Source organism: Nocardia sp. NPDC058640, from assembly GCF_042716995.1.
Lineage (GTDB): Bacteria > Actinomycetota > Actinomycetes > Mycobacteriales > Mycobacteriaceae > Nocardia.
Genome location: NZ_JBHXRG010000001.1, coordinates 393012 through 450682, shown reverse-complemented (window position 1 = coordinate 450682; position 57671 = coordinate 393012). Strand labels below are relative to the sequence as shown.

Genomic DNA, 57671 nt, shown 5'->3' with positions numbered 1-57671 from the left:
GTCGGGCAGGTTGTTGGTGCCGTATTCGCGCGCCATCAGCTGGTAGAGGAACGTGGCCTCGTTGGCCAGTCGACCCGAGGTGTAGAACGCGGCCTCGTTGGGATCGGGCAGCTCGCGCATCGCCTTGCCGACCATTTCGAACGCGTCGGGCCAGCTGATCGGCACGTAGTGGTCGGTCTCGGGGTCATACACCATCGGCTCGGTGAGCCTGCCCTGGTCCTCGAGATCGTAGGAACTCCAGGTGGCGAGCTCGGTGACGGTGTGCTGGGCGAAGAACTCCGGGGTGCACCGCTTGTGCGTCATCTCCCAGGTCACGTGCTTGATGCCGTTCTCGCACACGTCCAGCACCAGGCCGTCGGTGGCGTCGGGCCACGCGCAACCGGGGCAGTCGAAGCCGTGCACCTGATGGTTCATCTTCAGGATGGCCTTGGTGCCGATGAACGGCTCGTGTTCCTTCAAGACCATGAACTTGCCGACCGCGATCGCCGCGCCCCAGCCGGCGGCCGGGTGACGGTAGGGGGGATCAGCTTTCGGCACCGCCGCCAGGTTGGCCGCTTCGCTCGGACCCTTGTCGGGATCCCATGTGGTGTACGGACCGTCAGCCATCAGAAAATCTTCCCTTCGCGTGAATGCGGATCGAGAAAGATAGAGCTCTGTGCAGTGTCTGTCTTGGATTGTCTACCGTCGAGATCACGGATGGGCGTAGGCCCACTGTCGGCCGTGTCGTGCGTGGGGTCCAAGACCGGTTTCCGACCGCCCGATAGGGCGCGCCTATCACCGCCGGACAGCGACCCGGCCGCCGAAGCGAGGCGGATCACCGCAGGTTGACGGTGTGCGCGCCGGTGCGGCACCCTTGATCATCGGCCCTACGGGCAGGCCCCGCGACCGACTTCGGAGGAACCCTTGCGCACCACGCAGACCTGGGCGCACCAGCTTCATCGACGGTTCATCACCGAGATCGATCATCTGCCCGCCGCGCGCGTGTTCATCGGCCTCGCGATCCCCGGCCTCGCGCTGATCGCGGTGGGCCGCACCGACCTGCTCATCTACGCGGTGTTCGGATCGTTCGTCGGCATGTACGGCTTCGCGGAATCGCCGCGGCAACGGTTGATCCATCAGAGCGAAGCGGCGGTGATGCTGGTCGGCGGTGTCGGTGCGGGCATTTTGCTCGCGAAACTGGAGGCCCATCCCGCGGTGTTGGTGTCGGCGGTGGCGGTGTTCGCCGCGGTCGCGTCACCGATCACCGATCGGCTCGGCTTGCGCCCCGAAGGGCCGTTCTTCGGGATCTTCGCGTTCGGCGCGATCGCCATGGTGGCCGGTATGCAGCCCGATCCGATCCTGGCGCTGCTGTTGTGCGCGGGCACCGCGGTGTTGTGCGTGGTGGTCGGCTATCTCGAGTCCTCGCGTCGGGTTCGCCGAGGTGGCGCGTGCGCGGACGGGGTGCGCATCGCCCCGCACCGGACCGGGCGGGTGTCGATGGCGCAGGCCGGTCGGTACGCGATGGCGATCTCGATCGCGGGCGGGATCGGGGTGCTGTTGGGTGTGGGCCATGCCAATTGGGCGATGGCGGGTGCCGCGGTGCCGTTGGCCGCGGCCAGTTCGCGCGACCGGATCACCCGCGGGATGCACCGGGTGGTCGGCACGTTCATCGGTCTCGTGGTCACCGCGCCGCTGCTGATTCCCGGTCCCAGCGCCGCCATGTTGGGTCTGGCGATCATCGCGCTGCTGTATCCCACCGAGCTGTTCATGGCCCGGCACTACGCGGTCGCGATGGGCTTCTTCACACCGCTGATCATGTCGATGACCGAACTGGCCGACCCGACCGATCCGTGGACCATGCTCACCGAACGCGGGGTCGACACGGTGATCGGTGTCACGGTGGGAATCGCTGTCGCGCTGCTCATTCGCGAACCCGCTACCCCCGCGTTACCCGCACCCGAGACGCCGGTATGCGAAACGTTGCATACTGTCGATATGGCTGATGACAACGATTGGTACTACTGCCTCAAGCACCGCACCGTCGAGCAGGGCAAGGGCTGCTGGTACGCCGACCGGATGGGTCCCTACCCGGACAAGGCCACCGCGGAGAAGGCACTGGACATCGCGAAGGCGCGCAACAAGGCCGCCGACGACCAGGACGACTGACCAGCCCCTAGATGCTGTTCCGCCAACTCGAATACTTCGTCGCCCTCGCCCGGGAACGCCATTTCGCCCGGGCGGCGAAGGCCTGTTACGTCTCGCAGCCCGCGCTGTCGGAGGCGATCCGCAAACTCGAACACGAACTCGGCGTGCCGCTGGTGCGCCGAGCACGCACGTTCGAGGGACTCACGCCCGAAGGCGAGCGCCTTGTCCTGTGGGCCCGGCGGATCATCGCCGACCGGGAGGCACTGGAACACGAGGTCCGCGCGCTGCAGACCGGTCTCACCGGCGAACTGCGGATCGGGGTGGTGCCCGCGGCGTCGAGCACGGTCGCGCTGCTCACCGACCCGTTCTGCACCGAACATCCGCTGATGCGGGTGCGGATCGAGACCAGTCTGCGGTCCCCCGACATCGTCGACCGGATCCGCCGGTTCGAACTCGACGCGGGCCTGGTCTACGTGCAGGGCGTCGACACGACCGGGCTCACGCTGACCCCGCTGTACCGGGAACGCCACGTCCTCGTCGCGGGCACCGCACTGGTCTCGGGTCGCACGTCGATCTCCTGGGCCGACGCGCTGGAACTGCCGATGTGTCTGCTGCCGCATGGGATGCGCGGTCGTCAACTCATCGACGACGCGCTGGCCACCCTGGGCCTGACCGCGACCCCGCAGCTGGAAAGCGACTCCGTGGCCACCCTGCTCGAACACGCGCGCACCGGTCGGTGGGCGTGCATCGTGCCGCAGCCGTGGGTGTCGGCGCTGGGACCCACCGCCGATGTCCGGGTGTTCGAACTCGCCGAACCGATCGTCACCGCGCAGATCGTGTTGGTCACCGCGGCGGGGGAGCCGGGGTCGGTGCTCACCACCGCGCTGATCGAGACCGCGCGAGCCACCGACTTCGACCTGGCACCGCGCCCGATCACAGGGTGATCTAATTCAGCTATAACCGGGCAACCTTGGGTTACTGTGCGAAACCATGAGCAAACGGTTGCTGCTGTCAGCTGTTTTCCGACTCGTCGGATCGGTGATCGTCGGCGTGATCGTCGGGTTGGTGGTCGGGCTCGGACACGAGGCGCCGCTGGGCATTCTGGCCGGAATCGCTTCGGCGGCAACAGTTTTCGTTATCGCCGGGTGGATCGTGCTGTGGCCGATGAATCCGGAGGAGACCAAGAAGCTGGCCCGGCGCGAAGACTTCCAGCCCTTCATCGAGGAACTGTCGGTGGTCGCCGCGGCGCTGAGCGGGCTGGTCGGCATCGTGGTGGTGCTGGTCCTGCGGCACTCCAACGCGACCAATATCGCCGCGGCCGTCGCGCTGGGCGGGGTGTTCATGGCCTGGGGTTCGGTGCACCTGATGTACGCCGCGCGCTACGCCTACATCTACTACGAGGCGCCCACCGGCGGTATCGACTTCAACATCTCCGAAGATCCGGACTACCGCGACTTCTTCTATTTCAGCTACAACCTCGGCATGACGTACCAGGTCTCCGACACCAACGTGTCCAACGAGACCATCCGCGCGGTGGTCCTTCGACACTGCCTGCTGTCCTACATTTTCGGCACGGTCATCCTCGCCACCACGATCAATCTCGTGGCGGGTCTGGCCACCAACTGACGTGTGATCGAGCGCGCCGATCAACCGATCGGCAACCCGTGTTGATCGCAGCCCTCACAGTGAGCAGAGTCATGGGATGAGCAGAGTCACCGCACGGCGCAAGACGACCCGACTGTCGCCGACCGGGCGGATCCAGCGACCTGACACGCTCGCGGTCGAAGAGCCGCTCGAGATCCGGGTCGACGGGCAGTCGCTGTCGGTCACCATGCGCACTCCGGGCGACGACATCGACCTGGTGCACGGGTTCCTGTTCGGCGAGGACATCATCGGCAACGTCGACGACATCGTCAGCGCCCGGTACTGCGCGGGCACCGACGACCAGGGACGCAACACCTACAACGTCCTCGACATCGCGCGGCGAACCCCGGCCCCGATCCACACCCGCAACTTCCTCACCACCGGCGCGTGCGGACTGTGTGGCAAAACCGCCCTGGACGAAGTGCGCACCCACACCCGGTACCCCATCCCGCACGAGTCGGTGTCGATCAGCACCGACACCCTCGCCGACCTGCCCAAACAGTTGCGCGCCGGGCAGAAACTGTTCGACGTCACCGGCGGGCTGCACGCGGCAGGCCTGTTCACCGCCGACGGCACCCTGCTCGCGCTGCGCGAGGACATCGGCCGCCACAACGCCGTGGACAAGGTGATCGGCTGGGCGGTGCGCGAAAACCGGGTTCCCGCACACGATCTGGTGCTGGTGGTGAGCAGCCGCGCGTCGTTCGAACTGGTGCAGAAGGCGGTGATGGCCGGGATCCCGATCCTGGCCGCGGTGTCGGCCCCGAGCTCGCTGGCGGTGGACCTGGCGGCGGAGTCCGACCTCACCCTGGTGGGGTTCCTGCGCGGCGAAACGATGAATATCTATACCGGCGAACATCGTTTGACCTGAGGGTTCTGTGTTCGAAGTGGGCGTTGGAGCATATGTCGCAGTACGGTAACGGGACGGGCTGCCAGCGTCGAACGCCCGGGGGAGTTTACGAACAAAGATGCTTCACAAAACGAACATTGGTCGACGTCACCGTGGCCGGGTGGCACTGTCCGCGTTGCTGGGCGTGGTCGCGCTGGTCGGCGCGGGCTGCGGCACCGAGCCGAAGGCCGCGCCGCCCCCGGTGACAACCACGACCTCGGTCGCCGTCGACCCCGGTCCCGTGAGCGGGAACTACTCCATCGCGGTACCCGGCAGCCTGGCCGCGGATTTCACTGCGCTACAACCCAGTCTGCGCGGCAATGCGGGACTGGCGATCATGCCGGTCGGCGGCTCGAAGATGGTCACCTTCGGCAACTGGACCACCGGCCCGGCCTGGTCAACGATCAAGGTGCCCATGGCCATCGCGGCCCTGCGCAACAGCTCCGCCTACTCGTCGTACGCCTCCGCCGCGATCACCGCGTCGGACAACGGTGCGGCCGACTCGCTGTGGGCGTCACTGGGCAGCGGCACCGACGCGGCCAAGGCGGTGGAGGGCGTGTTGCGCGAAGGCGGCGACACCCGCACCACCGTGCCGTCCACCCGCACCCGCACCGATGCGTCGGTGTACGGGCAGGCCGAATGGGCGCTGGCCGACCAGGTGCGGTTCGCCTCGCAACTGCCGTGCCTGCCGCAGAGCGAGCGGGTGGTCGGGCTGATGCAGCAGATCATCGTCAGTCACCACTGGGGCCTGGGCGCGTTCGGCAGCGCCGAGTTCAAGGGCGGTTGGGGTCCCGACACCTCGGGCAAGTACCTGGTCCGGCAGTTCGGCCTGATCGACTCGCCCACCGGCCGGATCGCGATCGCCTTCGCCGCACAACCGGATTCGGGCAGTTTCACCGACGGCATGGCCATGCTCGACAAGATGGCCACCCTGATCTCGGGCCATCTGGACGAGCTCGCCGGAGGTCACTGCCCCTGATCGGCACCGGTGCGGCAAGATGAACGCCATGCGCATCGGAGTCTTGACCGGAGGCGGGGATTGTCCAGGTCTGAACGCGGTGATCCGGGCTGTGGTCCGCACCGCGAACGGACGCTACGGCGATGCCATCGTCGGCTTCGAGGACGGGTGGCGCGGGCTGCTCGAGGATCGAAAGATCCGCATCCACAACGATGATCGCACCGACCGCCTGCTCACCAAGGGCGGCACGATGCTGGGCACCGCGCGCACCAATCCCGAAGTGCTGCGCGAAGGTCTGCCCCGCATCATGCGGACCCTGGACGACAACGGCATCGAGGCGCTGATCCCGATCGGCGGCGAAGGCACCCTCACCGCCGCGAGCTGGCTGGCAGACGAGGGCGTGCCGGTGGTCGGCGTGCCCAAGACCATCGACAACGACATCGACTGCACCGACGTCACTTTCGGCCACGACACCGCCCTGTCGATCGCCACCGAGGCCATCGACCGCCTGCACACCACCGCCGAATCGCACCAGCGCGTGATGCTGGTGGAGGTGATGGGCCGCCACGCCGGCTGGATCGCGCTGAACTCCGGCATCGCCGCGGGCGCGCACCTGACCCTGGTGCCCGAGGAACCGTTCGACGTGGCGCAGGTGTGCGCGATGATCAAGAGCCGCTTCCAGCGCGGCGACAAGAGCTTCATCTGCGTGGTCGCCGAGGGCGCGCATCCGGCCGAGGATTCGGGATTCGCCCTGCGCGAGGGCGGGATCGACGAATTCGGGCACGAGCGGTTCACCGGGGTGGCACAGCAGTTGGGGTCGGAGATCGAACGCCGCATCGGCAAGGAAGTCCGCACCACAGTGCTGGGTCATATCCAACGCGGCGGCAGCCCGACCCCGTACGACCGGATCTTGGCCACGCGGTTCGGGGTGCATGCCGCCGAGGCCGTGCACGCTGGGCATTTCGGTCAGATGGTGGCCCTGCACGGCACCAAGATCGGACTGGTTCCGTTGGCGGAGGCGACCAAGCAGCTCAAACGTGTTCCGCCGGAACGACTGCGTGAGGCGTCGGCCTTCTTCGGCTGAGATCTGCGCGGTTCGCGGTTTTTGTCGGTGGGCGTGCGTACCGTTGATTCATGCGCACCGGTGCAGTGGTCGTTTCGGTTCTGTTCGTCGTCGCCGCGTTGGTGACGGGATGTTCGTCCGCGCCTGAACCCGCCGCTCCCGTGGCGGTGGAAAGTGGTGCGCGGCCGCAAGATCCGAAACCGCCGTACCCGTATCGCAGCGAGGACGTCACCTACCGCAACGGTGACATCACCATCGCGGGCACCCTCACCGAACCCGAAGGCAGCGGGCCGTTTCCGGCGATGTTGCTGATCACCGGCAGTGGGCCGCAGGATCGCAACGAGGATCTCAGCGGGCACCGGCCGTTCTTACTGTTGGCCGACACGTTCACGCGGGCGGGGTACGCGGTGTTGCGTACCGATGATCGTGGGGTCGGCGGGACCAGTGGGGTGCTCGACGAGGCCACCTATCCCGATCTCGCCGCCGATGCCGCCGCGGGGGTCCAATTCCTGCGTGGCCGTGCGGAAATCGACCCGGAGCGGGTGGGGCTGTTCGGGCACAGTGAGGGTGGGTATCTCGCGCCGCTGGTCGCTGCCGGGCCCGAGAGCAATGTCGCGTTCGCCGTGCTGATGGCGGGGCCGTCGGTTCCCGGTGCTGACGTGTTGATCGAGCAGAACAAAGTGGTCATGGCCTCGGCGGGCGCACCGCAGGCCGATATCGACGCGCAGGTGCGCTTTCTCACCGAGTGGACGGCGCTGCTGAACGCGGGTGACACCGCGGGCGCCAAGGCGTTCTCGCAGCAGCACAACGATTCGCTGCCAGAGGGTCAGCGACTGCCGCAACCGTTGCTGGATTCGTTGAACGCCCCGTACATGACCGCCCTGCTCACCTACGACCCGAAACCGGCGCTGGAAGCCTTACGGATCCCGGTGCTCGCCTTCTTCGGCGGCACCGACATGCAGGTGATCGCCACCCAGAACGAACCACCGATGCGCGCCGCGTTAGCCGGTGATCCCGACGCGACCGTGCACACTTTCCCCGGTCTCAACCACCTGATGCAGCCGTCGCAAAGCGGTAAGCCCAGCGAGTACGCGACCATCGAGACCACCATCGACCCGGCCGTGCTGACCTATGTCACCGACTGGCTGAAGCAGCAGGTGCCCCCGCGCTGAGGACCACCGGCAGAACTCGTCGGTGGGCTTACATAGACTGTCTGACCATGAGCGCACCCACGGTCGAGTTGATGGATTACACCGACGTCCTCTCCCGGTACGAGCCCGTGCTCGGCATGGAGGTCCACGTCGAGTTGTCCACCGCGACCAAGATGTTCTGCGGTTGCCCCACCGAGTTCGGCGCCGAACCCAACACCCAGGTGTGCCCGGTGTGCCTTGGCCTGCCCGGCTCGCTGCCCGTGGTGAACGAGAAGGCCATCGAATCGGCCATCCGGATCGGTCTCGCGCTGAACTGTTCGATCACCCCGTGGGGCCGGTTCGCGCGCAAGAACTACTTCTACCCCGATCAGCCGAAGAACTACCAGATCAGCCAGTACGACGAGCCGATCGCCACCGAGGGCTACCTCGACGTGACTCTCGACGACGGGTCCATCTTCCGCGTGGAGATCGAGCGCGCGCACATGGAGGAAGACACCGGCAAGTCCCTGCACGTGGGCGGCGCGACCGGTCGCATCCACGGTGCCAGCCACTCGCTGCTGGACTTCAACCGCGCCGGTGTGCCGCTGATCGAGATCGTCACCAAGACCATCACCGGTGCCGGTGAGCGCGCCCCCGAGGTGGCGCGCGCGTATGTCACCGCGCTGCGTGAGGTGTTGCGGTCGCTGAACGTGTCCGACGTGAAGATGGAGCAGGGTTCGCTGCGCTGCGACGCCAACGTGTCGCTGATGCCGATCGGCGCGAAGGAGTTCGGCACCCGCACCGAGACCAAGAACGTGAACTCGCTGCGCAGCGTCGAGGTCGCGGTGCGCTACGAGATGCGTCGTCAGGCCGCGGTCCTGGCCGCCGGTGGCGAGATCATCCAGGAGACCCGCCACTTCCAGGAGGCCGACGGCTCCACCGCCGCCGGTCGCCGCAAGGAAACCGCCGAGGACTACCGGTACTTCCCCGAACCCGACCTCGAGCCGGTGGCCCCCGCCGCGGAGTGGGTCGAGGAACTGCGCGGCACCATCCCGGAGTACCCGTGGCTGGTGCGCGCCCGCATCCAGGCCGACTGGGGCCTGTCCGACGAGGTCATGCGCGACCTGGTCAACGCCGGTGCCCTTGACCTGATCATCGCCACCGTCGAGGCCGGTGCCCCCGCCAACGAGGCCCGCTCGTGGTGGGTGGCCTACCTGACCGAGAAGGCCAAGGAACGCGACATCGCCCTCGCCGACCTGCCGATCACCCCCGCTCAGGTCGCCGCGGTGATCGGTTTGGTGGAGGCCAAGACGGTCAACAACAAGGTCGCCAAGCAGGTTGTCGACTTCGTGCTCGCCGGTGAGGGAGAACCCGCCGCCATCGTCGAGGCCAAGGGTCTCGGCATGGTCAGCGATGACACCGCGCTGCAGGCCGAGGTCGAGAAGGCCCTCGAGGCGAACCCCGACATCGCCGAGAAGATCCGCTCGGGCAAGGTGCAGGCTGCGGGCAAGATCGTCGGCGACGTCATGAAGGCCACGCGCGGTCAGGCCGACGCGGCCCGCGTGCGCGACCTGGTCATCGCCGCCTGCAGCTAGGCACGAAAACCCGGCCGCCCGTTCTGCTTTCGCAGAGCGGGCGGCCGTTTCGTACCCCTAGTCCGGGCCGCCCGCGCCACCCTGCGGCGGTGGGATGCGCACGACGCGGTCGTCGAATTCGCCGGGCTCGCCGTCGGTTTTGTTGGTGGTGGTCACCCAGATGCTGCCGTCGGCGCTGGCGGTGGCGCCCAGCAGTTTGCCGTACTTGTCCTGGGCGATCAGGGTCGGTGCGGTGGTGACCGCGAAGGTGGTCGGGTCGGCGGCGACCGCGGCCAGCGCCTTTCCTTCGCTCAGCGCGATACCGACGCCCTCGCCGGTGGCCGTGCAGCCGCCGACGCCGGGTCGGTCGGGCCAGGTCCAGGACACGGTGAGGGTGCCGTCGGTGCCCAGGTGCTGCAGGCGGTCCTCGGCGGCGGTGCGGTCGGTGACCCACATGCCGTCCTTGCCGTCACGGCAGATGTCACCGGCCGTGCCGATCCCCGACGCCACCACCTGCGGGGTGTTCTCGCCCGACGAAGGTGATTCCAGCCGAAGCAGTTTGCCGCCCAGCGAGCCGGGATCGGTTGCGGCGCCGGGGTTTCCGGCATCGCCGGTGAGCACCATCAACTGGGTGGGCGAAGACCATTCCAACGCACCACGATTTCCATTGGCGCCCTTGGGAATTCCGGTGAGAATCGGCTTCGGCGCACCGTCCTTGGACAGGCGCACGACCCGGTTGTCGCTGCCGGTGGTGATGTAGGCGTACATCAGCCCGTCCTCGCCGAACGTCGGCGACAGCACGATATCGGACAGCCCACCGTCGCTCGACCCGTCCACGGGCACGCTGGTGATCTCCACCGGCGTCGGCTGCGGGGTGCTCGCGTCCACGGCGGTGACCTGCAGAATCCGCCCGGTCTTGCGTTCGGCCACCAGCGCGCCCTCGCCGACGCCGATCAGCCCGGCACCCGATTCCATGCAGGTGGCGATGACGTTGGGGTCGGGGTCGATGCACGGTCCGGTCGGCCGCGGCGCCTTCGACGGATCCTCCTGCGGCTTCTTCGGTTCCGCACCCGACCCACCCAGTTGCGGTTCGGTGGTGAACGGACTCGACGCCGACTCGTCGAAACGGGCGCACCCGGCGATCAAAACGGTGCCGATAGCCACCCCGACTGCCACGCGGCCCGCGATTCCCGAACTCATGTCCCAGACGTTACCGGCACCGGTGCGGGCCGGGCACGCCCGTCGCGTCCGAAGGCCGCCGATCGGTCGAGTGGGGCTGACACGCTGAGGAAGCGTTGGGGCACGCACCGCGACGACCCGTCATAGGGTGGTCCGGTGACCGACAAGTCGAAGGACATTCCGAACGCCGATGATTCGGCGCGGGCCGGACAGGGCGCAGCGGCGGCTGGTCGCCCGGTGACCAGCCCGTTCGATTCGCCGACGGGGCAGATGCGCAAGCCGAATCCGAAGGATATTCCGCGCACCGACGAGGACCTGGGCCTCGACCCCGGCGACGAGGTACCCGGCGCATCCACCGCCCATACCGGCCGTGACAGCGCCGGCGAAGATTACGGGTACGCGACGATTCCGCCCGCGACCGCCACCTCCGCGGAAGCCGTGCGCCTGCAGCGCCGCAACCGCGAAGCCCGCCGCGGCACCCTGGATCTTGGCCTGTTCGTGCTGCGACTGGTGGTCGGCTACACGTTCATCTACCACGGCCTGCAGAAGCTGACCGGCTGGTTCCACGGGCCCGGCTTGGACGGCACCAAGCTCATGATGGAAAGCGGCGGCTGGGATTATCCGTCGCTGGCGACCGCGCTGGTGATCGCCGGTGAACTCGGCGGCGGCATCCTGCTGGTCGTCGGCCTGGCCACTCCGCTGGCCGCGGGCGCGGTGCTCGCCACGATCCTGAACGCGTGGATGTGGAAGCAGGGCATGGTCCCCGGTTTCCAGTACAACGCGGGCACTCCCACGGGCGTCGAGCTCGACAGCGTTCTGGCCGGCGCGACCCTGGCGATCATCCTGACCGGCCCCGGGCGCTGGTCCTTCGACCGCACCCGAGGCTGGGCCACCCGGCCCGCCTACGGTTCGTTCGTGGTGGTCCTGCTGGCAGTGGCAGCCGCCATCGCAACCTTCTGGTTCCTGCACGGCGGCAACCCGTTGCAGGGCGTGGGCCCCTTCGACGCCAAGAGCTGACCTAGGGCCGCGGCGGTGCGGGTTCGGCCAGATGTGTGGTCATCGCGACATGCACATCGGCCAGGAAGGCCTCGAACCGCCGCAGTTCCTCGGGGGCGTACTTCCCCATTACCGTCTCTTCCACCCTTGTGCCGAGTGGGCCGAAGAAGTCGTTGGCGAGTTCGAGAATGTGCGGGGTGCTGCGCAGGGTGATCACCCTGCGGTCCTCGTGTTCGCGGCTGCGGACGACGTGACCGGCCTGCTCGAGGCGATTCAGTAGTGCGGTGGTCGCGCTGTTGGACAACGAGATCCGTTCACTGAGCCGTGCCGGCGACAGCGTGGTCCCGCGTTCCTCGGCGGTGAGAATCTCGATCAGCGCCTCGGCATCGGTGGAGTGCAACCCGAGCCAGGTGGCGAACCGGCGGGTGAATTCTCGATAGTTCGCGCCGTACGCGCGCAGACCCTCGTGGAGTCGTTCGTACTGGGCGCGAGCGTCCGACTGGCTCATGGGTTCCTTTCGCATCGTTTGACATCCTATTGCCCCCAATATACTTTTACCGTGGAATTATTCCACCATGGAAATAGGAGTGTGCGATGAGTCAAGAGTCGTCCCTTCGCCGATGGCTCGGCTTGATCGCCATAGCCCTCGGCGTCGCGCTGATCGTGGTCGACACCACGATCGTGAACGTGATCATCCCGTCGATCATCGGTGACCTGAACACGGGTTCCACCCAGGCGCAATGGATTCAGGAGTCCTACGCGATCGTGTTCGCGGCGCTGCTGCTGGTGGTCGGCCGGGTCGCCGACATGGTCGGAGCGCGTCGAGTGTTCGTGGCCGGTGTCGTGGTGTTCGGCGCGACCAGCATCCTGGCCGGGCTCGCCCCCAACGGCGAACTGCTGGTCATCGCCCGATTCCTGCAGGGTGCGGGCGCGGCGATGATCCTGCCGACGTCGCTGGCCCTGCTCAACGCCACCTTCACCGGCAAAGCCCGTGGTCAGGCGTTCGCGGTCTGGGGTTCCACCATCGGTGCCGCCGCCGCGCTCGGCCCGCTGCTGGGTGGTTGGCTGGCCGAACATGTGACATGGCGTTGGGCCTTCGGCATCAATGTGCCCCTGGCCGTGCTGATCGTGGTCGGCGTCATGGCGTGCATCGCGCCGTCGCCGAAGATCGCCGGACGCCTCGACGTGGTCGGCTCGATCCTGTCGGTGCTGGGTCTGGGACTGCTCGCCTTCGGACTCGTCGAAGGTCGCACCTACGGCTGGATCACCACCACCCATCCGATGGGGATCGCCGGATTCACTTGGGGCAGTGGACCTTCGCCGGTGCTGGTCGCGCTGCTGCTCAGCGTGCTGGCGCTGGGCGGGTTCGTCTTCCGGCAGGTGCTGCTTCGCCGCAACGGCAACGCCGACAAGGCGCTGATGGACCTGAGCCTGTTCTCGCTGGCCTCGTTCCGCAACGGCAATATCGCCACCCTGATCATCGGCCTCGGCGAGTTCGGCGTCGTCGCGGTGCTGCCGCTGTGGATGCAGTTCACCCTCGGCTACAGCGCCCTGCAGGCCGGCCTGGCCCTGGTCCCGATCGCCATCGGCAGCTTCATCGCCAGCGGCGCCAGCTTCGGCCTGGCAGGCAAGGCATCCCCGCTGAACATGGTGCGCCTGGGTCTGGGCCTCGAGGTCGTCGGCCTGGCCGCCCTCGGCTTCTTCGCCGCCACCGACAGTTCCTGGTGGTCGATCGCCCTGGTCCTGTGCGTATACGGCGTCGGCGTCGGTTTCGCCACCGCCCAGGTGACCAACGTCGTGCTGGCCGACATCCCCGAAGCCGACAACGGCCAAGCCTCCGGCATTCAAAGCGCCTTCCGCCAACTGGGCTCGGCCCTTGGCATCGCCCTACTCACCACGGTCTTCTTCACCACGTTGAGCTCCAACGTCGACAAGGACCTGACCGCAACAGGCATGCCCGCCGCCCAATCCCAGCAATACGCCCACGCCATCACCGGCAGCGCAGGCGCGGCAATCGAAACCTTTGCCGCCCAACCGGATACACAACAGGTAGCCACCGCAGGAAAATCCGCCATGACCACCGGCGTCAACCTCGGCGCCTACCTGGCCGCGGCCTTCGTCCTACTCGGCCTGATCGCCACCGCCCTGATCCCCTCCCGAACGGGCCGTGACGACGAGTCATCAACTACGACAGCACAACCCGCACTCGTTTGACATAAGAAGTCTGGTCCCGCCGGCGCAACTCCGGCGAGACCAGACTTGCGTCTATATCACGTGTAGCATATATCATAGGTGGCATGACACTGTTCGACTTGGAAGTCGAACCCGAGGTCCGGGCATGGTTGGAGTCACTGAGTGATGAACACTACGGTCGAGCGAGATATCGAGCGGAGATGCTGGCGGAACAGGCAGATACGTTAGGCGAGCCGTATGCGCGGCATCTCGGTGGCAAGGTGCGAGAGCTGCGGTTCAGTCTTGATGGCCGAGCGGTCCGAGTCACCTATTGGCTCGCTCCGCGGCGACGCGTTGTTCTGCTTACTGTCTTCTACAAGACTCGGCAGCGAGAATCAGGCGAGGTTGCCAGAGCGCTGCAGGCGCAAAAAGAGTGCGAGGCCGATCATGGTCACGCGCTGGATATTTTTGAGAGAGAGGTCTGACATGGGCGAGAACCAGCATGTCAGGTGGGATATCAGTCAGGGACCGCCACGGGACGAATCGATGGTCCGGGCAGGTTACGAGGCAGAGAAGCGGGCGGTCGAACTAGGTCGGGCCGTTCGTGAGCGGCGGGTCGAGCTCGGTATTTCGCAGACCGAACTCGCTCGTCGAGCGGGAACCAGCCAGGCCGCGATCTCACGTCTCGAGGCCGGCGAGCATGTGCCGACATTGACTCTGCTCGATCGGCTCGCGGCCGCGCTGGGCGCCACCGTCGACGTATCGTTCACCAGCGCCGCCTGAAGTAGCGGGCCGGTTCGACGAAAGAGCGCGCCGCCAGTCGCATCAACGACTGGTGGCGCGCTCGTGTCCGGCGGAGATTCGAGTAGCGGCGGCTACGGCACGTGCCGAACGGCACCCTTGTCGGCCGACGTTGCCAGGGCCGCGTAGGCGCGCAGGGCGGTGGTGACCGTGCGGTCGCGGTTCAGCGGCTTCCAGGGGCGTTCGGAGGCTTCCATCTTCGCGCGGCGTTCGGCCAGGACCTCGTCGGAGACAAGGACTTCCAGTGCGCGGGTGTGCACGTCGATGCGGATGCGGTCGCCGTTTTCGATCAGGCCGATCGCACCACCCGAGGCGGCCTCGGGGGAGATGTGGCCGATCGACAGGCCCGAGGTGCCGCCGGAGAAGCGGCCGTCGGTGATCAGCGCGCACACCTTGCCGAGGCCAAGGCCCTTGAGGAACGAGGTCGGGTGCAGCATTTCCTGCATGCCGGGGCCGCCCGCGGGGCCCTCGTAGCGGATGACGACCACGTCGCCGGGCTGGATCTTCTTGCTCAGGATCATCGTCACCGCGTCCTCCTGGGACTCGACCACCACGGCCGGGCCTTCGAAGGTGAACAGGTCTTCGTCGATGCCCGCGGTCTTGAGGATCGCGCCGTCGGGGGCGATGTTGCCGCGCAGCACGCACAGCCCGCCTTCGACGGTGTAGGCGTTGGCGATGTCGCGGATGCAACCACCGGCGGCGTCGGTGTCCAGCGACGACCAGCGGTTGCTGGTGGAGAACGGCTCGACCGTGCGCACGCCACCGGGGGCAGCGTGGAACAGTTCGAGTGCTTCGTCGGAAGCCTTGCCCGAGCGCACATCCCAGGTGTCGAGGTATTCCTCGAAGGACGCGGTGTGCACGGTGGTCACGTCGGTTTCGAGCAGGCCGCCGCGACGCAGTTCACCGAGGATGGCGGGAATGCCACCGGCGCGGTGCACGTCTTCCATGTGGTAATCGGAGTTGGGGGAGACCTTCGACAGGCACGGCACCTTGCGGCTGATGTCGTCGATGTCCTGCAGGTCGAAGTCGATCTCACCCTCCTGCGCGGCCGCGAGGGTGTGCAGCACGGTGTTGGTGGAACCGCCCATGGCCACGTCCAGGGCCATCGCGTTGCGGAAAGCCTTGGCGTTGGCCACGTTTCGCGGCAGCACCGAGGCGTCGTCGTCCTGGTACCAGCGCTTGGCGATGTCCACGATCACGGTGCCGGCGCGCTCGAACAGCGCACGACGGGCGGAATGGGTGGCCAGCGTCGAACCGTTGCCGGGCAGCGCGAGACCCAGCGCTTCGGTCAGGCAGTTCATCGAGTTGGCGGTGAACATGCCCGAACACGAACCGCAGGTGGGACACGCGGCCTGTTCGACTTCGCTCAGGCCTTCCTCGGACACGATCTGGCTGGCGCTGGCGGAGATCGCGGTGATCAAGTCGGTGGGCGCCTGCGCGACACCGTTGACGACCACGGCCTTACCGGCCTCCATCGGCCCGCCGGACACGAACACCGCGGGGATGTTCAACCGCATCGCGGCGTTGAGCATGCCGGGCGTGATCTTGTCGCAGTTGGAGATGCACACCAGCGCGTCGGCGGTGTGCGCGTTGGCCATGTACTCCACCGAGTCGGCGATGATCTCGCGCGAAGGCAGCGAGTACAGCATGCCGCCGTGACCCATCGCGATGCCGTCGTCGACCGCGATCGTGTGGAACTCGCGCGGCACACCACCCGCGGCGCGCACGCCTTCGGCGACGATGTCGCCCATGTCCTTGAGGTGCACGTGACCGGGAACGAACTGCGTGTACGAGTTCGCGATCGCGATGATCGGCTTACCGAAATCGGAGTCGGTCATGCCGGTCGCGCGCCACAGCGAGCGTGCGCCCGCTGCGTTGCGGCCGATGGTGGTTGTGCGTGAGCGAAGCGGTGGCATGCGAAGTCCTTGGGGGGCTGACCTGCGGGTTGACGGAGTCCGGCAACCTTCCACAGTACTGCGCGGCCTTGGTGGGCGTCGCGCCGGTGGTCGGAGTGCCGGTGATTGCAGCGGGGCGGAAGCGGAGGTATCGCTTCGAAGGGTGTCGCCGCGGTCGTGCCGTCGGCGCGGGGGTGCCCGTCGCCGTCAGCCTACCTGGATGAACAGTCGCGCGACCGCGCCGATTCCTGATGTGGTGGATATCGCCTAGTCGGTGGCGGCCGACTCGTCGATGACGTCGGCTTCGGCGCGTTCGGCCTCCTCGCGAGCCTTGCGCGCCGCTTCGATCTGGGCGGCTTCGGCGGAGGCGAACACGTCGGGCAGTCGACCGCCGGACGCGTCGATCAGCTCGCGCAACCGGTCATAACCGACACCGGGCAGCGTCACTTCGGCGTCATCGGTGAGCCGGGCGCGCACATACCCGCGCTTGGGAATGGTGATGCCCTTGATCTGCGACCAGTCCAGGTGCTTGCGACGCACCATCGAACTCAGATCGAGCCCGGACGCGGACACGGTCGTGTGCGTGCGAGTCACCCACCACGCCGCGATCACCGGCAGCAGCAGCAACGGCCACAGCAGCGCAGGCCACCCCACGAACGGGAAGAACACGCAGAACGCCAGCACCAGCACGCCGATGTAGGCCAGCTTGGGCACGCCGATCACGTGCACACCCGGCGTGGGCGTGTTGGTCTTGCGCGGCACGAGCAACCACACGATCACCGCGGTGGGCACGACCATCCCGACCAGGGTGCCCAGCGACCAGTCCTGCACGGTGCCCACGACAACGAAGGTCAGGTACGCCAGTACCACTGCGCCGATGGCGGCGAGCCGTCCCGGCGACGCCGAGCGCAGGCCACCGGGTCGCGACGGGCGACCCGTCTGGGTTCCCTCGTCGGTGGTGTGGGACGATTCAGACGGTGGCACGGACTGATGCGGTGAGGACACCCTCCCATCCTCGCATCTCGGTACACGGACCCACGCAACCACTCGAGTCCCACAGAATGGGACCGGAGCGGTAAGCCTGTTTGACTCGACGCAGTACGCGCGCCTAACGTCGTACGTGTGATTCGAAACGAGCTCGTAATTCGCCCGGCGCGTCCAGCGTCGAGCCTGACTTTCTAGTCGAAATACGTCAGCTCGCGTTTGCGACGCGCCACCCTCGAACAGCCATGCGCTGGGCGGGGGCTTTTTTGTGTTCGGGCGAATGCCAGTGGCCCAGTCGGGTCAGTCCGAGTCAGAACCAGACAGTGAGGAACGAAGACGGTGAGTGCACCAACCGCACGACCCGGGCCATCGGCCCGCAGGTCAACGCCTTCCGCTACCCCCGCGGGTAGCCCGGCGACCAACCCCGCCCGTCGTCAGGTCGCGCCCGAGCGCGTCACCGGCGCCCAGTCCGTGGTCCGGTCGCTGGAAGAGCTCGACGTCGACACGGTATTCGGCATTCCCGGCGGCGCGGTCCTTCCTGTCTACGACCCGCTGTTCGATTCCGAGAAGGTCCGGCACGTGCTGGTCCGGCACGAGCAGGGCGCCGGTCACGCGGCCACCGGTTACGCGCAGGCCTCGGGCAAGGTCGGTGTGTGTATGGCCACATCCGGCCCCGGCGCCACCAACCTGGTGACGCCGCTGGCCGACGCGCAGATGGACTCGGTCCCGATCGTGGCGATCACCGGTCAGGTCCCGTCGAGCCTGGTGGGCACCGACGCGTTCCAGGAAGCCGACATCTCCGGCATCACCATGCCGATCACCAAGCACAACTTCCTGGTGAAAGACCCCGCCGACATCCCGCGCACCCTGGCCGAGGCGTTCTACCTCGCTGCCTCGGGTCGCCCCGGTGCCGTGCTGGTCGACATCACCAAGGACGCCCTGCAGGCGCAGACCACGTTCTCGTGGCCGCCGGAGATGCGGCTGCCCGGCTACCGTCCGGTCACCAAGCCGCACGGCAAGCAGGTGCGCGAGGCCGCGCGACTGATCCTCGAGGCCAAGCAGCCCGTGCTGTACGTGGGCGGCGGCGTGATCAAGTCCGACGCCTCGGCCGAACTGCTGGAACTGGCCGAACTCACCGGCATCCCGGTCGTCACGACCCTGATGGCGCGGGGCGCGTTCCCCGACAGCCACACCCTGAACATGGGCATGCCCGGTATGCACGGCACCGTCGGCGCTGTCGCCGCGCTGCAGCGTTCGGACCTGCTGATCACCCTCGGTGCCCGTTTCGACGACCGCGTCACCGGTCAGCTGGACTCCTTCGCCCCCGACGCGAAGGTCATCCACGCCGACATCGACCCGGCCGAGATCGGCAAGAACCGGCACGCGCACGTCCCGATCGTGGGCGACGCGCGGGAGGTCATCGTCGAGCTGATCGAAACCCTCAAGGCCGACCCGCAGTCCGGCGCCGCGCCGCTGCTCGAGCTGGGCCCGTGGTGGACCTACCTCAGCGGCATCCGCGACAACTACCCGCTGGGTTGGAAGACCCCCTCCGACGGTTCGGTCTCGCCGGAGTACGTCATCGAGACCCTGGGTCGTCTTGCGGGCCCCGACGCGATCTACTGCGCCGGCGTCGGCCAGCACCAGATGTGGGCCGCGCAGTTCATCAAGTACGAGAACCCGCGCACCTGGCTCAACTCGGGCGGTCTGGGCACCATGGGTTACGCGGTTCCCGCGGCCATGGGCGCCAAGATGGGCGCGCCGGACAAGGAAGTCTGGGCGGTCGACGGTGACGGTTGCTTCCAGATGACCAACCAGGAACTGGCTACCTGTGCGATCGAGGGCGTGCCGATCAAGGTCGCCCTGATCAACAACGGCAACCTGGGCATGGTCCGTCAGTGGCAGACCCTGTTCTACGAAAAGCGTTACTCCAACACGGATTTGGGCACGCACACCCTGCGCATCCCCGACTTCGTGAAGCTGGCCGAGGCGCTGGGTTGCGTCGGCATCCGCGTGGAGAAGGAGTCCGAGGTCGAGGACGCGATCCGTCAGGCCCAGGCCATCACCGACCGCCCGGTCGTCATCGACTTCATCGTCGGCAAGGACGCCCAGGTGTGGCCGATGGTCGCCGCGGGCACCAGCAACGACGAGATCATGTTCGCCCGCGGTATCCGTCCGCTGTTCGACGAGGACGAGTCGGTCTCCGAACCGGCCGTCATCCACGAAGCGATGGAACGCGAGCAGGCCGCATTCGAGAAGGGCGCCGACGAATGAGCACCACCCACACTCTGAGCGTTCTCGTCGAGGACAAGCCCGGTGTGCTGGCACGTGTCGCGAGCCTGTTCTCGCGCCGTGGCTTCAATATCGAATCCCTGGCCGTGGGCGGCACCGAGATTCCCGAGATCTCGCGCATGACGATCGTCGTCACCGTCGACGATCTGCCCCTCGAGCAGGTCACCAAGCAGCTCAACAAGCTGATCAACGTCATCAAGATCGTGGAGCAGGACGCCGACGCCTCGGTGGCCCGCGAGCTGATCCTGGTGAAGGTGCGCGCCGACGCGTCGGTGCGCACGCAGGTGATCGAGGCCGTGCAGTTGTTCCGCGCCAAGGTGATCGACGTGTCGCCCGACGCGCTGACCATCGAGGCCACCGGCACCCGTTCCAAGCTCGACGCGCTGCTGCGCATGGTCGAGCCGTACGGCATCCGCGAGATCGTGCAGTCCGGTGTCGTGGCTGTCGGCCGCGGCCCGAAGTCCATCACCGCGACCCGCTGACTTCCACTCAGCAACCCCCGCGATAAATTTTCCTAACCATCATTTTCAGAAGGGACCAATCAAGTGGCAGTCGAGATGTTCTACGACGACGACGCTGACCTGTCGATCATCCAGGGCCGCAAGGTCGCCGTGATCGGTTACGGCAGCCAGGGCCACGCGCACTCGCTGAGCCTGCGCGACTCCGGCGTCGACGTGCGCGTCGGCCTCACCGAGGGCTCCAAGTCCCGCGCGAAGGCCGAAGAGGCCGGTCTGACCGTCGGCACCCCCGCCGAGGTCTCCGAGTGGGCCGACGTGATCATGGTGCTGGCCCCCGACACCGCCCAGGCGTCGATCTTCACCAACGACATCGAGCCCAACCTGAAGGACGGCGACGCGCTGTTCTTCGGCCACGGCCTCAACATCCACTTCGGCCTGGTCAAGGCTCCGGCCGGCGTCACCGTCGCGATGGTCGCCCCGAAGGGCCCCGGCCACCTGGTGCGTCGTCAGTTCGTCGACGGCAAGGGCGTTCCGGCTCTGATCGCGGTCGATCAGGACCCGACCGGCGAGGGCCAGGCGCTGGCCCTGTCCTACGCCAAGGGCATCGGCGGCACCCGCGCGGGCGTCATCAAGACCACCTTCAAGGAAGAGACCGAGACCGACCTGTTCGGCGAGCAGGCCGTGCTCTGCGGTGGCACCGAGGAACTGGTCAAGATCGGCTTCGAGGTCATGGTCGAGGCCGGCTACGCCCCCGAGATGGCCTACTTCGAGGTCCTGCACGAGCTCAAGCTGATCGTGGACCTGATGTACGAAGGCGGCATCGCCCGCATGAACTACTCGGTCTCCGACACCGCCGAGTTCGGTGGCTACCTGTCGGGCCCGCGCGTCATCGACGCCGGCACCAAGGAGCGCATGAAGGCGATCCTGACCGACATCCAGGACGGCACCTTCGTCAAGCGCCTGGTCGCCAACGTCGAAGGCGGCAACAAGGAGCTCGAGGGCCTGCGCAAGGAGAACGCCGAGCACCCCATCGAGGTCACCGGCGCCAAGCTGCGCGGCCTGATGAGCTGGGTCGACCGCCCGATCACCGAAACCGCGTAATTCTCGCACCCTGAAAGGCCCGTTCGCCCCGTGCGAACGGGCCTTTCGGCATGGTTGCCTGCTACCTGCCCGCATGCTGTCATCGCATGGTTATCTGCAGGTCCTTGCCGTGGTGGTTCGGTAGCGGCAGACTTGCTCGATGACCACGGTTGAGGAATTCGATCGGCAGGCGGAAGACGTCGGTAAGGACGCGCGGAAGCGGGTTTCGCGGTCGGAGTTGGGGCAGTGGCGGGCGGAGCCGGGCAGAGAAGACCCGGTGGGGATTCTGTTGAAGCAGAATGCCGGGCGGGTGCAGAGTTTGGTGCCGATTCGGATGGCGCGAATGGCGGTGTCGCCGTTCGCGTTTCTGCGGGGGTCGGCGGCGATCATGGCGTATGACCTGGGGTGTCATCCTGATACGGGGCTGACCGCGCAGCTGTGTGGTGACGCGCATCTGGCGAACTTCGGGCTGTATGGGACTCCGGAGCGCAACCTCGTTTTCGATGTCAACGATTTCGACGAGACGTTGCCGGGGCCGTTCGAGTGGGACGTCAAACGTCTGGTGACCAGTGTCGCGGTCGCCGCGCTGGGCAATGGTTGTACCGATGAGGATGCGGCGTCGGCGGCGGAGGCGGCCGCGCGGGGGTATCGCGAGGGCATCGAGGCGATGTCGGAGCTGGACAGTCTCGAGATCTGGTACGAGCGGGTCGATGCCGACCAGGTGATCGCGCAGATCCCGAAGAAGAAGTTCCGCGAGAAGGCCGAGAAGACGATGGCCTCGGCGAAGAAGCGCACCAGCTTGCAGGCGTTCGACAAACTCACCGAACCCGACGCCGACGGCATCCCGCGGATCAAGAACCAGCCGCCGCTGCTGGTGCCCATCACCTCGCCCGACGAGGCGACGGTGAAGTCGGTGCTCGCCGAATACCGCCGCAGCCTGCCCGACCAGATGCGCGTGCTGCTCAATCGCTACACCCTGGTCGACGCCGCGGTGAAGGTCGTCGGCGTCGGCAGCGTCGGCACCCGCTGCTTCATCGCCTTGATGATGGACAAGGAATCCGGCGCACCCCTGTTCCTGCAGATGAAGGAAGCCGACACCTCGGTGCTGGCCCCGTATCAAAAACCCAGCAAGTACCAGCAGCAGGGCCACCGCGTCGTCGCGGGCCAGCGGCTGATGCAGGCGGCCAGCGACATCTTCCTCGGCTGGGCCACCGGCCCCGAAGGCGTGGACTATTACTGGCGTCAGTTCCGAGACATGAAGGGCTCGGCCGACATCGAGAACATGAGCCACCGCCAACTGTCCAACTACGGCGGCCTGTGCGGCGGCGTCCTGGCCCGCGCGCACTGCCGCTCTGGCGACCCCCTCGCCATCAACGCCTATATCGGCGGTAGCGACAAGTTCGACAAGGCCCTGCGCGATTTCGGCATGTCGTACTCGGATCAGACCATGGCCGACTACCGCCTGCTGCTGGCCGCGATCAAGGATGGACAGGTACAGGTGGCAGCGAACCCGTACTGACCGGCGCCGTGCGATACAGCGCGGTTCCGATCGCGAACAACCACAGCGTGGTGAACCCGCCGACGGTCGCGGTGGTGCCCCATCCGTTGGCCGCGTAGAAGTCGGCCGGCACGTTCCCGAAGTACAGCGACGGTACGAACGCGCAGTTCACCGCCGCGAGCGCCCAGCTGGCCGCGATGCACCAGCGGGGGAGCAGTCGTGCCGTCGCGATCGCGAACGCCACCAGGAACAGTCCTTCCATCAGTCGCGACACCGTCCCGTACAGCACGTAGGTCCCGGTCACGGAGATGGTGGGGTCGATCGGCTCGGGCGCGGCGATCACCGCCCCGATCTCGAGCCCGGTCGACACCAGAACCACTGTGAGCCAGGCAGTTCCGGCCCTGCCGGCCAGCGACCCGAACCATTCGCGTTCGGGATCACGGTGTTTCACCAGGTACGCGACCCCGCTCATGAACACGATGAACAGCGTGATCCCGACCAGCCCGAGCAGGCATCGCGTGAGCACATTCGTATCCGGCGGCGCTCCCGCATACACGAAGTACAACGGCAGTTCGATCAGCGTGCACCCCGCGCCGAGGAATGCGGCCGCCCCGGTGATTCGCTGAATCCTGTTGATATCCATGGTCATTCACCCCTTGTTCCCGGCCGGCCCCCGCCGCCCGGAGTTAGTATATGAATGAAACTATAAGCCATATGCTAATCTGTGGGAACCCCCGAACGAATGAGGATCCTGTGGCACGAGACCGGCCCGAACAACCCGCACGCCTCAACCTCTCGGATCTGTCGGCGAAGGACCTCGCGGTCCTGCGTCGAAAGGTCAAGGCCGACGGATTCGACCAACCGTCGGCAGTTCGCGCGCGTGTAGGTCGCCCGGCCGAACTCGACGTAGAGCGCATCGTCAGCACCGCCATCGCGCTCGCCGACCGACATGGGCTCACCGGCGCGTCGTTGACGAAAGTCGCTGCGGCCCTGCATGTCACACCCATGTCGCTGTACCGCTACGTCAAGTCCAAAGACGGTCTCACCGACCTGATGGCCGACGCTGCCTTCGGCCTTCCCCCTGCCGTGGACCCCCAGTGGCGCCCCGCGCTGCACGGCTGGGCCACCGCGCAACTCGACGTGTTCGCCCGTCACCCCTGGCTGGCCCAGATCCCCATCAGTGGCCCCCCGCGCGGCCCGCACGCGATCGCCTGGATGGACGCAGGCTTGGCCGCGCTGCGCGAAACGAACCTGAGCTGGGGCGCCAAGATCGGCGTGATCACCGTGATCGGCGGCTATGTCCGCCAGGCGTTCGTCACCGGCCGCCACCTCGCCGAACGTCGCCTCGTCGAACAAATCGACGAAGCGGAATCGCTGCGGATCTATCAGGAAGAAGTCTCGGCCCATCTGGATCCGACCCGCTTCCCCGAGGTGGCGCGCCTGTTCGCCGAGCAAGCCTTCGCCGAAGTCCCGCCGGATCAGGGGTCCGCCGACGCCGATTTCGCCTTCGGTCTCGACCTGATCCTGGACGGCGTCGCCGCGACGATCAGCCGCTGACACCCCCGCCTATACTCATTACTGATGAGTAACTTCTTTGCCTCGGTGGACCAGGTAACCGCTCGCCTCACGGCCGCGGGCTACCTGCCGTCCCTCGACATCGCGACCGCGGTCTTCCTCGCCGACCGCCTCGGCAAGCCCCTGTTGATCGAGGGTCCCGCGGGCGTGGGCAAGACCGAGCTGGCCAAGGCTGTCGCCGCCGCGACCAGCGCCGAACTCATCCGTCTGCAGTGCTACGAGGGTGTCGACGAGGCCCGCGCCCTGTACGAGTGGAACCACGCCAAGCAACTGCTGCGCATCACCGCCACCTCCGGCGAAGACTGGGACAGCACCCGCGACCACGTCTTCACCGAGGAGTTCCTGCTCGCCCGCCCCCTGCTGGCCGCGATCCGCAACCCCGATCCCACGGTCCTGCTCATCGACGAACTCGACAAGGCCGACGTGGAGCTCGAGGGCCTGCTGCTGGAAGTCCTCGGTGATTTCCAGGTGAGCATCCCGGAGTTGGGCACGGTCAAGGCCGTGCGCAAGCCCTTCGTCATCCTCACCTCCAACGCCCACCGCGACCTGTCCGAAGCGTTGAAGCGCCGCTGCCTGTATCTGCATATCGACTATCCGACAGCGGAATTGGAGAAGTCGATCGTCGCGCTCAAGGTCCCGGAACTGGATGCGGCCCTGGCCGAACCCGTGGTGGCGACCGTGAGCGCACTGCGTCAACTCTCGCTGCGCAAGGCGCCGTCGATCGCCGAAACTGTCGACTGGGCAAAGACTTTGGTCGCACTCGGCACGAAAACACTGTCCAGCACCGTGGTTCGCTCGACGCTGGGTGTCCTGCTGAAGTACCAGTCCGACCACCGAGTCGCGATCGACCGCCTCGGCCTCGACGATCAACCCGACGGCAGCGTAGCGCGATGAATCGGGCCCCGACCACCTCCCGCTTGGTCGACTTCGTCACCCTGCTGCGCGAACACAACATTCACGCCGGCCCCAGCGAAACCATCGACGCCGCAGCGGCATTGGTCGCCCTCGGCCCCGCCGACCCCGCCATCCTGCGCTCCGGCCTGGCCGCCTGCCTGCTCCGCCGCAACGGCCAACGCAAAACCTTCGACCAACTGGTCGACCTGTACTTCCTCGGCGCAGAACTGCCACCCGCAGTCCCGAGCGAAAACGCGGATTCCCTGCGCGAACGTCTCATCGCCACCCTCATTCAAGGCGAAGACACCGCCGAACTGGCCCGAGAAGCCCTCAACACTTTCGGCGCCTACGGCGGCGCGGGGGAGAGCGCGGGAAGGGTCACCCAAGCCTCGGGTGCGGGCTGGTCGTCGTACCTGACCATGAAATCCCTACGCCCGGACGAAATCTCCGAAGAAGTAGCCCAAACCATGGGTGGTACAGGCCAATTCGATACAGCCGTGCGCACCATCGAAGCTCGTCGCAGGGTCGATCAGTTCCGCACCGCCGTCCAAACCGAAGCCCGCCTACGCTCGGCCGAACTCCGCGGCACCGACTACATCGCCCGCCGCGGCGTCGAAACCTCCGCGGACAGAACAGATTTCCTCGGCGCCCGCGAACAAGACCTCGCCGAAATGCGCAGACTGGTCCACCCTCTGGCCCGCAAACTCGCCACCCGCCTGGCCGTGCGCCGCAAGAAAGCCGTCCGCGGCCAGATCGACCTACGCCGCACCCTGCGCCGTTCGATGGCCACCGGCGGCGTCCCCGTCGACCCGGTACTGCGCGCCCGCAAACGCGGCCGCCCCGATCTCGTTGTGCTGGCAGATGTTTCGGGCTCGGTCAGCGGTTTCGCCGAGTTCACCTTGCAGTTGGTGCAGGCCCTGCAGGACCAGTTCAGCAAGGTCCGCAGCTTCGGTTTCGTCGACACCTGCGCCGAGATCACCCACTACTTCACCCCCGGCGAACCTCCACCCCCCGGCTTCGCCCAGAACATCGTCCGCGAAGGCGGCGTGGCCCGTTTCGGTTCCAGCAACTACGGCGAGGTCCTGCAGGGTTTCGTCGACCACTACCTCGACGCGGTCGGCCCGAGAACGTGCGTGCTGATCCTGGGCGACGCCAGAACCAACCGCACCGACCCGAATCTCGAAGCCCTGCAAGCGATCACCGAGCGGGCAAAGGCCGTGTACTGGCTCAACCCGGAGCCCTCGCGCTCGTGGTCGACCGGCGATTCGGCCGCGCAGGACTACACCGACATCGTCACCATGCACGAGTGCCGCAACGTCGCCCAGCTCGCCGAGGTGATCGGCCGACTCCTGCCGGCCTGATTCACCGGTACTGCGTGGTGCCCGCCGACCCACGCGAATTGCTGACCAGTTTGGCGAAGCACTCGTCGACAGCGATCCCTTGCGCATCACACCAGGCGTTGGCCGAGCCCGGGTCGGAGAACGTGACCCCAGCGAGGGTGACCCACCATCCCTGCAGGTCGAACGTGCTCCAGTCGTCACTCCAGATCAGCCGCGCCCCCGGATACCGCTGCCGCAACCGCTGGTTCTGGGCGAGGATCTCGCTGTCGGTCCAGTTCACCATCCGCCCGTCGACATCGGCCGCGTACAGCCCGTTCTGTTTGGCGGACAGTTGCGGCACCCACCGGTCGGCCAGATTCACGGCCACGAAGGGCAGGTCGGCGTTGGCCTGCGCGCGCAAGCTGTTCTGGGCCTGGATCTGCGGGTCCACCGGGACGGGCGGAACATAGGTGATGTCCGGCCCGGTGGCAGCGATGGTGGCGGCGGTGAGCGGGGCGGTGGCGGTGTCGGCGTCGCGGTCACGTTGCATCACCACGATGATCCCCGCGGCGATCACACCGACAGCCAACGCGGCGACCACCACCAGCACCGCGAGAACCCACGGCCACCGTGAGGGTGGCGGCGCGTAGGGCCCGTTCGGCGGGTATCCCGGATAGCCCACGATCCACCTCCGCATCGGCAAGAGCCATCAGCTCGGTCCCCGGCCTGTCGATCAGTCTAAAACCGTTCGACAGGCCCCTCGGCTTTCGTTGCGCAACCGACACGCGCCCTCACACGGCCGCCAACTCCACCACCGTGTACTCCCGACCGGCCTTGGCCTGGTACTTGTCATACCGGGGCTGTGCTGCGGCGATGCCGGTCCAGGCGGCTGCCCGCTCCGCTCCTTCGAGCACCCGTGGCGTCACGGAAACGGCATCGTGATCGGGTAGCTGAACGGTCGCCTGCTCGGGATGTCCCATCAGATTGCGGAACCAGTCGGGCTCCCCGTCCTTGCCGCCGGACGCGACCAGCAACCAGGTCCCGTTCTCGCCGGGAAACCAGCTGATCGGAGTCTCACGGGAAACCCCGCTACGCCGACCGACCGTGTGCAGGATCAGCACGTCCATTCCCATGAAAGTGCCTTTGCCGTTGCGGATCTTGCGATTCATCCGCGCGTTCATCCGGTGCTGCATCCACCGCGAGAACCCGCTGTGGCTGGTGCTGGTGTTCGTCGACATGAGGGAATTCCTTTCAGGTGTTGGGGTTTTCAGCCCCACGCGCCGGCGATCTGACGGGTGGTGGCGTTGAGCCGGTTGAACATGTTGGTCACGCCGATCATGAGCACGATCGAGGCGAGCTGCTTCTCGTCGAAGTAGCTGGCCGCGTTGTCCCAGATCTCGTCGGTGACCGCGTCGGGGCGGTCGGCCATGCGGGTGGCGGCTTCGGCCAATTCCAGCGCGGCGCGTTCCTCGTCGCTGAAGAACGGCGTCTCCCGCCAGGCGACGACGGTGGCCAGACGCTCTTCGCTGACGCCGGCCTTGCGGGCGGTGGTGGTGCCGCCGAACACGCAGGCCGCGCAGCCGTTGATCTGGCTGACCCGCAGGTGCACCAGCTCGAGGAGTTCGGACTCCACGCCGCCGGTCTCCACGGCCTTGAGCACCTGCTGGATCGGGCCCATCGCGTCGGTGAGGATCATGGCCGGGTTCTTCATCCGAGACTGCATTTTCTGCTCCTTGTTCGTTGCTTGCGGTGTGCCTCAATAACAGCCCGTGCGGCGCCGGAACAGAATGGTTGTGGGACACTGTGGGACAGCGGAAAACGGCTCTGACCACCGGCTTGTCGGTCGGAAAATTCCTGGTCCGGGCCGGGACAACGGGAGTGGTAACGGTGGTTGTGCAACAGCGGGCGTACCCGCAGGACGAGCTCGCCTCGCGCCTGCGCCTGATCCAGGAACTGTCCGGGCTCGGCGTGCGCGCGCTGGCTCGCGATACCGGCTTGAGTTCGTCGTCGCTGTCGCGATACCTCAGCGGCCAGACGGTGCCGCCGTGGCCCGCGGTGCTGGAACTGTGTCGCCTGGTCAAACGCGATCCGCGCCCGCTGCGCCCCCTGTGGGAGCGCGCCAACAACCCGCTGCCCGCCCCGCCGAAGACCAGCCGCCAGATCGCCCCGCCGTCCCCGCCCGCCGACGCCCCACCACCCCCGCGCAACGATCTGCCGCGCGATGTCCCCGACTTCACCGGCCGCGAACAGGCACTGGCCGACGTGCTGGCCGCCGTGGCATCCGATCGCGTGGTCGCCATCGACGGCATGGCAGGCGTGGGCAAAACGTCGCTTGCGGTGCACGCCGCCCACCAGCTCACGGACCGATACCCTGACGCCCAACTGTATTTGGACCTGCACGGCTTCACCGACGGCCGCCAACCCCTCGACCCCGACGGCGCCATCCGCGCGCTGCTGGCCGCGTTGCAGGTCCCGTCGGAGAAGGTCCCGCAGGAGGGGGGAGTCGAACTGCGCGCGGCGGTGTGGCGTTCGGAACTTGCCCGTGTGCGGGCCGTGGTGGTGCTGGACAATGTCGCCGATGCCGCGCAGGTCAGCCACCTGTTGCCGGGTGCGGGGGAGTCGGTGGCCATCATCACCAGCCGCAACCGCCTGCTCGAACTCGACGAGGTCCCCCCGGTGACCCTGGACGTGCTCACCGCCGAGGAGAGCGCCGAACTGTTGGCGCGCGCCAGCGGCGACGCGCGCACCGGCAGACTCGCGAAAGAACCCGACCAGACTGCCGAAGTCCTCCGCCTGTGCGGCAACCTACCCCTGGCGTTGCGCCTGGCCGCCGCCCGACTGCGGCACCGTCCCGGCTGGTCGATCGGCATCCTGGTCGAGCGAATGGCCGAGGGCGCAAGCGAATTCGACACTGCGTTCGGCATGTCGGTGCGCCAACTCAACCGCGACCAACGCCGCCTGTTCCGCCTGCTGGGCCTGATCCCCGGCTCCACGTTCACCGACTACGTCGCCGCCGCGGTCGCCGATGTCCCGTTGCGCACCGCCCGCACCATGCTCGAAGACCTCCTCGACGCCCACCTGGTCCAACAACCCGCCGAGGGCCGCTACCGCCTGCACGACCTGGTCCGCCAACACGCCCGCCAGGCCACCGTCGAACACGACACCCCCGCCGACCGCGACCGCGCCCTGCACCGCATCCTGGACTTCTACGTGCACGCCGCGGCCGCCGCCGACGCCGCCATGCCGTTCCTGTCGCCCACCCGCGCCGTCTCCGCGGGCTCCCCGCCCGCCGAACTCCCACACTTCCCCGGCCGCGACGCCGCGTTCTTCTGGTACGTCACCGAGTACACCAACCTGATGTCGGTGTTCTACGCCGCCGTCGAAGCGGGCGCGCACACCCACGTGTGCGAACTACCCCGCTTCATGCGAACGTTCTTCGCCCGCCGTTGCGGCACAACACATCTCAACGCCCTGTTCGAGCAATCCCTGTCCGCCGCACAGACTCTCGACGACCCACGCCAGCTGGCCGAAGCCCACAGCGACCTGGGTTTCGCCCGCTACAACGCTGGCCGCATGACCGAAGCCGCCGCCGCCTACGCCGCTGCGGCCCCCCTCATCGCCGAAGCGGGCGACCCCCTTCCCCGAGCCGAACTGACCATGCGCTGCGCCCAATTGCGTTGGGACGAAGGCAATATCGAAGAACCCCTCGAACTGTTCCGTCAAGCCAGGGACCTCTACACCACCAGCGGCTGCCCCGCCAGCGCCGCCGACGCCATAGCCAGCGAAGCCTGGGCCATGCTCCAGCTGGGCCACCGCCCCGAAGCCGCCCAACTGGCCCGCGAAGCCCTGGCCATTCCCACCGAAAACCCGTCCCTACAAGCTCAGATCACCCTGGGTGTAGCAATAGCGGCCGAAGAGCCCGAAGAAGCTCTCTCCCACCTGAATACCGCCCTGACGCTAGCCCGAGAAGACGGCCACAAACACAACGAAGCCTGGTGCCTGAACTGCCAAGGCATAGCCCTGAGAGAAATGGGCCGCCCCCAAGCAGCCCTGGCCAGCCACCAAGCCGCCTTCACCCTCCTAGACGACCTGTTCGAACCCCACTGGAAAATCCACTTCCTCAACAGCTACGCCCAAACCAGCCACCAAGCCGACCTCCCCACCCAAGCCCTGACCCTCTACCGCGAAACCCTCACCCTCGCCCCCCAATTGGGCCACCGCTTCGAAGAAGCCATGGCCCACCAGGGAATAGCCGAAGTCCTCGCCCCCACAGACGCAACCGCCGCCGCCGAACACCGAGCAGCAGCCGAGTCCCTCCTCGCCGAAATCACCCCATCGACCTGATCAATTCACCGACCACGCGCGACTAACAGGATTCCACGTCCCGGTCTCGACGGACCTGTCCAACAACGGGTTCACGCAGTGCCCCAATACAACCAATGCGGCATCGAGAGAATGTAATTCAGGGGGCAGGGTGGTGGTCTTGGCCAACTTGCCGTAACCGGTGTTCCAATCCTCGCCAGGCGATTCAACAGCAGCGGGCAGCCTGAGGCCGGGCCGTCGAGCGGGCTGCTCGGCCAGTGCGGCGCAAGTATCGGCCGCATCGAACGGGACTGTACGAATCAGCATCAACAGGTCTGCGAGATCGCGCCACCGAGTGGAGGGCAACTCCCGAGCACCGTGGCGCTCATACATGGCCGCCACCTTGTCGGCGATCTGGTCCGCCAGCGGATAACACGCGAAAAGTGGTGGCGCGGAGACATCTTCGATGTCGAGGACCTGGACTGGCGTGATGAGGTCGACTGCTCCCACTAGTTCGCGACGTGAGGTGAGGTCGATCGGGAAAGATTGGGCCGGGTTCGTCCCGAAGTAGGGCGTCGCGCGCAACCGCAATGTCAACGAGCCGAACTCCGAGTCCCTGTCCTTCTTCGTAACTTGGAATGTCAGCGGGTCGAGAGCTGTTGTCGCCGAGGTCAACTCCCTCAACTCGGCGAATGCTTGCTCGAGGTCGGCCTCGAGGTGGAGAAGGTCGACATCCTCGCTGTGTCGAGCGCCCGGCAGCCGGACGAGCAACCCTGTCCCGCCCTTCAAGATCCACGGCATACCCGGCTCGGCGAACACTCGGGCGAGAAACCGTTGCATGTAGAACTCGCGAAGTACCTCGGCCTGTGGACGACCGGTGGCCCGCGCATGGCGCCGCGCTCGATCGTTGACGGCTACTTGAAATGCATGACCGCTCTTGTATTTAGGTGACACCTGGTCCCCGATCAGGTTCGGTGTTGCTCGTTGGTTTGTGTGAAGCTGAGCTAGCTGTTGTTCTCACGCCGAACAGCGGCAAGAGCGTCGAGCAACGCCTGCTCGACCGCACTGTTCGGTTGAGTTGTACGCGTCAGTGCCACAGCAGATTCCGGTATGCCGGCCTGCTCGATGAAGGCGGCGACCAACTCGTCGCCCGTGCCGACGGGCAGGCCGTAATGGTGCGTGTACGGCCGTAGTGCGGTGGCGATCTCTGCTCGTGTTGCTTGTCCTGCGCGGATCGCGTCGCGTACGACGGTGGCCAGATGTCCGCCGTCGGTGTGCGCGGCCGCGAGATCGGTGATCGTGTGTACCGGTGTGGTCACCGGCAGTCCCGCCACCAGCTGCCAATCCGTCGACTCGAGCTGTGCCACCCGAAAAGTCACATCGGGACTTCGGGAAGCCCGCCGACGTGGCACCGCGAATTCGTGACGGTCGGCGTCCAGATCGCCCAATTCGTGCAATCGTGCCGCCGAGCGGTCTGCGACAACACCCGTCGGTACCGGGTCGGTGAGTCTGTCGCCTGCCCGGCGTTTCGGCTCGAGCGCCAACCATTCGGCCCGGATCGGATCTTCGGCGGCGGGCGGCACACCGGCGAGTCGATAGACGCCGTGCCGCAGCCGAACGAGTATGCGCTGGTCGGTGAACCGCTTGAGATCCGACACAGAAACCCCGGCTTCGCCTGCCTGCGCGGTAGTGAACAGCCCCCATTGCGAATCGGCCAGATCGGCCAGAGTCCGAAGGCGCTCAGTGCTGCGCATGTGCCAAAAATAGCAGATGTGCGTCAATAATCGCAACCAGGTGCGATTATTGACGCGCCGTTGCGATTATTGACGCACGATGACTGACTAACCCATCGACTTCGCCCCATCCAGCGATTCCCGGATGATGTCCGCGTGCCCCGAGTGCTGGGCCGTCTCGGTCATGATGTGCATCAGCGTGCGACGCGCGGTCCAACGCCCACCCGGCTCGAACCACGGCGCCTCGGGCAGCGGCTGGCTGACGTTGAGGTCGGGCAGGGTGCGCACGAGTTCGTCGGTTCGCGCGGCCACCGCGTCGTATTCGGCCAGGATGTCGGCGAGGGTGTCGCCGGGCAGCATCTGAAAGTTCTCGCCCCACTGCGCGAGCTGCTCTTCGGTCATCGACTCGAAATCCGGAGCGTCCGCGGGCCCGTTGACGATGAATCCGGCCCAATTCGCTTCCACCGCAGCGACATGCTTGATCAGCCCGCCCAGGCAGAGCTCGCTGGCGGTCGTGCGCAGGCCGGCCTGTTCGTCGGTGAGGTCGCGGACGGTGAAGCGCAGGAAGTGCCGGTGCTTGGCGAGCATGTCGAGGAGGTCGGTGCGCTCAGTGTCGATCAAGGTCTCGGTCATGTGCTGATCCTTTGCTTGTCGGTGTTGTTATAACCCAAGGTAGAACCCATTGCGGCCAGTTTCTGTCCGCAATTGCGGGATAATCGAAAACATGGCCGATACGAGCGCACGCACCCTCCGACTGCTGTCGCTGCTGCAGACGCACCGCTATTGGCCGGGCACGGAACTGTCTGAGCGCCTACGCGTTTCGTCGAGAACCCTGCGTAGAGACATCGAACGCCTCCGCGAACTCGGCTACCCCGTAGACGCCCGCCCCGGCGTAGACGGCGGCTACCAACTGGCCGCAGGCGCCGCCCTGCCACCGTTGGTCCTGGACGACGACGAAGCCGTAGCCATCACCGTGTGCCTGCAAGCAGGCTCCCAGGGCGCAGGCGACGGCCTAGCCGAACCGTCCATCCGCGCCCTGGGCAAACTGGTCACAGTCCTACCCACCCGCCTACGCCGCCGCGTCGACGCCCTACGCGCCATGACCGAATCCGCCGCCTGGACCGCCGTGCCCCTGTCCGACGTAGACCCAGCCGTTCTCACCGACCTTGCCCTGACCTGCCGCCGAGAAGAACGCCTCACCTTCACCTACACCGCCGCCGACGCCCGAACCAGCACCCGAGAAGTGGAACCCCACCGCCTGGTCTCCCAGGGCCGCCGCTGGTACCTGGTTGCCTACGACCTGACCCGCCACGACTGGCGAACCTTCCGAGTAGACCGCCTCTCGGCATCGTCCACCACCGGCACCCGCTTCCGCCCCCGAACCCTCCCCGCCCCCGACGCCGCCACCTTCGTCCGCACCGCCATCGGTGCCCGCCGCCCCGGCTACACCATCACCGCCGAAATAGAAGCCCCCACCACCGAAGTCCACACCCGAGTAGGCCGCTGGTGCACCATCACCCCCCTCCCCGCCAACCGCACCCACATCGAGATGACGGTAGACAACCTCGACTGGCCAATCTTGTTGCTGGGCAAGGTGGAAGCAGAGTTCCGAGTACTCGGCCCACCGGAACTGGTTGTGCGGCTACAGGAGTGGGGGAGTCGGTTCAGTAAGTCAGCTGGGTAGTCGAGCACCAGTACAACTGCGCCAGTCGAGGGCTACTTTGATAGTGAACTGCCTACCCGGCCGGAGGTCATATGACGATTACCCAGATCGATCTCGACGACGATGCGCTCCAACGAGTGATGGCGACCTCGCGCGCCGAAACCGCGAGCGAGGCGGTCAACCTCGCCCTCCGCGCGTATGCGACGGCCCACGAGCGTGCCACTCGCGCCGAAAAGCATTTCGAGCGAGCGGCCCAGTGGGGTGCGGTAGAGGACGCGGAACGCCGCCACCGGGCAGAGAAGAATGCTCAATAGATCTGTGCAGTCGTCGCTGATCCGGCTACTATTTCCGCACTCGTTCGGCCCGCCCTGCACGCGCAGGAGCGGGCCGGATTTGTCAAAACGTGCGCATCCTGAGCCGACCACCGATGACCAGTCGGCGCCCCCGGGTCTATCAGGGCAGGTAGCCGTCGTGCGGCGGCTGATTCGACTGTCCCCACTGACCGGGCGGTGGCCTGTATCCGGGAGCCGGCGGCATCCCCGGTCGATACATCGTCGGCTGAATCCCGTGCGGCGGCATGGGCGCCCCGGGACCCCATGCTGACTGTCGAATCCCTCCGCACCACCGTCGAGTCGACGGCAGAACCGCGAGCACGAATGTCACGACGGGAAACGCGAGCAGTAGCACTGAAACCACCGTCGGCAGGCTGGTTTCCGCTATGTTCAGCATCCAATCCACGCTGGTATGTCTGAGTGCAATCTGGACGGATACGCTACTGAGGTCGCCCCCATATCTCATCATCTGGCCAAGCGTTGTAGCCACCCACACCGCGTAGGCACTGACCACCCCGATGCAACCCAGCACCACCACCGTCGGCCCCGCAGGGCGTCGCCGAAACAGTAGAACGGCCCCGACCAGCAACAACACGGCGGACACTGCCTCGGTGATCAACGCAACCGCCATCGTCACCGACGCCCATTCGGGGGCCAACCCCCACCAGAACAATGCCTCCACCTGCACCATCACCTGTATGACGGCAATTACTCCGCCGAAGCCAGCGAGCCCACCGAGAACCGCCAACACCCCCGCGGTAATCGCAGTCCCCCTGGTGGCCGGTCGCTGATCGGCAACCCCAAACATGGTGACCCTCCTCGATCGATTCCGAACCCACCCCACTCTCCCGCACCCAGCCGCGATTGTCGCGCCCTCCCGAACGAAACCGGGCAGGCGCACCAACGCACGCCTGCCCGGCTTTTCAGATGCGAATCAGTCGACACTGCCGAACACGCCACGCGGCAGCACATGGTGCAACCACTTGCGGATCGGATCGTGGCCGAGGTGCAGCCCATTGTCGTCATGCCAGCCACGATCGACGAATTCGGCCGACGGAGATGTGGTCTGGGCCGAGGCGGTGCCGGCGACGCCGACGAGGGGAGTGGCGATGATCGCCGCGGCAAGGGCGATGCGAGTGAGGCTCACGGGTAGATCCTTTCGAGCGGAAACTTCTTGACCCACACTCTTGTCCATCTGCAGCCCGTTGTCGCCCCCTCCCTCCGCCGAGCACCGTCACCCCGAGCGCGCTATACCTATCCCATGAATCTCTCCCAGCTGAGCTCGGCGATCGAGGCGGCTGTCTCGCAACATCTCAACGAGCTCGGCCGAGCACACGGACTGCTCCCGCTGAGCTGGTACGTCGCCCCGTCGGTGACCAACGACGACAGCATGGAAGCAGTCATGTCGCTCGAAGGCCAAGTGGGGAGCCATCTCTCGCAGCATCCCGGCTGGGTAGTCGATCAGTGGGCGAACGCCCTCGGGTTGCGTCCGGTGCATTGGCCCACAGCGGGAGTGCACGCGATGGAAGGCCTCATCGAGCCCGCACCCGACGAGTACCGGCTCGAGATTCGCGTCTGGGGTGTCGTCGACCCGGCCGCCCTGCACGCCCAAAGGGATTGGGGCACATGGCAGGGCTAGCCCCGATTGCGCCCCTTCTGCCTCCGCTGATAAAACAACAAATCCACCTCCACCGGCTCCACCAAGGCCGTGATCTCCGCCAACCGACTGTCATACCGAAGCTCGGTGATGCACCGATGCAGATAGGCCCGCCGCTCCGGCCCCAACTGCGCCCACACCGCTCCGAACCGAGCCTGTCCCCGCTCCCCGGAAACCGCCACCAAATCCAATAACGCAGGCCAACAACCAGTTTCGGTAGCCCGAGCAGGCAGCTCCGCCACCGCCGACTCTGGCAACATCGCCAGCGCATACCCCGCCGCCGACCGCACGTTCTCATCCATCCGAGCCATCAACGTGAACAACCCACGCCAACTCCCCGCATCCCCCCGCCCCTCCATCTGCGCAACCAGATCAACCCCCACGTCGGGATCGTTGAACATAGGATTGCCGACCAACGTCCACATCCCCAGAGGCGTGAGAGACCCTGCCAGCGTGAGCAATTCGGGAACAGCCCGCAACGCGATGGCATTGCGAACCAGCCTCGCCACATCACCGGGCTGCGCATTCCCGAACAGAATGTCGCCCACCCGCCGAATCACATCGGGCGCACAGCGCGAAAACACCGACAGCGCAGCATGTTGCAGATCAGCAGACCCTGCCAACACCACCCGCGTCATCCGAGGCACCCGCCGATGCGGCCCATTCAGCAGCTGCCGAACAACCGCACTGATCACCTCGACGTCATAGGAGAACGCGGCCGAGAAGATCAACCCGGCATCATCGCGCACCCCCTCTTCGACCGCGGCAATCAATTCCGGTGTGGCACAAGCCAAGAACGGCCCCGCGGTCACAAAGTCGCGCCGCCGCAACAACTCGTTGACGATCTCCACGATCGGCCCCGGCGCCATGTCCCCCGCTAGCTGCTCGATGGCCCGCGGATCCAGGTAGGGCGCGCAATCCGCCGCGTACCCCGCATCCAGCATCGTCAACGTCTCCGCGGCCTTCCCCGGATGATCCAACCCCACCGACCCCGCCGCCCGCCCCGTCATCATCGGCGGAACCAGCTTCTGCACCAACGGAATCGAGATCGTCAACGGAATGAATGGCACCAACGAACTGATCCGCCGAAACATGTCGGTGTGCTGATCGAACAACACCCCCGAAATCTGTTGCTGCAGCGCATGCAACCGATCGGCCCCCAGGTACCGCAGGTGGTCCAACCGCTGCGGATGAACGTGCAACGTGCGAGCCAACAGAATCAACTGCGCCCGAGTAGTCAGATCGGTCATCGCCCGCCGAACATGATCTTCTTCGTCACCCGACGCAACGGCCGCGGCAACGCAGAGACCATCGAATCGATGGACTTGTCCAACGCCGCCGCTTCGAATGTGCTTGCGGCGCGCATCAACTCGAACAGATCCCGCGCCTGGTCAGCGGGCAGCTGCTCCAACGCGGGCAAGGTCTGCGGCAGGCCACCCTCATGGTCCCCTCTGACAGTCATGCGGCTCCTGAATACGCGATCGTCTCCTTCTGAGGATCCGCCATCCACTCGCCGCCCGCCACGACTCTGCGAATTACTGTGCACAACAACGAAAACAGGCACCCGTTTGCATGTGAACAGACGTGCCACTGCCCACGTGATCCGGCTGCGTCGCGCACACCGTCGCTTCCTTCAACCGCGGTACCAGGGTCCCGAAGATGAACTACGCTCCTGGACGTAAAATAGAACAGGTTTCATGACGGGGGAGTTCGTGATACGGGCAGCAGGGATCGCGGAATTACGTGCGGCAGCGGTCGGTGCGGTTTTCGCGCTGGTAGCAGCGTGCGCGGGCGGGGCCGCGGCAGTGCCGCTGTCGGAACAGGATTCGTTCTACGCCGAGCCGGTGGGTTTGGCAGACCTGCCCAATGGGACAGTGGTCGCGTCCCGGGCGATCGAACCGGAGTCGTTCGGACTGCCGCTGCCCGCACACGCGTGGCAGGTGCAGTACAAGACGATCGACAATGACGGAGCGCCCCGCGCATATGTCGCGACAGTGCTTGTGCCGCAAGCACAGTGGAATGGAGTCGGCCCGCGTCCACTGCTGTCGTATCAGGTCGCCGAAGACGGTGTCGGCTCGAAATGCGCGCCCTCGTACGCGCTGCGCGGCGGGATCGACGACGCCCCGAGCAACGCGTATGCGGAGACCGGCATCATTCGACTTGCACTGCAACAAGGTTGGGCTCTCGTAGTGCCGGACTATCTCGGCCCGGACTCCGATCTTTTCGGTGCAGACGGCACAGCCCACGGCGTGCTGGACGGCATTCGCGCCGCCAGCGCGTTCACACCCGCTGCCATCGACCCCGCGGCGCCGATCGGCATGTGGGGTTACTCCGGCGGGGCCCAAGCCACCGCTGTCGCCGCACAAGCGCACAGCACCTACGCCCCTGATCTGCGATTGTCCGGGGTGGCGTTGGGCGGGGTCGTCGCAGACCTGGAGTCGACCATCTCCGACTTCAGCGGTGGCATCGCCGGCGGTGCGGTCGCGGTCGGCCTGGTGGGGTTGAACCGGTCGTATCCGGAAGCCGACGTGGCTCAATACCTCAACGAATCAGGCCGCGCGATACTGGCCGCAAGCCAGTCCGACTGCCTACTCGACGCCGGTCTCGCCCACCCCTTCCTCATCGAAGCGGCGCGCGCACTGGCCGAAAAGTACTGCACCGCAGGGGTTCCGGTGCAGCTGGTGGAGAACCCAGTGGGCGAGCACGGCACCGAAGCAGTGGTGGGCTTACCGACGGCCCTGACCTACCTGTCCGACCGATTCGCCGCGAAGCCCGCACCCAGCACCTGTTGAGCAGTGTCGGGCCTCGCTGAACGGACGGTGGCGCAACTCGCGTGGTGGTTATGGCGGCAAGCCATCCTCGATCTACGGGCGCGACCTCTCCGACGATCCGCCGGTAGTGAATTGTCGAATCACTGTGCCCCGCAGGGTAAACCCCTGCGGGGTCAGTATCTTGACGTACAACTTCGAGGCTATGCGTAATCGGGCAACCTACTGGCATCGTAGGGCGTCGGACACGTCGAGAGTCTCCAGCACGCCCGGCTCGACGCGCAATCAGCACCACGGCGCCAGTGGGCCCGAGCTTATCGAAGCTGGTCAACTGTTCGAGATCTGTTCTCGCTGACCATCATCCGCGCTGACCCGCAGTGCTGTCGTCGAGAGCGGAGCCAGTACGACGAAGGATCGTGTTTCAGTCCAACCGGTAGTATTCGTCAGCGGGCAACCCTACCGTCACCTGCTCGAAGGGGTCGAGTGAATTCCGAAGACTGCACGTACCCGCACGGCGACAGGGTCATTCGCGGTGGTTGCGCTTGGCGGCACACGCCGGACGCGGATGCTGGGCTCGCTCAGCTTCGAGCCTCCGACCCTTTCGCCTTCGGCAATCTCCAGGGGCAGATCCAGGAGTCCGAGAACAGCGGCCTCGGATCGAGCACCTACCGTGCACCAGTGGACTACCGATGCCCACTCGAGTTCGCACCGACGAATGAGCCCGACGCGCCATGGCTAGGTGAGTTGAAGGCCAGCGGAAAGAAGGGCACCCAGTGGCGCTTGTACTTCGGTGAGCCGATCAATCACCAGGTCCTGGTGGTCGGCATCTCACTTCGCGACAGCAAGAGGGCGAAGCTGAGTGTGGTCCAGAATCGCGGCCGCCAGCGTCAGCACATTACGCAGGCGATGCGCTTCCTCAAGACCTATTTCCGCAGCCAGGGCTTCCGTTGGGCGCCGTTTCCTCGCGGTTCCAGGTAGGTCACAACAGGCTCGCAGGCTCATATGTTGCGCTACAGTGCAACATATGAGGCCATGGCGGAAGCAGACCGAGCAGTTGGATCTGACCAGCGATGACTACATCAGAAACGCGATGGAGTTGACGCAGGCCCGGCGACGACTGTTCAACGATCTCATTGGTATCCGGGTGCAGCGCGGCATCCCGCAGGCGAAGGTTGCCGATGCGATCGGCATCAATCGCTCCGGGATCAGTCGGTTCGAGGCGGATATCGAGACCAGTAACCCGACCTTCGATGTCGTGTTGCGGTACGCACACGCGGTTGGCGCTGCACTCACGTTGCGTGCAGAACCAATGGAGGCACGGGCGCTTCCTCTGCTGCCTTCGGTCGGCGAGGCATTCGTGTGGCACGCCACCATGCAGCCCTCGGCACTCAGCATCGGCGGCTTCATTCCCGATAGTTCACTCGCCGAGCCGTCCGCAGGCGACTGGATGGTCGATCAAGAAGCAGCTGCGTTGTGAATGGTGATCGGGTCGAGGCCTCAGCGGGTCCGAGTCCTCGCGACCCTGCGTCGGCACTGCGATTCGCTATTCGGTTGGACCGAGTCGAGACGCGGTCTGTCCATGTCGAGCGGTGGGAAGGCGGTTCGCCACCGGACTGGGTCGGAGAAGAAGGCTCGGTCACTGTCGATTTGGGTGCTGAACCCGACAGTCGGGTTGTTGTAGCGGTCAAACTGCTTGCCAGAGATGATCATCCGCGCGCGGTCGAGGCGAACATCGCGGCGATCTACGAGGTTGCGATCGTGCCCTCTGGCGAGGATGCGCCTACGCGCGGCAATGTCACTGACACGACCGCGTTCATGGGTTCGCTCGATCGTGCCGGGATCAAACGGATTGCCAACCAAGCCCTTCGAGACATCGCTCCCTACATGCGTGAAGTGGTACAGAGCATGTCAGTGCGAGTTTGGCCCGAAAACCCTATTCCGTTGGCGGGGGGCATCCCAAGGCTTCCGGCGGACTTCGAATACGACAAGCTCGTCAGCACGTGACCGTTGGGGCGAGGTCCGGCGGGTGCGAAACCTTGCGGGCAAACCACCCCGGATGGCGCGAATTGCGGTGCACGACAACGAAAATGCAGTCCCCTGTACATGTGAACGGACGTGAACTCGCCGACCAGTACTGTCTGGCCCTGTGAACGACACCGCAAGGCGCACCCTGCTCCGACTGGTGTTCGTGGCGGGCGCGCTGATCGGTGTCCTCGGCGGGCTGATCGGCCTGGGCGGCGCGGAGTTCCGTCTGCCGGTGCTGATCGGTCTGTTCGGCTTCGCGGCCCTGCACGCGGTGATTCTGAACAAGGCGATGAGCCTGCTCGTAGTGCTCACCGCACTTCCGGTCCGCCTACTGACACTGCCGCACAACCAGATCACCACCCACTGGCCGATCGCCGCCAACCTCCTGCTCGGCAGTCTCGTCGGCGCGTGGCTGGGCGCCTCCTGGGCCACCCGCATGCGCTCCCGCTCCCTCTACCGCGTCCTGGCGGTGCTGCTGGTCCTCATCGCCGCCGCCCTGGCCGCCACCCATCTCGGCCCCATCGGCACGCTCGACCTCCCGCCGATCCCGCGATTCGTCGTCACGGTCATCGCGGGCGTCGGCATCGGAACGGTCGCCGCCCTGATGGGCGTTGCAGGCGGTGAGCTGCTGATCCCGACAATCGTGCTGCTGTTCGCCGTCGACATCAAAACCGCCGGAACCCTGTCCCTGATGGTCTCGCTACCGACAATGCTGGTGGCCTTCGCCCGCTACACCCGCGACGCCAGCTTCCAAATCCTATACGCCAACAAACGTTTCGTCCTCACAATGGCGGCGGGTTCGATCGCCGGAACCATAGTCGGCGGCCTACTCCTCGGCGTCGTCCCCAGCCCCGTCCTCATCCCGATCTTGGTCGGCTTACTGCTCGCGTCCGCGGTGAAGGTCTGGCAGCACCGGTAGTTGGACTGGCCGTTCTCGACCCACCCGGCGACCGGCGGACCGAAACCCCGCTGGGAGCGGGGGAGCGAAGGGAGCGCAGGGGTACCCCGGTACCGCGAGGTACAGGTGCACCCGTGACGCGAGCTCCGCCGGTCGGTCGCCGCTACGGTCGCTTTGGTGATGCACGCCCACCGGAAATTACTCGGCAAGGGCCGGGACTGGGATTCTGCACAGAGTCGGGAACACCCAGGGGAACCCCGGTATCCATGCCACCAACCACGGTGGAGCCGTCCGAGTCCGCCTTTACCGGCCGACTCTGTGTCATCGGAATGGTTGCAGCGGCCCCTCTGACGGGCGACGACTGCGCGAGTAAGGCGCATCACCCGCACAGCTCGCCCGGGCGCACAGCGGCAAGGGGGGAGATTGGCGGAGATGCCAGAATCATCGGTAGGCTGCTGCCCACGGCGTTGAGTCTGCTGAACCCAGATTCTCGCCCAGGGCCTCGGCGGTGTTGACGCACCTCCGAGGCCTGACTTGTAGGCCGACCGTACCATAGCCTTCGGCTATCCAAGAAAAGTCGTCAAATCCTCAGACCACCGATCCTGGTCTGACACAGCCCTTTTCCACCCTTTGGGCGGCGGCCACGGCACACCCCAGCTGGCCAACACGGCCTGAGTGAACCCACCCTTCGGGGTCTGGTTGGCCAAGATCTCGTCGGCAGAGACGTATCGCACTGGCTCCCAATCGGTCACGGCATCAAGTATGCCCAGGCCGTCTACTTGAGCGTTACCCTGGACGCGTGTGGCCGGTCGGGGCGCGCGAAGGGTGGCATCGATGGGGATTGAACCGAATCACGGGACGCACGGCTTGCATTCGGCGCCGCGACTCACGTCGGTCGAACTATGCGCAGGCGCTGGGGGGCTCGCGCTCGGCCTAGAGCAAGCAGGGTTTGATCCGGTACTTCTTCTCGACAACCTCGAAGTAGCGTGCGACACCTTGCGCGCCAACCGGCCCGCCTGGAACGTGCTGCGGAAAGACCTGCTCACGTTCGAGCCCCGGTTCGATCTGCCATGGGATGGCGAAATCGACGTCCTCGCAGCGGGATTGCCACGGGTGAAGTCCGCAGCGACGGCGTCTCGTCCCAGGGGCAGCGGCCAGGAGCTGGAACTTTTCGAGACGGCTGCCCGGCTGACTGCCGAGCTGAGGCCCCGCGCTTTGCTAATCGAAAACGTTCCCGACCTGCTGAAACGAGACGAATACAGGACTAGTCGCGACACCGTGGCCAAGAACCTCGAGGATGCCGGGTACCAGTGGCGCTGGTTGCTCGTAGATGCCTGTGATTTCGGGGTGCCGCAGCATCGCGAATACGCCGTGATGGTCGCCTTTCGCGACGGCGGAGCTGACGGCTTCGTGGATAACCTGCGTCCGATCCCTCCGGCACCGGGCATGACGGTCGGAACCGTATTGCGCGGATCGATGGCCTCACGTGGGTGGCCGCAGGCCACGGCATGGGCAGCGCAGGCTGACGGAATCTCTCCGACGATTGTCGGAGGTTCGTGGGACCGCGGAGGTGCTGACCTGGGCCCGCAGGGTTCAGTTCGCGCATGGGCCAAATTCGGCGTCAACGGACGTTCGATTGCCGACGATGTGCCATCGCCGGATTTCGTCTGGGACCCGTCGCGCGGGTCCGACTACATGCTGAAGCTCACTGTCGATCAAGCGGCGGCGCTCCAGGGATTCCCGCCGTACTGGACTTTCGAAGGACGGAAGACCGCGAGATATCGCCAGGTCGGCAACGCCACCCCGCCGCCATTCGCGCAGGCACTGGGCGTCGCATTGAGGTCAGCCCTGTCCGCTCGCTGACAGGCGGTGTCCCGCGCTCGCCGCGCCGGCTAAGATCTCGTGTCATGTCCACTGACCAACGCGAGCCGACGCTGCCACGCCGAGCGGACATGGTCGACCTCTTTGCCGGACCGGGCGGACTGGATGTTGCCGCGCGTTGGCTAGGGCTGGACGTGTACGGATTCGAGTGGGATCGCAACGCTTGCGCGACTCGATCAGCTGCAGGTCTGAACGACAGTCCGCACGATGTCCGCGACTTCGGTCCGCACAGCGTGCCGGGGGCATGGATCCTCGCCGGTGGACCGCCATGTCAAACGTTCACTGTTGCGGGGTCAGGCGCGGGTCGCAAGGCTCTCGATCAGGTTTTGAGCTACGTCGATCGCATGGGCGACGGCGAAGACGTGACAGGTGATGTCGCAAAGTTGGATGACGAGCGAACCGGACTCGTGTTGGAACCTCTCCGATGGGCGCTCGAAGCAATTCGTGATGACAACCCCTACAAAGTCATTGTGCTGGAACAGGTTCCGGCAGTGCTACCCGTCTGGGAGCGAATGGCCGAAATTCTGGAGCGGCATGGGTACAAGGTCGATCCCGGCGTCCTGCGCACCGAGCAGTTCGGTGTCCCGCAGACTCGCCGGCGCGCCGTCCTCATTGCCAGTCTGGAAGGCGTGCGCAAACTTCCGAAACCCACGCACCGGGCCTACCGTAAGGGTGTCGATCGAGCAGCCGGCGATCCTGAGCAATTGGAATGGGAGACAATGGATTCCGCGCTCGGTCGCGGTTATGACTTTCAGGTGATCTCCAATTACGGCACCGGCGGGAACCCGAAGCTGCGCGGCCGCCGCCACAGCGGCCAACCATCGTCGACGATCACCGGAAAGGTCTCGCGAAACCGACTCGTCGACTCCACGGGGTTCCCGGTACCTCGGCTCAGTCTCGCCGAAGCAGGTCGACTGCAGACCTTCCCGATCGACTATCCGTGGTCGGGTAACGACGTTGCTCAACAGATCGGCAACGCGATTCCACCGATGCTGGCACTGCATGTGCTCTCGGCGGCCCTTGGAAATCAGGTGAGCCACGAAGACGCCAAGAAGGTCGTAGACCGGCCGTGGCTCGACACCCGTGACTCGGCCCCGCTGGACTCCCTGTCGCGGATGAGTCAGCTCTTCGCCTGAACCTGCCGAGACGTTGCTCCAGGGCAGGTGGTCAACTGCCCGTCGGCGTCGACAGCGATTGGCCAGGCAGAAGTTGTAGCGATTCCCCATAGCCCACCGATAGCCCACATCGACCGGGTAACACTTCGTACGCTCACCGCAACCTTGTCGGACTGAGCCGATACTGTTACCCACAACGTGGGTGGCTCAAACCTCTCACCGTCGAATGAGGGGTAGTGAGTGCAGGCTGATGCTTCGATTCGGGAGCCTTTTTGGAGTGGGCAGCAGGGAATCAAGGGTGAAATGACATCGACCGAACTGGATGTGCTGGGCAAAGTCGACGAGCTGACCAGGCTCGCGTTGCGGACCTACCAGGTCAATCCGGCCCGCATCGAAGAGGACGCCAACGGTGAGCGCCGAATCCACCAGGGCGGCTACGGCGATCGTCAGATCTTCGAACTCGTTCAGAATGCCGCAGATGAACTGCGGGCCACCGAGTTCACCGGTGGTCGGATCGAAGTTGTTCTCACTACCGACTACCTCTACTGCGCCAACGAAGGTTCGCCGATCACGGCCACCGGCGTGGACACCATCCTGCGGATGGGTGTGTCGAAGAAGCGAGGGGGCCAGATCGGCCGCTTCGGCGTTGGCGTCAAATCGGTGTTGTCCGTGTCACGAATGCCGCAGTTCTTCAGCCGCACTGGGTCTTTCGGGTTCGATGCCGACTGGGCAGCGGAGGAAATCCTCAAGGCTGTCAACGAAGCGCGCCGCGCAGAGGGAAAGTCGCTCATCGATACTCTCGGTGAGACGCCGGTGTTGCGCTTGGCACGCAGACTCGACCCGAATGAGGAATGCCGCCGCGACCGGGCACTGGAGGATCTGCTGTCCTGGGCAACTACGGTGGTCCGGCTGCCATTGGAACCCGGTGCGGCAAACAAGCTTGCCCGCGATATCCACACTTCGAAGTCGGCCGAGTTCGGAGCATCAAGGGAGTTCCCGCACCTTTTTCAGCTCTTCTCGCCCCATGTAGGGAAGCTCGCACTCGAAGACCGAACCAACATGCCGTTCACCCGGCGCGAGATCTCGGTCGACCACAGTGGTACTCGGCGCAGCATCCACCAGCAGCGCAGTCGTGCCCACGCAACCAGTGAGAGCTTTCGCGTTTTCACAACGCCTCACCGGGTCAGCGACGAAGCACGCGGACGGGCAGGCGAGCTGCATGACCGGGTCACCATCGACGTGTCATGGGCCGTGCCCGAGTACACCCGATCAGCGGATTCAGGGTTCCACTTGGTGCCCAATGACCGTGGGGTGTTCTGGTCGTTCTTCCCGACGAAGTACCCGACGACTCTGAGCGGGGCCCTGAACGCCGCGTGGAAGACGAACGAGGACCGCCAAAACCTGCTGGACAGCAGTGACCTCAACACTGAGCTGATGCGGGTAGCCGCTCGGCTCGTTGTCGGCTCCTTGGAAGAATTGTCGCCCGCCGACGACCCAGGTGCCTACCTGCCGCTACTCCCCGGCAGACCGAAGGAGTCGCCGAACTGGGCCTGCCGATATTTGACCGAACAGGTATGGCGGTTGATGGCGACCAACCCGTCACTTCCCGACCAGCGCGGCAGATTGTGTCTACCGTCTGAGCTACGGATTCATCCGGACGACCCGGTGACGACGAAAGCTCTGGAGTTGTGGGCGTCCTATCCGGGCCGACCACAGAACTGGATACACCACTCCGTCGAGGGTCCGAATTCGCGGCGCGGCAAGGTTTCCCATGTCATTGCGGAATCGAAGCACACCGGGCCCGCGTCTCCGCGGTCCTGGGTGGAAGCACTTGTCGAGGATGGAACGGTCGAAGCCTCGGCCGCCGCAATCCGGCTGCTCGCGCATCTATTGCGCACCGAGTTCACCGGACCACGCCATGCGGAGGCCGCTGACGAATTGCGTCGGTCGAGAGTGCTGATGACTGAGGACGGCAGGTTCGTCGCTCCGATCGTCGGTACCGTATTTCGCCGAACCAGCGACGATGGGTTGCGTGACGACATCGTCTACGTGCATCAGACCTTGGCAAACGATCAGCCCACCGCTTCTCTGCTGAACGAACTCGGCGTTCGAGAAGCTGACCTAGAGGGTCGCTTCCACAGCGTTCTCGACCAAGGCTTCAGCGGCTACACGGATGTCGACTGGATGCGGTTCTGGGAACTTCTCAACGGCTCCGGCGGCGCGGTGCAAGCGCACGAGATTCGCAAGCGGGTCGATGATGTAGGGGTTGTGCTGCACGCGCGGAACATGGAGGGCCGATTTTCCCCGATCAGGGGCCTGCTTCTGCCCGGTCGGATCGTGCCAGGGGATGGATCTCGGGATGCGGCGCTCACGGTCGACATGAGCTTTCACGCCAACGATCAGTCGATCTTGCGGGAGTTCGGCGTAACCGACCGCCCCGGATCCGGGTACAACCCAGAGGACGACGGGTGGTTCGAGGGTTACCGGGACGCGATGTACGCACAGTACTGTGCTGGGTTGCCGCCGACGGCTACGAAGGTGCAGACGCGGACTCTGCAGTTCCACGGCGGCCCCACTGCGGGACCGCTGCACCTGTTCAAACGCCTGTCTCCGGAGGGACGCGCCGAGTTCCTCGCGAGTATTCCCGAGTCCGCCATGACGGAAACATGGACGCGGCAAATCGGGAAACAGACGAACTCCCGGGCACAGGTGATGTCACCGATTCGATGGTTACTCACCGAGGAGGGGTTTGTACACACCTCCTTGGGACTGACAACGGTCCGCAACGCATTGGGGCCGGGGCTGCGCGAATATGCCGCGGTACTCCCTGTTGCCGAGATCGGCGAAGCAAAAGCATTGAAACTGCGAATGCCGAACAAGGTCGAGGATGTGCCGCCCGCGAGGTGGGCAAAGCTGCTCGACGCGGTACGGACCAGCGAGGACGAAGCGTTCGTCGGACGCAACTACGCGCTGCTGATGCGCGTCGCCTACGACCTTGTCTCTGAAGAAGCCGATGTGCGCTGTCGAGTGGTCGGCGGGTGGGCAAATCTCGTCGATAGCGAAATCGCGGTTGCGACAACACGAGCTGAGTATCGCGATCTGATCGAGGAGGGCCACCCGGCGTTGCTGGTTGACCGTCCCGAAGACGCCGAGCAGGCCGAATCGATGATCGCAGTGTGGGGCATGCGCCGGGTCTCTGACGTCATCGAACGACGGATTCGGTTCGTTCCTTCCGGAGCTCCAGTGGCTCTCGTCGACGAGTACCCGATGCTGCGAATGAAGTCCGGGGCGCGGGTGAAGGGGATACACCTGCAGTGGTGCGAGGAGTTGGAACAGGTCATCCGGACTCCGAAGGGCGCTCGGTACCTTGCCCTGAAATCGGCCCGCGAAGACTCTGCTGTTCTTATTCTGCAGGGTACCGGTGCCCTGCAGACACTGGTACTGGCGGACACTGAACTCGAGCTCGGTCTCGGACTGGACGGATGTCGTCAGGTCATCGATGAGCAGAAGAAGCGGGAAGCCAACGAGGCAACCCGCCGGAAGGTCCAGGCGATCAAAGAAGCACCCATGATGGTGGCGAAGCTCGCGTTGATGTTGACCCGAGAACAGTTGCTCGCGAACCTTCCTGCGGGCTTGGTCGAGGGTGGTGAGGAACACGATGTCGATCGCCTGGCACAGTTGGCGTTGAATGCGCACGACGACCTGGTGTTGAAGGTGTACGCCAAGGAGATCGCACGGAACGTGCCAGACTGCCCGTCGTCCTTCAACGGCGGCGAGCGGGCACGGCAGTTTGTGGCCGGGCTTGGGATTTCGGGGGATTTCGCCGGGTCGCAGGCTCCGAAACTCGATCCGCGGGAGACCGTCCAAGGACCGAAAGACTTTCCCGCGCTACATCCATATCAGGAGAAAGTCGCGGACCGGCTTGTACAGATGCTGTGCTCCAGCACGCCGCGTCGCGGCATGCTGAGTCTGCCGACCGGCGCGGGCAAGACCCGCGTGGCGGCAGAAGGAGTGATCCGATGGGTCCGTGAATCCGGAGTGCCAAGGGGTCCGATCCTATGGATCGCGCAGACAGAAGAGTTATGCGAGCAGGCGGTCCAGTCTTGGCAGTTCGTCTGGGAAAAGGTCGGCCCCGGCCGCCCGCTGGTTATCGACAGGTTCTGGAGCTCCAATTCGTCGACCGCAGTTCGTGATCAAGCGCACCTTGTCGTCGCGACCGATGCCAAGTTGGCGCTGAACTTGTCCGACGACGAATACTCTTGGCTTCGTGACGCAGCGTTGGTGATCGTCGACGAAGCACACGGTGCCGGTTCGCCCCGTTACACCGACATACTTAGATTGATGGGCCTGACCCATGCGTTGACCTCGCGGCATCTGCTTGGCCTGTCAGCGACCCCATTTCGCAACGATGCGGAACGGACCAGGCTTCTCGCCCAGCGTTTCGGCGACTACCGCCTGGACAAGGGAGTCTTCGGGGATCGCAATCCCATTGAAGCGCTACAGATGCTGCGTATTCTCGCGAAGGTCGAACACCGGGTACTCGAAGGTGCCGACATCGAGTTGGACGCCAACGAACTCCGAGAGGTAAACCAGGTCGGCAACTTCGCTGCAGCGGGCGTATTGCCCAAGAGCGCCGAACGTAAGTTGGCCGATCACGAAGGTCGCAATGACGAGTTGGTGAGAGCGATCACTGATCTTCCGTCCGACTGGCCGGTGCTGGTGTTTGCGACTTCCGTCGACCACGCGAAGGTTCTGGCGGCGCGACTGCAGGACAAGGGAGTTCGTTCGGTGTCTATCGATGCGATGACGGCACCGGCCGACCGTCGAAAGCGTGTCGATGAGTTCCGAAAAGGCAATATCCGGGTGATTACCAACTACGGTGTTCTGTCCCAGGGCTTCGACGCACCGGCTACGCGTGCAGTTGTCATCGCTCGTCCCGTCTACAGCGCGAACCTGTACCAGCAGATGATCGGTCGAGGTCTTCGTGGTGTTGCCAACGGTGGTGAGGCCGAATGCATGATCCTCGATGTTCGCGACAACATCACGAACTTCGATGCGAAGCTGGCGTTCACCGAGTTCGAGTACCTGTGGAAGGAAATTCGATGACGTCGGTTTCACCCCGACAGCGACTCGCGCTCACCGACGCCCAGCGCGCAATTGTCGAAAAGGGATGGGATGCGCGGGTTCTCGTGGTCGCTGGTGCCGGAGCAGGCAAGACGACTACGCTGACATACAGGCTGGAGCATTTGACAAGCGCGGGTGACATCCCACTCCAGGCGTCGGAAATTCTGGTGTTGAGCTTCTCGCGGGCCGCAGTGAGGTCGCTGCGTGAACGCATCGATCAGATCGCTGACTCGGCACGGCGTGTCCGCGCGTACACCTTCGACGGTTGGGCTCGGTCGATCCTGCACGAATGCGAGCCCGAGCGTGAGCTTACCGGCATGCAGTTCGTCGACATCATTGTTGCTGCGACGGCGGCGATCCGTCGCGGTATTTTCGACGAGGGGTCGGACGGCCCGCAGGTCTACCCGCCCAGTCACATCGTGATCGATGAGGTCCAGGATCTCGTCGGTGTTCGCCGGGCCATGGTCGAAGCATTGCTGGAGTCGACGCGAGACTGCGCCGGATTCACCGTGGTGGGGGATGCCGCTCAGTCCGTCTACGGGTTTCAGATCGCGGATCTCGATGAGCGGGCCGCGGAGACAAATCGGTTCTTCGGATGGCTTCGTTCGGAGTATGCGAGCGAACTCGTTGAAGCCCGTCTGGACGACAACTTCCGCGCCCAGACAATTGAAGCGAAAGCCGCCCTGCGGTACGGACCACTGCTGCAGTCGATTCCGGCCGACAGGGCCGGTGCAGATCGTGTTGCGGACTCCATATACCAGGAGTTGCGTGAGGCACTGGCTACGATTCCGAGCTTCGGTGCACTCTTCGGCAAAGAACGTGATGACTTTGCTATTTCCGCGCTGCGAGAGACGACTGGTTCAACAGCAATCTTGTGTGGCACAAACGGGCAGGTGCTCCAGATCTCGGAGAAATTCTGCAAAGAGAGTATTCCCCACGTGATTCAGCGGTCTCCCCGTTCCCGGCCTGCGCCCGGTTGGCTGGTCAGCGTTTTCCGGTCAGCCGATGGAAGCCCGACCATCTCTGAACAGCGTTTCTGCGCCGCAGTCGAGGGCCAGATCGAAGAACCTCACCGGGCCTGGAGATCGTTGCGAGCGATCGCCGGTGGCCGAGCTGGCGGAGTAGTCGACCTCGCGCGTTTGCATCGTGTGATTGCCGAGCAGCGTGTTCCGGACGACCTGGTCGAGCCGGATCGGCGAAAGATCCTGATTTCGACGATCCACCGAGCTAAAGGGCTCGAATTCGATCGGGTTCTTGTTGTTGAGGACGGGGTGCGAGATGAGCAGGACGAAGACGAGGATATTCCGAGCAAAGCACGCCTGCTGTATGTTGCGATGACAAGAGCCCGGGATGACAATTACCGGTTGAGCTCCTTCAACTCGTATGTCTTCTTCGGTCGACGTCGTAAAGCGGGGTTCAACCGGTGGTATAAGCCGGACCGCTATGGCAAGGCGAGTGGTCTCGAATTTGGCGACGACGATGTTGCTCGAGATCGCCCAGCGCATAGCGCCGAGTACTCGTCGACGCTTGTCCAGTCGTATCTAGAGTCTTCAGTCCACTCTGGCGATCTGGTTCAACTGCGTCCTGAGCAGGGAATTTTCGGGCAAGTGGGGGCACCACCGGTCTACGGAATTTGGCACGGCGCTGTCCGCATCGGCGAGGTTTCGCAGCGGTTCCTCCACGACTTGACCAGATCGCGCCAAAAATATCCCAAGCAGGCGGTACACCGCTGGCCCGATGCAATCGAGCGAGTACAGATCGACTGTGTCGAGACCGTGGGTGGTTCCGCTGCGGAATCAGCGCGCGCAGGCCTCGGCTCACACGGGGTCTGGCTCGCGCCGCGCCTGTGCGGCCTTGGCTCGTTTGTATGGGTTAAGGCGAACAAGGATGCAGATAGCAAGGGGGATGAATGATCAACTCGACCTTCGACGATCACTACGGGTTTCGTGCCGAACTGAGGCAAGCGTTGCGGCGAGATCTACTCGGCCCTCGCGGCGGGGATTTTGAGATCCTGAAACACGACGCGCCAGTGACCGCCTACCTGACGGGCGTGTTGTTTCCCCGCGGTGGACCCGGCGCTGAGATCATCGGCGGCGGTATCGAAGCGCCTGATGTTGTGCATGGCGACAACGTCGATCAAGGGGTCGAATCCGGTGTGGCGATGGCAAACAGGCGGCAGCCGTCCTCGGCCGGGATGACTTTCGCGGTCGACCCCGCTGTTGCGGCCACCGTTTACGTTTCGGTAACCGCCGCCCGATATCTCCCCGAAGACGCGAGCGGTAATCCGGTCGACCCCAAGCGCGGCGAAGCACGTTCGGTCGACCAGCAAGACGAGTGGTGGCGTCGTGATCCGGTCGTTTGCAAGGAAGTTTCGATCGATGTTCGGAGCCCTGGCGTGTCCGGCCCAGTGCACCTTGCGGATGGACTCGAACTGCGGACCAGGATCAGGAAGCCGGGGATTGATGGATCTGTCAGTGTTACAACGACTCTCATCAACTCTCATCGTGTGGGCGAGCATGACCTGAAGGATGCGTACTCCTTCTTTCAGCCGACGATTGAGGTGTACGGGCCCGCAGGCACTTGGCCATTTGTCGAGCGGGCGCCCAACCGTGAATCCCACGACCCTGAGCTGCAATTGAGCCGGCTGCTACACCGACATTCACCTTCCTTCGCTGTCGGCCACGGTTGCACAGCGGTGTGGGAGTGGATCCCGCCTCCGATCCGAACCGCGGGACAGCGCGAGCAGGCCGCTGTCGCCCGCCTGCGTTCTGACTTTCTACCGAGTCACGAAGTACTACTGACCGATTCAAACCCGGAGATCGATGACCACGCCCTCGGCATGCTCGGTTTGGCCACCCGGAACCGGCAACAAGTCGTCGCGGACCTGAATGCACTGCTGGACGGGTATGAGCGGTGGATCAGTGATCGGGACTGCGAACTCGACGAAACGGTGGAGTCCGAGCTACGGGCCGTCGGCGGCGACCAGCTCCGGCTGTGCTGTTCAGCGCTGGCACGCATGCGTGACGGGGTCGCCATGCTGGCGGCACCTCACAATGACCTCGTGTTCGCGGCATTCCAAGCTGCCAACCGTGCTATGGCGACACAGCGCGCTCGGACGGCGTGGGTGAAGGCCGGACGCAAAGGCGAGATCGACCTGACCATGGGCAAGTGGCGCCCGTTCCAGATCGGCTTCATGTTGTTGAGCCTTCGGGGAATCGTCGATCCCTTTCACGAAGACCGTGAACTCGCTGACCTTCTCTGGTTCCCCACTGGTGGCGGCAAGACCGAGGCATACCTGGGCCTGATCGCGTTCACTACCTTCTTGCGTCGACTCCGTTTCGATGACGCAGGCGCTGGAGTCACCGTGATCATGCGCTACACGCTGCGCCTGCTTACTCTGCAGCAGTTCGAGCGCGCGACGACACTGATTTGTGCGATGGAGCTGATCCGCGCGCAAGACAAGGCGCTCGGCAGCGAGCCGATTTCCATTGGAATGTGGGTCGGCCAGTCGGCCACTCCGAATCTCCTGAAGGTGGCGGCGAAGAAGCTGACGGAGCTGCAGGACAGCCCGGGAACCTCGCTGAAGAAGAACAACCCGGTGCAGCTGCGGTCCTGCCCGTGGTGCGGCGAACCACTGGATGCCGCCAACTATGCAGTCGACGAGGATGCCGTCCGGATGTTCGTCCGATGCCCGTCCGCAGTATGCGAGTTTCACCGAGGCACGGGGCTGCCCGTGCACCTCATCGACGAGGCTGTGTACGACGCCCATCCCACTTTGATCATCGCGACAGTCGACAAGTTCGCAGCGTTACCGTGGAATCCGGACACCCTCAATCTGTTCAACAGAGATCGGCGTCCGGCGCAGCCACCGGAGCTCATCGTCCAGGACGAGTTGCATCTCATCTCAGGGCCGTTGGGCACACTTACCGGCCTATACGAAACAGCCATCGATATTCTTGCCGGCCAACCCAAGGTCATCGCATCGACGGCGACGATTCGTCGGGCGTCAGATCAGGTGGGTGCACTATTCGATCGTCGGGTCGCGCAGTTCCCGCCAGCAGGCCTCGACTCCCGAGACTCGTGGTTCGCAGTGGAGTCGCCACGCGAGGTGAAAGCCAGTCGACGTTACGTGGGGCTCTTCTCGGCGCATTCGAGCCAGGCCACATTGCTGGTCCGGACGTACGCTGCCGTGCTGTTTCGTGTGTTCCAGGCTCGCGGCATCGTTGACGACAAGACACTCGATGCCTACTGGACGTTGGTCGGCTACTTCAACAGTCTCCGTCTCCTATCGGCCGCAGAGCTCCAGATCTACGGCGACGTCGCCGAGCGCATCAAGGCGCTCGCCGAGGGAGCAAGCGAATCGAACGACCGGGCTGTCGGCGCCGAGGTCCTCGAGCTCAGCAGCCGGGCTGATGCTACGAAGATCAGCGAGTATTTGAAAGCGCTGGAGCGGGAGTTGCCGAACGACACGGTAGTCGACATCCTGCTTGCCACGAACATGATCTCGGTCGGCGTCGATATCGACCGTCTCGGACTCATGGCGGTCATGGGGCAACCGCAGACGACTGCCGAATACATTCAGGCGACCAGCCGGGTGGGGCGAAAGTACCCGGGATTTGTCGCAGTCATGCTGAATTCCGCGCGTTCGCGGGACCGGTCTCACTACGAGTCATTCCAGACCTTCCACTCGGCGTTGTATCGCGAGGTCGAATCAACCAGCGTGACGCCGTTTTCATCCCGCGCCCGCGATCGCGGCCTGCATGCGGTGATCGTCGCACTGACGAGGTTGACGCTACCCGAGGCCCGCGACGACAGTGCTGCCGGAAATGTGGCGAACTTCGTTGGAGCGATCAGGCAAGCAATTATTCCCGAGATCATCGATCGGGTCGAGATCGTCGCGCCGGAGGAGGTCGAGGCTACCCGCCGGGCGTGCGAAGAATTCCTCGACTGGTGGTGCGAGCTGGCCGGGGAAACATCGAACCTGCGCTATCGATCTAAGAAGGGTTCTCCCGCATTGCTTGCAGGCTTCATGGATGAGTATGAGGATGACGGCGACGACAGTGAACAAGGGTGGCCGACCGCCTGGAGCCTTCGCGACGTCGACCCCGAATCGACGTTGTTTCTGAAATCTGGAGGTGCCCAGCGATGACTCCGCCGAAACGACGCAACAGAATTGGGGGCGCCACCGGTGGCGCTCTCCGGAAACTTGGACAGGCCAGGCGGTCGCAACTTGTGACCACCTACGGAGTAGGCGCGTTGATCGCGGTCGAAAACGAGTCTTTTATTGTGGCGAGCCATGACTCGTGGGGAGCCAACGATGCGCCGAAGATCTTCGAGCGGAGGCTCGCTCAACTGCTCAGTGTGGACCACTTTCGTCTACCGCCATCGAAGGAGGCGGACAAGGCGTTCGACGGTGTTAGAGTCCACCGATTCCCGGACTATTACTCGTGCCCCAAATGCCAGCAACTGCAGCGCTATTGGGCTTTCAATTCGCCCAAGAATGAAGCTGTTTGCGTTGAATGTAACAGCGAGAAGCTGGTGCCGTCACGATTTGTAGTGGTCTGCGATAACGGACACATCGACGATTTCCCATACTGGGAGTGGGTGCATCGGGGTCCCGGCAGAGATCGAGGCTCGGGTGGATGCGTGCTGAGGATTCGCACGGTCGGTGCGAGTGCCTCACTGCGTGCTATTCGTGTCAGCTGCAGTTGCGGAGCGCCTGAGGTCTCGATGGAGGGCGCATTCAGCAAGCGCGCGTTGCAGGAGATCGGGATCAAATGCGGCGGACGGAGGCCGTGGCTTGCCGCGAAAAGCACTGAGGGCTGCGAGGTGGAACCGAAGACCATGCAGCGTGGTTCATCGTCTGTTTGGCACCCCATTGTTCAGAGCGCCTTGTCGATTCCGCCCTGGGGAGAAGGAATTCACGCACTCGTCGAAAAGCACATGCTTCTCGGAAAGGGGGAAGCGTATGTCCGGGAGTATCTGGCGGACCGACCAGGATTGCTGGAACGAGTCGACGCTACCGTCAACGATGTCCTTGCAGTGATAGCCGCCGCAGCCGAATCGGATTCCGCCGAGAATGGGGATGTTCCAGTCGTCCAGCGAACGAGCGCGTTGCGGCAGCAGGAGTATGACCGGCTGGTGCGCGGCAACCCAGAGAAGGACTCGGCAGACTGGCAGCCGTTCGTCTGCGAGCGCCCATTGGGTGACGTGGCCCCGCTGGTCAAACTGAATCTTGAGCAGCCGATGTTGGTGAAGCGCCTTCGTGAGGTGCGGGCCCTTGCGGCATTCGTTCGCGGTGAGCTTCCCACCGAGGCGGACCCAGATAGTCGCCGTTGCGACCTTCGTGACCAGTCCGCCGATTGGCTCCCCGCGATTGAAGTGATCGGCGAGGGGGTATTTCTTAGGCTTTCCGAATCCCGTCTGCGGCAATGGGAAACCGACGCGACGGTAGTCGACCGTGCCGAGCGGATACGGAAACATCACCGGGAGATTTTGCAGGATCGTGCCAAGAAGAAGGCTCAGACCAATGTGGTGCCGGATTCGCATGTGACCCCACGACAGCTGTTGCTGCATACCCTTGCGCATGCCCTGATCATCGAGTGGAGCCTCGACTGCGGTTACTCGGCCTCGGCGCTGCGGGAGCGGATCTACTCGGACGAGGAAATGGCCGGCATATTGATCTACACCGCGACTACCGACTCTGCCGGCAGTTTGGGTGGTCTCGTAGCACAGGGCGAGCCTATGAAGCTCGAGGCTTCGGTGAGGTCGGCACTGTCACGCGCCCACTGGTGCTCCAACGACCCGCTGTGCATGGAATCAGAGGCAAGTGGTGCGGAGAGCCTAAATCTGGCTGCATGTCACGCATGCGTGCTCTTGCCTGAAACTAGCTGTGAGTCGATGAACAGTTTTCTTGACCGAGGATTGCTGGTTGGCGAGGCAGAGTCCGGATTGCCGGGCTATTTCGGAATAGACAGCGTCTGAATTGGTGATCTGCCCTGCTCTTTTTGAGGCTCGTTCCGCTAACATTCAGCGTTCGCCGGATGTTAGCGGAACGGCGACCGGGTGGCGACTTCCGCACTCGCGGTCAGTTGGTCGGATCCGGCCGATACTGTTACCCGCAATTGGGGGAGCGAAACCTCCCATCGTCGACCGAGGGTTAGTGCAGGTGGGAGCGTCCAATGAGTGATCTGATCGATGGGCAGTACGACGTGTTCAAGTCGTTCTTGGACAAAGACACCCCGGTCGAGGCGATCAAGAAGCTCCGGCTGTTTGCCTCCGAGGACGTGATCAAGCGGATCATGGACCGCTACGACGAGGACATGGTTCGGATCAAGGAGATGCGCGAGCCGCACTCTGTGGTCATCGACAACTACGAAACCTGGTATGCCGGGCCGCATCCCGACGACAAGCTGTGGCCTGCGATCGAGGATGATCTGATCAAGCAGGGGTGGCCGCGGGATCCGGCGATCGACAGCTTGGATGACTCGTCTACGCGGATCGTGTCGTTGCTGCAGCATCCTCGGAAGAACGAGTTCTCGACTCGAGGGCTGGTCGTCGGGTACGTGCAGTCGGGCAAGACCACGAACTTCACCGCCGTGATGGCGAAGGCCGCCGACCGCGGCTACAAGTTGTTCATCGTGTTGGCCGGCAT

At 65.0% G+C, this 57671-nt stretch carries 50 protein-coding genes (2 of these 50 cut by a window edge); 35 read left to right on the top strand and 15 right to left on the bottom strand.

Translation table 11 applies throughout. The features are described from left to right. On the bottom strand, nucleotides 1–606 hold the 5' end (the start) of the coding sequence (locus ACFWU5_RS02230) for an FdhF/YdeP family oxidoreductase (RefSeq protein WP_379265858.1). 1719 nt of this gene lie to the left of the window's left edge; 606 of the gene's 2325 nt are visible here — the first part of the coding sequence; it begins with the start codon at nucleotides 604–606; the stop codon falls past the left edge of the window. 297 nt (nucleotides 607–903) lie between these two features. Between ACFWU5_RS02230 and ACFWU5_RS02225 the strand changes: the two genes are divergently transcribed. The 8 genes from ACFWU5_RS02225 (at nucleotide 904) to gatB (ending at nucleotide 9400) form a co-directional block, all read left to right on the top strand. Next, nucleotides 904–2145 (top strand): FUSC family protein, encoded by a 1242-nt coding sequence (locus ACFWU5_RS02225; protein WP_379240538.1) that lies wholly within the window; start codon nucleotides 904–906, stop codon nucleotides 2143–2145. Nucleotides 2146–2156: 11 nt separating this feature from the next. Next, complete coding sequence (locus ACFWU5_RS02220; RefSeq protein ID WP_379265857.1) at nucleotides 2157–3068, top strand: LysR family transcriptional regulator; 912 nt, start codon at nucleotides 2157–2159, stop codon at nucleotides 3066–3068. A gap of 46 nt (nucleotides 3069–3114) precedes the next feature. Further along, the gene (locus ACFWU5_RS02215) at nucleotides 3115–3750 is read left to right on the top strand and encodes a DUF1345 domain-containing protein (RefSeq protein WP_379265856.1); all 636 of its coding nucleotides are present in this window, start codon (nucleotides 3115–3117) and stop codon (nucleotides 3748–3750) included. Between the two features lie 76 nt (nucleotides 3751–3826). Then, nucleotides 3827–4636 (top strand): formate dehydrogenase accessory sulfurtransferase FdhD, encoded by an 810-nt coding sequence (fdhD, locus tag ACFWU5_RS02210; RefSeq protein ID WP_379265855.1) that lies wholly within the window; start codon nucleotides 3827–3829, stop codon nucleotides 4634–4636. 139 nt (nucleotides 4637–4775) lie between these two features. Further along, nucleotides 4776–5633, top strand: coding sequence for a hypothetical protein (locus ACFWU5_RS02205; protein ID WP_379265854.1), 858 nt, complete (start codon nucleotides 4776–4778; stop codon nucleotides 5631–5633). Nucleotides 5634–5661: 28 nt separating this feature from the next. Next, nucleotides 5662–6696 carry an ATP-dependent 6-phosphofructokinase gene (locus ACFWU5_RS02200; protein ID WP_379240543.1) on the top strand — a complete coding sequence of 345 codons (1035 nt, stop codon included), beginning with the start codon at nucleotides 5662–5664 and terminating at the stop codon, nucleotides 6694–6696. A 50-nt stretch (nucleotides 6697–6746) separates the two neighbouring features. Then, nucleotides 6747–7847, top strand: a complete 1101-nt coding sequence (locus tag ACFWU5_RS02195) for an alpha/beta hydrolase family protein (RefSeq protein ID WP_379265853.1) — start codon at nucleotides 6747–6749, stop codon at nucleotides 7845–7847. 47 nt (nucleotides 7848–7894) lie between these two features. Then, nucleotides 7895–9400: an Asp-tRNA(Asn)/Glu-tRNA(Gln) amidotransferase subunit GatB gene (gene gatB, locus ACFWU5_RS02190; RefSeq protein ID WP_379265852.1), complete on the top strand. Its 1506-nt coding sequence runs from the start codon at nucleotides 7895–7897 to the stop codon at nucleotides 9398–9400. A gap of 57 nt (nucleotides 9401–9457) precedes the next feature. Here gatB and ACFWU5_RS02185 read toward each other — a convergent pair whose 3' ends face one another. Next, nucleotides 9458–10579, bottom strand: coding sequence for a PQQ-dependent sugar dehydrogenase (locus ACFWU5_RS02185; RefSeq protein ID WP_379265851.1), 1122 nt, complete (start codon nucleotides 10577–10579; stop codon nucleotides 9458–9460). 135 nt (nucleotides 10580–10714) lie between these two features. Here ACFWU5_RS02185 and ACFWU5_RS02180 point away from each other — a divergent pair, with 135 nt between their 5' ends. Further along, entirely contained in the window at nucleotides 10715–11575 is an 861-nt protein-coding gene (locus ACFWU5_RS02180) for a DoxX family protein (RefSeq protein ID WP_379265850.1), read from the top strand. Between the two features lies 1 nt (nucleotide 11576). Here ACFWU5_RS02180 and ACFWU5_RS02175 read toward each other — a convergent pair whose 3' ends face one another. After that, nucleotides 11577–12062, bottom strand: coding sequence for a MarR family winged helix-turn-helix transcriptional regulator (locus ACFWU5_RS02175; protein WP_379265849.1), 486 nt, complete (start codon nucleotides 12060–12062; stop codon nucleotides 11577–11579). A gap of 86 nt (nucleotides 12063–12148) precedes the next feature. On the opposite strand from ACFWU5_RS02175, the gene ACFWU5_RS02170 reads away from it, so the two are divergent. The 3 genes from ACFWU5_RS02170 to ACFWU5_RS02160 all read left to right on the top strand — a co-directional run bounded on the left by ACFWU5_RS02170 (nucleotide 12149) and on the right by ACFWU5_RS02160 (nucleotide 14509). Next, nucleotides 12149–13768 (top strand): DHA2 family efflux MFS transporter permease subunit, encoded by a 1620-nt coding sequence (locus ACFWU5_RS02170; RefSeq protein WP_379265848.1) that lies wholly within the window; start codon nucleotides 12149–12151, stop codon nucleotides 13766–13768. 83 nt (nucleotides 13769–13851) lie between these two features. Then, entirely contained in the window at nucleotides 13852–14211 is a 360-nt protein-coding gene (locus ACFWU5_RS02165; RefSeq protein WP_379265847.1) for a type II toxin-antitoxin system RelE/ParE family toxin, read from the top strand. Between the two features lie 61 nt (nucleotides 14212–14272). Next, on the top strand, nucleotides 14273–14509 hold the full coding sequence (locus ACFWU5_RS02160; protein WP_379265846.1) for a helix-turn-helix transcriptional regulator: 237 nt from the start codon (nucleotides 14273–14275) through the stop codon (nucleotides 14507–14509). A gap of 92 nt (nucleotides 14510–14601) precedes the next feature. On the opposite strand, the gene ilvD is transcribed toward ACFWU5_RS02160, so the two are convergent. Beyond that, on the bottom strand, nucleotides 14602–16443 hold the full coding sequence (gene ilvD / locus ACFWU5_RS02155) for a dihydroxy-acid dehydratase (RefSeq protein ID WP_379265845.1): 1842 nt from the start codon (nucleotides 16441–16443) through the stop codon (nucleotides 14602–14604). Between the two features lie 246 nt (nucleotides 16444–16689). After that, a complete protein-coding gene (locus ACFWU5_RS02150; RefSeq protein ID WP_379265844.1) occupies nucleotides 16690–17427 on the bottom strand; it encodes a PH domain-containing protein in 738 nt (245 codons plus the stop codon). 318 nt (nucleotides 17428–17745) lie between these two features. Between ACFWU5_RS02150 and ACFWU5_RS02145 the strand changes: the two genes are divergently transcribed. The 4 genes from ACFWU5_RS02145 (at nucleotide 17746) to ACFWU5_RS02130 (ending at nucleotide 22752) form a co-directional block, all read left to right on the top strand. Then, a complete protein-coding gene (locus ACFWU5_RS02145) occupies nucleotides 17746–19677 on the top strand; it encodes an acetolactate synthase large subunit (RefSeq protein WP_379265843.1) in 1932 nt (643 codons plus the stop codon). After that, a complete protein-coding gene (gene ilvN / locus ACFWU5_RS02140; protein WP_019048314.1) occupies nucleotides 19674–20177 on the top strand; it encodes an acetolactate synthase small subunit in 504 nt (167 codons plus the stop codon). Before ACFWU5_RS02145 ends, ilvN begins: the two co-directional genes overlap by 4 nt. A 75-nt stretch (nucleotides 20178–20252) precedes the next feature. Beyond that, the gene (gene ilvC / locus ACFWU5_RS02135; protein WP_379240972.1) at nucleotides 20253–21254 is read left to right on the top strand and encodes a ketol-acid reductoisomerase; all 1002 of its coding nucleotides are present in this window, start codon (nucleotides 20253–20255) and stop codon (nucleotides 21252–21254) included. A 139-nt stretch (nucleotides 21255–21393) separates the two neighbouring features. Then, nucleotides 21394–22752 (top strand): DUF2252 domain-containing protein, encoded by a 1359-nt coding sequence (locus tag ACFWU5_RS02130; RefSeq protein WP_379265842.1) that lies wholly within the window; start codon nucleotides 21394–21396, stop codon nucleotides 22750–22752. On the opposite strand, the gene ACFWU5_RS02125 is transcribed toward ACFWU5_RS02130, so the two are convergent. Next, on the bottom strand, nucleotides 22712–23374 hold the full coding sequence (locus ACFWU5_RS02125) for a hypothetical protein (RefSeq protein ID WP_379265841.1): 663 nt from the start codon (nucleotides 23372–23374) through the stop codon (nucleotides 22712–22714). The genes ACFWU5_RS02130 and ACFWU5_RS02125 overlap by 41 nt on opposite strands. 110 nt (nucleotides 23375–23484) lie before the next feature. Between ACFWU5_RS02125 and ACFWU5_RS02120 the strand changes: the two genes are divergently transcribed. The 3 genes from ACFWU5_RS02120 to ACFWU5_RS02110 are packed head-to-tail and all read left to right on the top strand — an operon-like array spanning nucleotide 23485 to nucleotide 26561. Further along, nucleotides 23485–24288: a TetR/AcrR family transcriptional regulator gene (locus tag ACFWU5_RS02120; RefSeq protein ID WP_379265840.1), complete on the top strand. Its 804-nt coding sequence runs from the start codon at nucleotides 23485–23487 to the stop codon at nucleotides 24286–24288. Between the two features lie 24 nt (nucleotides 24289–24312). Beyond that, on the top strand, nucleotides 24313–25200 hold the full coding sequence (locus ACFWU5_RS02115; protein ID WP_379265839.1) for an AAA family ATPase: 888 nt from the start codon (nucleotides 24313–24315) through the stop codon (nucleotides 25198–25200). After that, on the top strand, nucleotides 25197–26561 hold the full coding sequence (locus tag ACFWU5_RS02110; RefSeq protein ID WP_379265838.1) for a VWA domain-containing protein: 1365 nt from the start codon (nucleotides 25197–25199) through the stop codon (nucleotides 26559–26561). Before ACFWU5_RS02115 ends, ACFWU5_RS02110 begins: the two co-directional genes overlap by 4 nt. 1 nt (nucleotide 26562) lies before the next feature. Here ACFWU5_RS02110 and ACFWU5_RS02105 read toward each other — a convergent pair whose 3' ends face one another. From ACFWU5_RS02105 to ACFWU5_RS02095, 3 genes are all read right to left on the bottom strand, one after another. Beyond that, entirely contained in the window at nucleotides 26563–27201 is a 639-nt protein-coding gene (locus ACFWU5_RS02105; RefSeq protein WP_379265837.1) for a hypothetical protein, read from the bottom strand. Nucleotides 27202–27310: 109 nt separating this feature from the next. Further along, nucleotides 27311–27757 carry a nitroreductase family deazaflavin-dependent oxidoreductase gene (locus ACFWU5_RS02100; protein WP_379265836.1) on the bottom strand — a complete coding sequence of 149 codons (447 nt, stop codon included), beginning with the start codon at nucleotides 27755–27757 and terminating at the stop codon, nucleotides 27311–27313. Between the two features lie 29 nt (nucleotides 27758–27786). After that, nucleotides 27787–28242 carry a carboxymuconolactone decarboxylase family protein gene (locus ACFWU5_RS02095; protein ID WP_379265835.1) on the bottom strand — a complete coding sequence of 152 codons (456 nt, stop codon included), beginning with the start codon at nucleotides 28240–28242 and terminating at the stop codon, nucleotides 27787–27789. Between the two features lie 164 nt (nucleotides 28243–28406). Here ACFWU5_RS02095 and ACFWU5_RS02090 point away from each other — a divergent pair, with 164 nt between their 5' ends. After that, the gene (locus ACFWU5_RS02090; RefSeq protein ID WP_379265834.1) at nucleotides 28407–30863 is read left to right on the top strand and encodes a helix-turn-helix domain-containing protein; all 2457 of its coding nucleotides are present in this window, start codon (nucleotides 28407–28409) and stop codon (nucleotides 30861–30863) included. On the opposite strand, the gene ACFWU5_RS02085 is transcribed toward ACFWU5_RS02090, so the two are convergent. The 3 genes from ACFWU5_RS02085 to ACFWU5_RS02075 form a co-directional block, all read right to left on the bottom strand. Further along, a complete protein-coding gene (locus tag ACFWU5_RS02085; protein ID WP_379265833.1) occupies nucleotides 30864–31661 on the bottom strand; it encodes a nucleotidyl transferase AbiEii/AbiGii toxin family protein in 798 nt (265 codons plus the stop codon). 164 nt (nucleotides 31662–31825) lie between these two features. Continuing rightward, nucleotides 31826–32575 carry a type IV toxin-antitoxin system AbiEi family antitoxin domain-containing protein gene (locus ACFWU5_RS02080; protein ID WP_379265832.1) on the bottom strand — a complete coding sequence of 250 codons (750 nt, stop codon included), beginning with the start codon at nucleotides 32573–32575 and terminating at the stop codon, nucleotides 31826–31828. A gap of 87 nt (nucleotides 32576–32662) precedes the next feature. Beyond that, nucleotides 32663–33187 carry a DinB family protein gene (locus tag ACFWU5_RS02075; RefSeq protein WP_379240563.1) on the bottom strand — a complete coding sequence of 175 codons (525 nt, stop codon included), beginning with the start codon at nucleotides 33185–33187 and terminating at the stop codon, nucleotides 32663–32665. Nucleotides 33188–33278: 91 nt separating this feature from the next. On the opposite strand from ACFWU5_RS02075, the gene ACFWU5_RS02070 reads away from it, so the two are divergent. Further along, nucleotides 33279–34238, top strand: coding sequence for a helix-turn-helix transcriptional regulator (locus ACFWU5_RS02070; protein WP_379265831.1), 960 nt, complete (start codon nucleotides 33279–33281; stop codon nucleotides 34236–34238). Nucleotides 34239–34309: 71 nt separating this feature from the next. After that, entirely contained in the window at nucleotides 34310–34531 is a 222-nt protein-coding gene (locus ACFWU5_RS02065) for a type II toxin-antitoxin system VapB family antitoxin (protein WP_379265830.1), read from the top strand. Between the two features lie 952 nt (nucleotides 34532–35483). On the opposite strand, the gene ACFWU5_RS02060 is transcribed toward ACFWU5_RS02065, so the two are convergent. Next, nucleotides 35484–35696, bottom strand: a complete 213-nt coding sequence (locus ACFWU5_RS02060) for a hypothetical protein (RefSeq protein WP_379265829.1) — start codon at nucleotides 35694–35696, stop codon at nucleotides 35484–35486. Nucleotides 35697–35810: 114 nt separating this feature from the next. Between ACFWU5_RS02060 and ACFWU5_RS02055 the strand changes: the two genes are divergently transcribed. Next, a complete protein-coding gene (locus ACFWU5_RS02055; protein ID WP_379265828.1) occupies nucleotides 35811–36188 on the top strand; it encodes a hypothetical protein in 378 nt (125 codons plus the stop codon). Here ACFWU5_RS02055 and ACFWU5_RS02050 read toward each other — a convergent pair. Then, complete coding sequence (locus tag ACFWU5_RS02050; protein WP_379265827.1) at nucleotides 36185–37324, bottom strand: hypothetical protein; 1140 nt, start codon at nucleotides 37322–37324, stop codon at nucleotides 36185–36187. The genes ACFWU5_RS02055 and ACFWU5_RS02050 overlap by 4 nt on opposite strands. A gap of 128 nt (nucleotides 37325–37452) precedes the next feature. After that, the gene (locus ACFWU5_RS02045) at nucleotides 37453–37668 is read right to left on the bottom strand and encodes a hypothetical protein (RefSeq protein ID WP_379240572.1); all 216 of its coding nucleotides are present in this window, start codon (nucleotides 37666–37668) and stop codon (nucleotides 37453–37455) included. Between the two features lie 235 nt (nucleotides 37669–37903). On the opposite strand from ACFWU5_RS02045, the gene ACFWU5_RS02040 reads away from it, so the two are divergent. The 12 genes from ACFWU5_RS02040 to ACFWU5_RS01985 form a co-directional block, all read left to right on the top strand. Beyond that, complete coding sequence (locus ACFWU5_RS02040) at nucleotides 37904–38998, top strand: lipase family protein (RefSeq protein ID WP_379265825.1); 1095 nt, start codon at nucleotides 37904–37906, stop codon at nucleotides 38996–38998. 459 nt (nucleotides 38999–39457) lie between these two features. Further along, entirely contained in the window at nucleotides 39458–39952 is a 495-nt protein-coding gene (locus tag ACFWU5_RS02035; RefSeq protein WP_379265824.1) for a hypothetical protein, read from the top strand. Nucleotides 39953–40028: 76 nt separating this feature from the next. Continuing rightward, a complete protein-coding gene (locus ACFWU5_RS02030; protein ID WP_379265823.1) occupies nucleotides 40029–40451 on the top strand; it encodes a helix-turn-helix domain-containing protein in 423 nt (140 codons plus the stop codon). 74 nt (nucleotides 40452–40525) lie between these two features. Then, entirely contained in the window at nucleotides 40526–40978 is a 453-nt protein-coding gene (locus ACFWU5_RS02025) for a hypothetical protein (RefSeq protein WP_379240576.1), read from the top strand. A 142-nt stretch (nucleotides 40979–41120) separates the two neighbouring features. Then, nucleotides 41121–41918, top strand: coding sequence for a sulfite exporter TauE/SafE family protein (locus ACFWU5_RS02020; RefSeq protein WP_379240577.1), 798 nt, complete (start codon nucleotides 41121–41123; stop codon nucleotides 41916–41918). 813 nt (nucleotides 41919–42731) lie between these two features. Further along, nucleotides 42732–43760, top strand: coding sequence for a DNA cytosine methyltransferase (locus ACFWU5_RS02015; RefSeq protein WP_379265822.1), 1029 nt, complete (start codon nucleotides 42732–42734; stop codon nucleotides 43758–43760). A gap of 44 nt (nucleotides 43761–43804) precedes the next feature. Beyond that, a complete protein-coding gene (locus ACFWU5_RS02010; RefSeq protein ID WP_379265821.1) occupies nucleotides 43805–44914 on the top strand; it encodes a DNA cytosine methyltransferase in 1110 nt (369 codons plus the stop codon). A 219-nt stretch (nucleotides 44915–45133) separates the two neighbouring features. Further along, entirely contained in the window at nucleotides 45134–49999 is a 4866-nt protein-coding gene (locus ACFWU5_RS02005) for a DEAD/DEAH box helicase (RefSeq protein ID WP_379265820.1), read from the top strand. Continuing rightward, complete coding sequence (locus ACFWU5_RS02000; protein ID WP_379265819.1) at nucleotides 49996–51930, top strand: UvrD-helicase domain-containing protein; 1935 nt, start codon at nucleotides 49996–49998, stop codon at nucleotides 51928–51930. Before ACFWU5_RS02005 ends, ACFWU5_RS02000 begins: the two co-directional genes overlap by 4 nt. Beyond that, nucleotides 51927–55166 (top strand): helicase-related protein, encoded by a 3240-nt coding sequence (locus ACFWU5_RS01995; RefSeq protein WP_379265818.1) that lies wholly within the window; start codon nucleotides 51927–51929, stop codon nucleotides 55164–55166. The genes ACFWU5_RS02000 and ACFWU5_RS01995 overlap by 4 nt, the downstream gene beginning before the upstream one ends. Further along, entirely contained in the window at nucleotides 55163–57001 is a 1839-nt protein-coding gene (gene drmB / locus ACFWU5_RS01990; RefSeq protein WP_379265817.1) for a DrmB family protein, read from the top strand. The genes ACFWU5_RS01995 and drmB overlap by 4 nt, the downstream gene beginning before the upstream one ends. Before the next feature lie 197 nt (nucleotides 57002–57198). Next, nucleotides 57199–57671, top strand: partial view of a Z1 domain-containing protein gene (locus ACFWU5_RS01985; protein WP_379265816.1) — the beginning only. 2083 nt of this gene lie beyond the right edge of the window; only the first 473 of its 2556 coding nucleotides appear in the window; the start codon lies at nucleotides 57199–57201; its stop codon lies off the right edge, out of view.

Coding starts and splice junctions, on each gene's coding strand:
- ACFWU5_RS02220 (WP_379265857.1), top strand. CDS start 2,157: ATGCTGTTCCGCCAACTCGAATACTTCGTCGCCCTCGCCCGGGAACGC.
- ACFWU5_RS02215 (WP_379265856.1), top strand. CDS start 3,115: ATGAGCAAACGGTTGCTGCTGTCAGCTGTTTTCCGACTCGTCGGATCG.
- fdhD (WP_379265855.1), top strand. CDS start 3,827: ATGAGCAGAGTCACCGCACGGCGCAAGACGACCCGACTGTCGCCGACC.
- ACFWU5_RS02200 (WP_379240543.1), top strand. CDS start 5,662: ATGCGCATCGGAGTCTTGACCGGAGGCGGGGATTGTCCAGGTCTGAAC.
- ACFWU5_RS02195 (WP_379265853.1), top strand. CDS start 6,747: ATGCGCACCGGTGCAGTGGTCGTTTCGGTTCTGTTCGTCGTCGCCGCG.
- gatB (WP_379265852.1), top strand. CDS start 7,895: ATGAGCGCACCCACGGTCGAGTTGATGGATTACACCGACGTCCTCTCC.
- ACFWU5_RS02185 (WP_379265851.1), bottom strand. CDS start 10,579: ATGAGTTCGGGAATCGCGGGCCGCGTGGCAGTCGGGGTGGCTATCGGC.
- ACFWU5_RS02175 (WP_379265849.1), bottom strand. CDS start 12,062: ATGAGCCAGTCGGACGCTCGCGCCCAGTACGAACGACTCCACGAGGGT.
- ACFWU5_RS02170 (WP_379265848.1), top strand. CDS start 12,149: ATGAGTCAAGAGTCGTCCCTTCGCCGATGGCTCGGCTTGATCGCCATA.
- ACFWU5_RS02165 (WP_379265847.1), top strand. CDS start 13,852: ATGACACTGTTCGACTTGGAAGTCGAACCCGAGGTCCGGGCATGGTTG.
- ACFWU5_RS02160 (WP_379265846.1), top strand. CDS start 14,273: ATGGTCCGGGCAGGTTACGAGGCAGAGAAGCGGGCGGTCGAACTAGGT.
- ilvD (WP_379265845.1), bottom strand. CDS start 16,443: ATGCCACCGCTTCGCTCACGCACAACCACCATCGGCCGCAACGCAGCG.
- ilvN (WP_019048314.1), top strand. CDS start 19,674: ATGAGCACCACCCACACTCTGAGCGTTCTCGTCGAGGACAAGCCCGGT.
- ilvC (WP_379240972.1), top strand. CDS start 20,253: ATGTTCTACGACGACGACGCTGACCTGTCGATCATCCAGGGCCGCAAG.
- ACFWU5_RS02130 (WP_379265842.1), top strand. CDS start 21,394: ATGACCACGGTTGAGGAATTCGATCGGCAGGCGGAAGACGTCGGTAAG.
- ACFWU5_RS02125 (WP_379265841.1), bottom strand. CDS start 23,374: ATGGATATCAACAGGATTCAGCGAATCACCGGGGCGGCCGCATTCCTC.
- ACFWU5_RS02115 (WP_379265839.1), top strand. CDS start 24,313: ATGAGTAACTTCTTTGCCTCGGTGGACCAGGTAACCGCTCGCCTCACG.
- ACFWU5_RS02110 (WP_379265838.1), top strand. CDS start 25,197: ATGAATCGGGCCCCGACCACCTCCCGCTTGGTCGACTTCGTCACCCTG.
- ACFWU5_RS02100 (WP_379265836.1), bottom strand. CDS start 27,757: ATGTCGACGAACACCAGCACCAGCCACAGCGGGTTCTCGCGGTGGATG.
- ACFWU5_RS02095 (WP_379265835.1), bottom strand. CDS start 28,242: ATGCAGTCTCGGATGAAGAACCCGGCCATGATCCTCACCGACGCGATG.
- ACFWU5_RS02085 (WP_379265833.1), bottom strand. CDS start 31,661: ATGCAACGGTTTCTCGCCCGAGTGTTCGCCGAGCCGGGTATGCCGTGG.
- ACFWU5_RS02080 (WP_379265832.1), bottom strand. CDS start 32,575: ATGCGCAGCACTGAGCGCCTTCGGACTCTGGCCGATCTGGCCGATTCG.
- ACFWU5_RS02075 (WP_379240563.1), bottom strand. CDS start 33,187: ATGACCGAGACCTTGATCGACACTGAGCGCACCGACCTCCTCGACATG.
- ACFWU5_RS02070 (WP_379265831.1), top strand. CDS start 33,279: ATGGCCGATACGAGCGCACGCACCCTCCGACTGCTGTCGCTGCTGCAG.
- ACFWU5_RS02065 (WP_379265830.1), top strand. CDS start 34,310: ATGACGATTACCCAGATCGATCTCGACGACGATGCGCTCCAACGAGTG.
- ACFWU5_RS02055 (WP_379265828.1), top strand. CDS start 35,811: ATGAATCTCTCCCAGCTGAGCTCGGCGATCGAGGCGGCTGTCTCGCAA.
- ACFWU5_RS02045 (WP_379240572.1), bottom strand. CDS start 37,668: ATGACTGTCAGAGGGGACCATGAGGGTGGCCTGCCGCAGACCTTGCCC.
- ACFWU5_RS02040 (WP_379265825.1), top strand. CDS start 37,904: ATGACGGGGGAGTTCGTGATACGGGCAGCAGGGATCGCGGAATTACGT.
- ACFWU5_RS02015 (WP_379265822.1), top strand. CDS start 42,732: ATGGGGATTGAACCGAATCACGGGACGCACGGCTTGCATTCGGCGCCG.
- ACFWU5_RS02010 (WP_379265821.1), top strand. CDS start 43,805: ATGTCCACTGACCAACGCGAGCCGACGCTGCCACGCCGAGCGGACATG.
- ACFWU5_RS02000 (WP_379265819.1), top strand. CDS start 49,996: ATGACGTCGGTTTCACCCCGACAGCGACTCGCGCTCACCGACGCCCAG.
- ACFWU5_RS01995 (WP_379265818.1), top strand. CDS start 51,927: ATGATCAACTCGACCTTCGACGATCACTACGGGTTTCGTGCCGAACTG.
- drmB (WP_379265817.1), top strand. CDS start 55,163: ATGACTCCGCCGAAACGACGCAACAGAATTGGGGGCGCCACCGGTGGC.